The 56,550-nt window shown below is 70.7% G+C and carries 54 protein-coding genes and 1 riboswitch (1 of these 55 cut by a window edge); of the genes, 31 read left to right on the forward strand and 23 right to left on the reverse strand.

Going from position 1 to position 56,550, the window contains the following annotated elements; all coding sequences use genetic code 11:
- Positions 1-89: 89 nt before the first annotated feature.
- Together ACH4EW_RS21195 and ACH4EW_RS21200 are read right to left on the reverse strand one after the other, a co-directional pair.
- Positions 90-371, reverse strand: a complete 282-nt coding sequence (locus tag ACH4EW_RS21195; protein WP_093543818.1) for an Lrp/AsnC family transcriptional regulator — start codon at positions 369-371, stop codon at positions 90-92.
- A complete protein-coding gene (locus ACH4EW_RS21200) occupies positions 368-1,120 on the reverse strand; it encodes a rhomboid family intramembrane serine protease (RefSeq protein ID WP_398259036.1) in 753 nt (250 codons plus the stop codon). Before ACH4EW_RS21200 ends, ACH4EW_RS21195 begins: the two co-directional genes overlap by 4 nt.
- Before the next feature lie 162 nt (positions 1,121-1,282).
- Here ACH4EW_RS21200 and ACH4EW_RS21205 point away from each other — a divergent pair, with 162 nt between their 5' ends.
- The 5 genes from ACH4EW_RS21205 (at position 1,283) to ACH4EW_RS21225 (ending at position 6,831) form a co-directional block, all read left to right on the forward strand.
- A complete protein-coding gene (locus tag ACH4EW_RS21205) occupies positions 1,283-1,525 on the forward strand; it encodes a hypothetical protein (RefSeq protein WP_073782241.1) in 243 nt (80 codons plus the stop codon).
- 37 nt (positions 1,526-1,562) lie between these two features.
- A complete protein-coding gene (locus ACH4EW_RS21210; protein WP_398259039.1) occupies positions 1,563-2,924 on the forward strand; it encodes an NYN domain-containing protein in 1,362 nt (453 codons plus the stop codon).
- A gap of 284 nt (positions 2,925-3,208) precedes the next feature.
- Positions 3,209-4,282, forward strand: coding sequence for an NlpC/P60 family protein (locus ACH4EW_RS21215; protein WP_398259041.1), 1,074 nt, complete (start codon positions 3,209-3,211; stop codon positions 4,280-4,282).
- 237 nt (positions 4,283-4,519) lie between these two features.
- On the forward strand, positions 4,520-5,551 hold the full coding sequence (locus ACH4EW_RS21220; RefSeq protein ID WP_398259043.1) for an NlpC/P60 family protein: 1,032 nt from the start codon (positions 4,520-4,522) through the stop codon (positions 5,549-5,551).
- A gap of 26 nt (positions 5,552-5,577) precedes the next feature.
- Entirely contained in the window at positions 5,578-6,831 is a 1,254-nt protein-coding gene (locus tag ACH4EW_RS21225; RefSeq protein ID WP_398259251.1) for a hypothetical protein, read from the forward strand.
- Positions 6,832-6,907: 76 nt separating this feature from the next.
- Here ACH4EW_RS21225 and ACH4EW_RS21230 read toward each other — a convergent pair whose 3' ends face one another.
- On the reverse strand, positions 6,908-8,155 hold the full coding sequence (locus ACH4EW_RS21230) for a glycosyltransferase 87 family protein (protein WP_398259045.1): 1,248 nt from the start codon (positions 8,153-8,155) through the stop codon (positions 6,908-6,910).
- Between the two features lie 109 nt (positions 8,156-8,264).
- Between ACH4EW_RS21230 and ACH4EW_RS21235 the strand changes: the two genes are divergently transcribed.
- Entirely contained in the window at positions 8,265-9,407 is a 1,143-nt protein-coding gene (locus tag ACH4EW_RS21235) for a glycosyltransferase family 4 protein (protein WP_398259047.1), read from the forward strand.
- Between the two features lie 94 nt (positions 9,408-9,501).
- Here the strand turns inward: ACH4EW_RS21235 and ACH4EW_RS21240 are convergent, their stop codons facing one another.
- On the reverse strand, positions 9,502-11,298 hold the full coding sequence (locus ACH4EW_RS21240) for an AMP-dependent synthetase/ligase (protein WP_398259049.1): 1,797 nt from the start codon (positions 11,296-11,298) through the stop codon (positions 9,502-9,504).
- Positions 11,299-11,578: 280 nt separating this feature from the next.
- On the opposite strand from ACH4EW_RS21240, the gene ACH4EW_RS21245 reads away from it, so the two are divergent.
- The 6 genes from ACH4EW_RS21245 to ACH4EW_RS21270 all read left to right on the forward strand — a co-directional run bounded on the left by ACH4EW_RS21245 (position 11,579) and on the right by ACH4EW_RS21270 (position 16,654).
- Positions 11,579-12,385, forward strand: coding sequence for a metallophosphoesterase (locus ACH4EW_RS21245; protein WP_398259051.1), 807 nt, complete (start codon positions 11,579-11,581; stop codon positions 12,383-12,385).
- Positions 12,386-12,492: 107 nt separating this feature from the next.
- On the forward strand, positions 12,493-12,942 hold the full coding sequence (locus ACH4EW_RS21250; RefSeq protein WP_398259053.1) for an SRPBCC family protein: 450 nt from the start codon (positions 12,493-12,495) through the stop codon (positions 12,940-12,942).
- 4 nt (positions 12,943-12,946) lie between these two features.
- The gene (locus tag ACH4EW_RS21255) at positions 12,947-14,263 is read left to right on the forward strand and encodes an ArsA family ATPase (protein WP_398259055.1); all 1,317 of its coding nucleotides are present in this window, start codon (positions 12,947-12,949) and stop codon (positions 14,261-14,263) included.
- A gap of 82 nt (positions 14,264-14,345) precedes the next feature.
- Positions 14,346-14,804 (forward strand): DUF5304 domain-containing protein, encoded by a 459-nt coding sequence (locus tag ACH4EW_RS21260; protein WP_398259057.1) that lies wholly within the window; start codon positions 14,346-14,348, stop codon positions 14,802-14,804.
- 73 nt (positions 14,805-14,877) lie between these two features.
- Positions 14,878-15,819 carry an ROK family glucokinase gene (locus ACH4EW_RS21265; RefSeq protein ID WP_398259059.1) on the forward strand — a complete coding sequence of 314 codons (942 nt, stop codon included), beginning with the start codon at positions 14,878-14,880 and terminating at the stop codon, positions 15,817-15,819.
- A 76-nt stretch (positions 15,820-15,895) separates the two neighbouring features.
- Positions 15,896-16,654, forward strand: coding sequence for an endonuclease/exonuclease/phosphatase family protein (locus ACH4EW_RS21270; RefSeq protein ID WP_398259061.1), 759 nt, complete (start codon positions 15,896-15,898; stop codon positions 16,652-16,654).
- Between the two features lie 43 nt (positions 16,655-16,697).
- Here the strand turns inward: ACH4EW_RS21270 and ACH4EW_RS21275 are convergent, their stop codons facing one another.
- Both ACH4EW_RS21275 and ACH4EW_RS21280 read right to left on the reverse strand, forming a co-directional pair.
- Positions 16,698-17,399 (reverse strand): hypothetical protein, encoded by a 702-nt coding sequence (locus tag ACH4EW_RS21275; RefSeq protein WP_398259063.1) that lies wholly within the window; start codon positions 17,397-17,399, stop codon positions 16,698-16,700.
- Complete coding sequence (locus tag ACH4EW_RS21280) at positions 17,392-18,171, reverse strand: alpha/beta hydrolase (RefSeq protein WP_398259065.1); 780 nt, start codon at positions 18,169-18,171, stop codon at positions 17,392-17,394. Before ACH4EW_RS21280 ends, ACH4EW_RS21275 begins: the two co-directional genes overlap by 8 nt.
- Before the next feature lie 358 nt (positions 18,172-18,529).
- On the opposite strand from ACH4EW_RS21280, the gene ACH4EW_RS21285 reads away from it, so the two are divergent.
- The 4 genes from ACH4EW_RS21285 (at position 18,530) to ACH4EW_RS21300 (ending at position 22,392) form a co-directional block, all read left to right on the forward strand.
- Complete coding sequence (locus ACH4EW_RS21285) at positions 18,530-19,273, forward strand: lysophospholipid acyltransferase family protein (RefSeq protein ID WP_398259067.1); 744 nt, start codon at positions 18,530-18,532, stop codon at positions 19,271-19,273.
- Positions 19,274-19,322: 49 nt separating this feature from the next.
- Positions 19,323-20,546 (forward strand): MacS family sensor histidine kinase, encoded by a 1,224-nt coding sequence (gene macS, locus ACH4EW_RS21290; protein ID WP_398259069.1) that lies wholly within the window; start codon positions 19,323-19,325, stop codon positions 20,544-20,546.
- A gap of 59 nt (positions 20,547-20,605) precedes the next feature.
- Positions 20,606-21,250: a response regulator gene (locus ACH4EW_RS21295; protein WP_398259253.1), complete on the forward strand. Its 645-nt coding sequence runs from the start codon at positions 20,606-20,608 to the stop codon at positions 21,248-21,250.
- A 113-nt stretch (positions 21,251-21,363) separates the two neighbouring features.
- Positions 21,364-22,392: a 6-phosphofructokinase gene (locus ACH4EW_RS21300; protein ID WP_398259071.1), complete on the forward strand. Its 1,029-nt coding sequence runs from the start codon at positions 21,364-21,366 to the stop codon at positions 22,390-22,392.
- 139 nt (positions 22,393-22,531) lie between these two features.
- Here the strand turns inward: ACH4EW_RS21300 and ACH4EW_RS21305 are convergent, their stop codons facing one another.
- Together ACH4EW_RS21305 and ACH4EW_RS21310 are read right to left on the reverse strand one after the other, a co-directional pair.
- Positions 22,532-24,475: an anthranilate synthase family protein gene (locus ACH4EW_RS21305; protein WP_398259073.1), complete on the reverse strand. Its 1,944-nt coding sequence runs from the start codon at positions 24,473-24,475 to the stop codon at positions 22,532-22,534.
- A gap of 92 nt (positions 24,476-24,567) precedes the next feature.
- A complete protein-coding gene (locus ACH4EW_RS21310; protein ID WP_398259075.1) occupies positions 24,568-24,663 on the reverse strand; it encodes a trp operon leader peptide in 96 nt (31 codons plus the stop codon).
- A gap of 50 nt (positions 24,664-24,713) precedes the next feature.
- Between ACH4EW_RS21310 and ACH4EW_RS21315 the strand changes: the two genes are divergently transcribed.
- A complete protein-coding gene (locus ACH4EW_RS21315) occupies positions 24,714-26,069 on the forward strand; it encodes a class II 3-deoxy-7-phosphoheptulonate synthase (RefSeq protein ID WP_398259077.1) in 1,356 nt (451 codons plus the stop codon).
- A 169-nt stretch (positions 26,070-26,238) separates the two neighbouring features.
- Positions 26,239-26,535, forward strand: a complete 297-nt coding sequence (locus tag ACH4EW_RS21320; protein ID WP_398259079.1) for a bacterioferritin-associated ferredoxin — start codon at positions 26,239-26,241, stop codon at positions 26,533-26,535.
- A gap of 12 nt (positions 26,536-26,547) precedes the next feature.
- On the opposite strand, the gene bfr is transcribed toward ACH4EW_RS21320, so the two are convergent.
- Positions 26,548-27,027 (reverse strand): bacterioferritin, encoded by a 480-nt coding sequence (gene bfr / locus ACH4EW_RS21325; RefSeq protein ID WP_398259081.1) that lies wholly within the window; start codon positions 27,025-27,027, stop codon positions 26,548-26,550.
- Between the two features lie 154 nt (positions 27,028-27,181).
- Between bfr and ACH4EW_RS21330 the strand changes: the two genes are divergently transcribed.
- Positions 27,182-27,814: a sulfite oxidase-like oxidoreductase gene (locus tag ACH4EW_RS21330; RefSeq protein WP_398259083.1), complete on the forward strand. Its 633-nt coding sequence runs from the start codon at positions 27,182-27,184 to the stop codon at positions 27,812-27,814.
- 82 nt (positions 27,815-27,896) lie between these two features.
- On the opposite strand, the gene ACH4EW_RS21335 is transcribed toward ACH4EW_RS21330, so the two are convergent.
- The 5 genes from ACH4EW_RS21335 to thiO form a co-directional block, all read right to left on the reverse strand.
- Positions 27,897-28,754 carry a deoxyribonuclease IV gene (locus ACH4EW_RS21335; protein WP_398259085.1) on the reverse strand — a complete coding sequence of 286 codons (858 nt, stop codon included), beginning with the start codon at positions 28,752-28,754 and terminating at the stop codon, positions 27,897-27,899.
- Between the two features lie 6 nt (positions 28,755-28,760).
- Entirely contained in the window at positions 28,761-30,674 is a 1,914-nt protein-coding gene (pknB, locus tag ACH4EW_RS21340) for a Stk1 family PASTA domain-containing Ser/Thr kinase (protein WP_398259087.1), read from the reverse strand.
- Positions 30,675-30,795: 121 nt separating this feature from the next.
- Entirely contained in the window at positions 30,796-31,590 is a 795-nt protein-coding gene (locus ACH4EW_RS21345) for a thiazole synthase (RefSeq protein WP_398259089.1), read from the reverse strand.
- Between the two features lie 2 nt (positions 31,591-31,592).
- Positions 31,593-31,811 (reverse strand): sulfur carrier protein ThiS, encoded by a 219-nt coding sequence (thiS, locus tag ACH4EW_RS21350; protein WP_398259091.1) that lies wholly within the window; start codon positions 31,809-31,811, stop codon positions 31,593-31,595.
- Positions 31,808-32,998, reverse strand: a complete 1,191-nt coding sequence (gene thiO / locus ACH4EW_RS21355; protein WP_398259093.1) for a glycine oxidase ThiO — start codon at positions 32,996-32,998, stop codon at positions 31,808-31,810. The genes thiS and thiO overlap by 4 nt, the downstream gene beginning before the upstream one ends.
- Positions 32,996-33,108: riboswitch (TPP riboswitch) on the reverse strand. (Overlaps the previous gene by 3 nt.)
- A 383-nt stretch (positions 33,109-33,491) precedes the next feature.
- Between thiO and ACH4EW_RS21360 the strand changes: the two genes are divergently transcribed.
- The 5 genes from ACH4EW_RS21360 (at position 33,492) to ACH4EW_RS21380 (ending at position 37,959) form a co-directional block, all read left to right on the forward strand.
- The gene (locus ACH4EW_RS21360; RefSeq protein WP_398259095.1) at positions 33,492-34,745 is read left to right on the forward strand and encodes an NAD(P)/FAD-dependent oxidoreductase; all 1,254 of its coding nucleotides are present in this window, start codon (positions 33,492-33,494) and stop codon (positions 34,743-34,745) included.
- 70 nt (positions 34,746-34,815) lie between these two features.
- A complete protein-coding gene (locus ACH4EW_RS21365; protein WP_398259097.1) occupies positions 34,816-35,181 on the forward strand; it encodes an Rv2175c family DNA-binding protein in 366 nt (121 codons plus the stop codon).
- Positions 35,182-35,283: 102 nt separating this feature from the next.
- Positions 35,284-35,937 carry a thiamine phosphate synthase gene (gene thiE, locus ACH4EW_RS21370; protein ID WP_398259099.1) on the forward strand — a complete coding sequence of 218 codons (654 nt, stop codon included), beginning with the start codon at positions 35,284-35,286 and terminating at the stop codon, positions 35,935-35,937.
- Between the two features lie 99 nt (positions 35,938-36,036).
- On the forward strand, positions 36,037-36,954 hold the full coding sequence (gene metF / locus ACH4EW_RS21375) for a methylenetetrahydrofolate reductase [NAD(P)H] (RefSeq protein WP_398259101.1): 918 nt from the start codon (positions 36,037-36,039) through the stop codon (positions 36,952-36,954).
- A 51-nt stretch (positions 36,955-37,005) separates the two neighbouring features.
- A complete protein-coding gene (locus tag ACH4EW_RS21380) occupies positions 37,006-37,959 on the forward strand; it encodes a hypothetical protein (protein ID WP_398259103.1) in 954 nt (317 codons plus the stop codon).
- A gap of 103 nt (positions 37,960-38,062) precedes the next feature.
- On the opposite strand, the gene ACH4EW_RS21385 is transcribed toward ACH4EW_RS21380, so the two are convergent.
- The 5 genes from ACH4EW_RS21385 to ACH4EW_RS21405 form a co-directional block, all read right to left on the reverse strand.
- Positions 38,063-39,580, reverse strand: a complete 1,518-nt coding sequence (locus ACH4EW_RS21385; RefSeq protein WP_398259105.1) for a phytoene desaturase family protein — start codon at positions 39,578-39,580, stop codon at positions 38,063-38,065.
- A gap of 30 nt (positions 39,581-39,610) precedes the next feature.
- Positions 39,611-40,228 carry a DUF4126 domain-containing protein gene (locus ACH4EW_RS21390; RefSeq protein WP_398259107.1) on the reverse strand — a complete coding sequence of 206 codons (618 nt, stop codon included), beginning with the start codon at positions 40,226-40,228 and terminating at the stop codon, positions 39,611-39,613.
- Between the two features lie 381 nt (positions 40,229-40,609).
- Positions 40,610-41,221, reverse strand: coding sequence for a TetR/AcrR family transcriptional regulator (locus ACH4EW_RS21395; protein WP_398259109.1), 612 nt, complete (start codon positions 41,219-41,221; stop codon positions 40,610-40,612).
- A gap of 29 nt (positions 41,222-41,250) precedes the next feature.
- The gene (locus ACH4EW_RS21400; RefSeq protein WP_398259111.1) at positions 41,251-43,338 is read right to left on the reverse strand and encodes a YhgE/Pip family protein; all 2,088 of its coding nucleotides are present in this window, start codon (positions 43,336-43,338) and stop codon (positions 41,251-41,253) included.
- On the reverse strand, positions 43,310-44,101 hold the full coding sequence (locus tag ACH4EW_RS21405; RefSeq protein WP_398259113.1) for an ATP-binding cassette domain-containing protein: 792 nt from the start codon (positions 44,099-44,101) through the stop codon (positions 43,310-43,312). The genes ACH4EW_RS21400 and ACH4EW_RS21405 overlap by 29 nt, the downstream gene beginning before the upstream one ends.
- 167 nt (positions 44,102-44,268) lie before the next feature.
- On the opposite strand from ACH4EW_RS21405, the gene ACH4EW_RS21410 reads away from it, so the two are divergent.
- From ACH4EW_RS21410 to ACH4EW_RS21420, 3 genes are all read left to right on the forward strand, one after another.
- Positions 44,269-44,796 (forward strand): SAV_6107 family HEPN domain-containing protein, encoded by a 528-nt coding sequence (locus ACH4EW_RS21410; RefSeq protein ID WP_398259115.1) that lies wholly within the window; start codon positions 44,269-44,271, stop codon positions 44,794-44,796.
- A 99-nt stretch (positions 44,797-44,895) separates the two neighbouring features.
- Entirely contained in the window at positions 44,896-45,654 is a 759-nt protein-coding gene (locus tag ACH4EW_RS21415) for a class I SAM-dependent methyltransferase (protein WP_398259117.1), read from the forward strand.
- A gap of 293 nt (positions 45,655-45,947) precedes the next feature.
- Entirely contained in the window at positions 45,948-46,340 is a 393-nt protein-coding gene (locus ACH4EW_RS21420; protein WP_398259119.1) for a DUF3040 domain-containing protein, read from the forward strand.
- Positions 46,341-46,613: 273 nt separating this feature from the next.
- Here ACH4EW_RS21420 and ACH4EW_RS21425 read toward each other — a convergent pair whose 3' ends face one another.
- The 4 genes from ACH4EW_RS21425 to ACH4EW_RS21440 all read right to left on the reverse strand — a co-directional run bounded on the left by ACH4EW_RS21425 (position 46,614) and on the right by ACH4EW_RS21440 (position 52,281).
- Positions 46,614-49,037 (reverse strand): DUF3488 and DUF4129 domain-containing transglutaminase family protein, encoded by a 2,424-nt coding sequence (locus tag ACH4EW_RS21425; protein WP_398259121.1) that lies wholly within the window; start codon positions 49,035-49,037, stop codon positions 46,614-46,616.
- Positions 49,034-50,425, reverse strand: coding sequence for a DUF58 domain-containing protein (locus ACH4EW_RS21430; protein WP_398259123.1), 1,392 nt, complete (start codon positions 50,423-50,425; stop codon positions 49,034-49,036). The genes ACH4EW_RS21425 and ACH4EW_RS21430 overlap by 4 nt, the downstream gene beginning before the upstream one ends.
- Positions 50,425-51,471, reverse strand: coding sequence for an AAA family ATPase (locus ACH4EW_RS21435; protein ID WP_398259125.1), 1,047 nt, complete (start codon positions 51,469-51,471; stop codon positions 50,425-50,427). The genes ACH4EW_RS21430 and ACH4EW_RS21435 overlap by 1 nt, the downstream gene beginning before the upstream one ends.
- Positions 51,472-51,714: 243 nt before the next feature.
- Complete coding sequence (locus ACH4EW_RS21440) at positions 51,715-52,281, reverse strand: beta-class carbonic anhydrase (RefSeq protein WP_398259127.1); 567 nt, start codon at positions 52,279-52,281, stop codon at positions 51,715-51,717.
- A gap of 379 nt (positions 52,282-52,660) precedes the next feature.
- Here ACH4EW_RS21440 and rsmH point away from each other — a divergent pair, with 379 nt between their 5' ends.
- The 4 genes in view from rsmH to ACH4EW_RS21460 are tightly spaced (at most 49 nt apart) and all read left to right on the forward strand, a layout consistent with a single transcriptional unit that may run on beyond the window.
- Positions 52,661-53,626: a 16S rRNA (cytosine(1402)-N(4))-methyltransferase RsmH gene (rsmH, locus tag ACH4EW_RS21445; RefSeq protein WP_351258542.1), complete on the forward strand. Its 966-nt coding sequence runs from the start codon at positions 52,661-52,663 to the stop codon at positions 53,624-53,626.
- A gap of 49 nt (positions 53,627-53,675) precedes the next feature.
- A complete protein-coding gene (locus tag ACH4EW_RS21450; RefSeq protein WP_398259129.1) occupies positions 53,676-54,245 on the forward strand; it encodes a septum formation initiator family protein in 570 nt (189 codons plus the stop codon).
- Between the two features lie 4 nt (positions 54,246-54,249).
- Entirely contained in the window at positions 54,250-56,217 is a 1,968-nt protein-coding gene (locus ACH4EW_RS21455; RefSeq protein ID WP_398259131.1) for a peptidoglycan D,D-transpeptidase FtsI family protein, read from the forward strand.
- Positions 56,218-56,235: 18 nt separating this feature from the next.
- Positions 56,236-56,550 carry the start of a UDP-N-acetylmuramoyl-L-alanyl-D-glutamate--2,6-diaminopimelate ligase gene (locus tag ACH4EW_RS21460; RefSeq protein WP_398259133.1) on the forward strand. 1,413 nt of this gene lie beyond the right edge of the window, so only the first 315 of its 1,728 coding nucleotides appear in the window; it begins with the start codon at positions 56,236-56,238; the stop codon falls past the right edge of the window.

The raw sequence follows: 56,550 nt of genomic DNA on the forward strand, positions 1-56,550 counted from the left end.
CCCCGCCCCCCCGCCCGCCCCCCCCCCCCGGCGCGCGGCCCGCCGCCCGAGCCCGCCCCCCCACATGCCGGTGGGCCTGCGGAGCGTACCTACGCGTCGAGGCCGATGGCGAAGGCGGCCTCCAGGTCATGCTGCGAGTACGTACGGAAGGCCACATGCGTGTCGGTGGCCTCGACGCCGGGGATCTTGCTGATCCGGCCGGGGATGACGTCCGCCAGATCGTCGTGCTTGGCCACCCGGACCATGGCGATCAGGTCGTACGTGCCGGTGACCGAGAAGACCTCGCTGACGCTGTCCAGCGCGGCGATGGCCTCGGCGATCTCGGGAATCCGGTCCACGCTGGTTTTGATGAGCACGATCGCGGTGATCACGGCTGGCTTTCTCCCTCGGTGGCCGTGGCTGGAGTCTTCACTCTATCCGTACGCCGGTAACGCCCCCAGGCGTAGAGGAAGCCGAGGGCGAAGCCGACCACATGGGCCAGATAGGCCACGCCGGGGCCCCCGCTGTCCGCGCCCTGGACCGCCAGCCACTGCAGGACGAACCAGAAGATCAGCACGATCCAGGCGGGGAAGCGCAGCGGCAGGAAGAAGAGGAAGGGGAACAGGCTGGTGACCCGGGCCCTGGGGAAGAGGTACAGGAACGCCCCCAGCACCGCCGAGATCGCCCCCGACGCGCCGACGAGCGTCTGATCGGACGTGGCGTGCGCAGCCGCATAGGCGACCAGCGCGAGGTAGCCGCAGCCGAGATAGAAGAAGGTGAACTCGGCATGGCCCATGCGCTCCTCGGCCATCGCCCCGAACACGTACAGGAAGAGCATGTTGCCGAGCAGGTGCAGCCAGCTGCCGTGCACGAAGAGGGCGGTGAGCGGGGTGAGCAGGGGGCGTGCGGAGCCGCCCCACAGCTCGCTCGGGATCACGCCCCATCGTTCGAAATATCCGGCCTGGGCGGCGAGCAGGGCGTCGGCGGTGCTGCGGGACGGTTCGAAGCCGGAGAGCGGGCTGAGCAGGAAGACCAGACAGCACGCTGCGATCAGGGCATAGGTCACCGACGGTCTGCCCGAGGTGACCGTTCGTAGGAGTCCGCTGGTCAATCTGCCGCCCGCAGCCCGCCGATCGATCATGAACAGAGCATGACGCAAGCGGAGGGAACGGGACAGACCGCCTCGCCGTGTCGGGGGGGACGTGACAAGGCCGTAGGGTTACGGCAGGACATCCGCAGTTCGACGGCGCACCGCGAGATCCTTGAAGCAGGCAGCACGAGGCTCGACGAAAGAGGACGCACGATGACGACGGTTCCCCAGCCGACCGACGGGACCCGCTGGCGCTGCACGCTGTGCGGAAATCTGACGCGGTTCGACGTGACGCGATCATCCAAGGTCGTCGAGTACGTCCACCTCGACCTGGCCGGAGAGGCCACCGTTGAGGAACGCGAGGTGGTCAGTGAGACCATCGAGTCGGTGCGCTGTCGTTGGTGCAACGCGGTGGATCAGATCGAACTGGTGGCCAGGCCGGGTGCCGACTCCTGACGGGGCCGCGCGGACAGACAATTTGGGGTGACGGATGGTGGAGCAGCCCGCTAACGGCGCCGATTCGGCCGAGGCGGCCGAAGACGCCGTCGAGGCGCTCGACCGCCCGCTGCCCGAAGGTGTGCGGCGCCGGGTCGTCGCGTTGGTCTCGGACGCCTTCGGCGGTCTGACGGTCACCGAACTCCCGGCCCAGCTGAGGCAGTACGTCCGTTTCACCCCGACCCGGCGCGCCAAGTTCGCCGGAAACGCGATGGCGGCCGCGCTGGAGGGCGACGCACTGTTCCGGCAGCGCATCGGCGAATGGCTCAGGGAGGGGCAGCCGGAGCTGACGGCCGCACTGGAGGCCGGTTCGCCGCCCGCCGCCGCCGACCCCGTCGATGTGGCCGCCGCGGCCTATGTGCTGCGCCCGGACGGCTGGGTGAAGCTGGTCGCCTCCGCCGGTGAGGAGGCCCAGCGTGCCGATGCCGAGCGCGCCGATGAGGAGAGCCGCCGCGAGCTGGTACGCCTGCGCGAGGAACTCGCCCTGGCCCGTTCCCTGACGAGGAGCGAGACCGAACGGCTCCGTGGCGAGCTGGAGGCGGCACGCAAGGAAGCCGAATCCCTTCAGCGGAAACTGCGCAGTGCCGTCAACGACGTCAAGCGCGGCGAGGCCGCGCTGCGCCGCAGCCGGGCCGAGACCGACGCCGTGAGGTCCGAGGCGGCCGCCCGGATCTCCGCGGCCGAGAGCGAGTCCCGTCGCCTCAAGGCGCGGCTCGGTGAGGCCGAGGCGTCCGTCGAGGCGGGCCGCAGGGCCGCCAGGGAGGGCCGCTCGGTCGAGGACATGCGGCTGCGGCTGCTGCTGGACACGGTGCTCGACGCGGCCCGCGGGCTCCGTCGCGAACTGGCCCTGCCGCCCTCCTCGATCCGCCCGGCGGACAGTGCCGACGCGGTCGAGCCCGGCAGGATGTCGCCCAAGGACATTGCCGCCAGGGCCCTTTCGGAGACCGATCCGGCTTTGCTCGACCAGTTGCTCGCGCTGCCGCAGGCGCATCTGATCGTGGACGGCTACAACGTCACCAAGACCGGCTATCCACAACTGCCGCTGGAGAAGCAGCGGCTGAGGCTGCTGGGCGGTCTCGCGGTCCTCGCGGCGCAGACCGGCGCCGAGATGACCTGTGTCTTCGACGGGGCCGAACTGGCCGCCCCGGTACTGCTCGCCCCGCCGCGCGGGGTCCGGGTGCTGTTCAGCAAGCCCGGTGTGACCGCCGACGAACTCATTCGTCAGCTGGCGCGCGCCGAACCGCCGGGCCGGCCTGTCGTGGTGGTCTCCACCGACCGCGAAGTCGCCGACGGAGTGGCGAAGTCGGGCGCCAGGCCCGTTGCGTCCGTCATGCTCCTGAAGCGTCTTTCGCGCGTCTAGAGATGCTTGTCGGGACTCGGTGGAAATCAGGGAACGGACCGTCAATTCGCCGCTACGCCCCGTGTGATGTGGGTAAAGAACTATCTCCTGTGACGAGATTTTTCTTGTGAGGATTTGAACTGATCACAAGTTGGTCACTAGGGTCGAGCTTCGAACCTTCGCACGGTTGATCACCCATCCGGGGTGACGGCGAAGGCACCGCCGAGTCCGTGACGTGCACGGAGCCGGGGATGCCAGTCCCCCACAGCCCGGTAGGCGGCTCGAGGAAGAAGGAGCTCGCCTTCGTGGCGTCCCACCGTCGTCCCAAGCAGCCGAGCCGCGCCCGTGTGACCGTGCTCACCGCGACCGCCGCCGCAGCCGTGGCCCTGACCTCCCAGGCGGCCCAAGCCGCCCCGAAGCCCTCCAAGGGCGAGGTCAAGGCGGAGATCGAGAAGCTCGGCCATGAGGCCGGCGCGGCCAACGAGCAGTACTACGGCGCCAAGGAGAAGCAGCAGAAGCTGGAGAAGGAAGTCAGCGCGCTGCAGGACAAGGTGGCCCGCGGCCAGCAGGAGATCAACAACCTGCGCAGCGGCCTCGGTTCGCTCGCCGCCGCCCAGTACCGCTCCGGCGGCATCGACCCGTCGGTGCAGCTCTTCCTCTCGTCCAGCCCGGACAGCTTCCTCGACGAGGCCTCGACCCTCGACCAGTTGACGGCCAAGCAGGCCGAGACGCTGGGGAAGATCCAGGAGAAGCAGCGGGTCCTCGCGCAGGAGCGCAAGGAGGCCCAGGACAAGCTCGGTGACCTCGAGGACGTACGCAAGACGCTCGGCGCGAAGAAGAAGAAGCTCCAGGACAAGCTGGCCGAGACGCAGCGCCTGCTCAACACGCTGACCGAAGCCGAGCGCGCGAAGATGCGCGAGGACGACCGGCGTGCCAGCCGCGCCGCGGGCGAGCGGGCCAGCCTGGGCAACGCCGGCTCGGGCAACGCCAACCCGGGCAACGCCAGCCCGGGCAACGAGGCCCCCGCCTCCGCCCGGGGTGCCGCCGCCCTGAGCGCCGCCGCCACCCAGGTGGGCAAGCCGTACCAGCGTGGCGGTACCGGCCCCGGATCCTTCGACTGCTCCGGGCTGACCCAGTGGGCCTACGCCCAGGCCAACGTCAGCATCTCCCGGGTCACGTACACCCAGGTCAACGACGGCGTCCGCATCGGGCGCAGCGCGCTGAAGCCCGGCGACCTGGTGTTCTTCAACAACACCCAGCACGTGGGCCTCTACGCGGGCAACAACACCGTCCTGCACGCCCCGTACCCGGGCACGGTCGTCCGCTACGAGTCGATGAACACCATGGGCAGCTTCCAGTTCGGCGTGCGCGTCGGCTGACGACGCCCGAACGGGCGAATTCCCGCGCCCGCGCAGACCGTCCGCCCCGCCGGAGACCACAGGTCACCGGCGGGGCGTTCATGTTTCCGACGCCCATCCGCCCGGCGCGGCCTTTGGCCGCTGCGTAACCGCCCGACTACTGTCTGCCTGCTGCGCGGCTCCCGGTCGTCGGTCCGCCCGCCCCGGGCGGCAGGGGCCGCGCACGTCTGCGTACAGCGGAAGGGAGTACGGCGTCCTGTGGTGTCCCATCGCCGTTCCACACAGCCCGGCCTCGACCGGGGCGCCCGGATCACTGTTCTGTCGGCCGCGGCGGCGACCGCTGCCGCCACGCTCGGGGCGGGCACCGCGAACGCCGGCCCGCAGGACACGCCCCGGAGCGCCAAGGCCCGGGTCGACCGGCTGTACAGCGAGGCCGAGCGGGCCACCGAGCAGTACAACGAGGCCGGTGAGAACGCCGACCGGCTGCGCGACGAGGTGAAGCGGATCCAGGAGCGGGCGGCCCGCGGCCAGGAACGCCTCAACCGGATGCGTACGGCGCTCGGTTCGGTGGCGAGCGCGCAGTACCGCTCGGGCGGCCTCGACCCCTCGCTCGCCCTGCTGCTCTCCTCCGCCCCGGACACCTACCTCGACCGGGCGGCCGCTCTGGACCGCCTGACCGAGCGTCAGGCCACCGGGCTGCGGCAACTCCGGCAGGCCCAGCGCTCTCTCGCACAGATCCGTGCGGAGGCCGCCCGGGCGCTGGCCGATCTGGAGCGCAACAAGGCGGCGGCCGCCCGTCACAAACGGACCGTCGAGCGCAAGCTCAGCCGGGCCAAGCAGTTGCTGGACGCGCTGCCCAGGGCCGACCGGGCGGACTTCGCGCGGGCCTCGCGCTCCGGCCGCGACGAGGTGTTCCCGGCCACGGCGGATCTGCCGGCCGGCTCCGCCCGCGCGGCCGCCGCCGTCATGGCGGTCCGGCAGGCACTGGGCCGCCCGTACATCTGGGGGGCCAACGGACCCGCCGGATTCGACTGTTCCGGGCTGATGCAGTGGGCGTACGCCCAGGCCGGGGTCAGCCTGCCGCGCACCTCGCAGGCCCAGCGGTACGCGGGGCACATGGTGCCGCTCTCCGAGGCCCGCCCCGGCGACCTGGTCGCCTACCGCGCGGACGCCGGCCACATCGGCATGTACGTCGGCGACGGCCAGGTGATCCACGCCCCGTACCCGGGCGCCCCGGTGCGCTACGACCCCGTCGGCATGATGCCCGTCTCCTCGGTCACCCGCGTCTGACCCGTACCCTCGACCGGGTGACCTGGATCGACGGACGGCACACCGCACGGGCGGGACGCGACCGAGGACGGCGCACGGCGGGAGTGCTGCTCGCCGGGCTGCTGTTCGCCTCCGCCTGTGTGGCCCCCGACGACGGCGCCGCCCCGGACTCCACCGCCCGCTCTGTCCGCGTAGTCCTGGACCGCCGCGCGGCCGCCGTGCTGGACCACGATACGGACGCCTATCTGGCCGCCATAGACCCGCAGGCCACCGCGCTGCGCACGGCCCAGCGCCGGGAACTGGACAATCTCGCGGACGTACCGCTGAGCTCATGGACGTACCGGCTGACGGACCTGACCGGACAGGGCGCCGACCGGGCCACCGCGGACGTCCAGCTGCGCTACCAGGTCAAGGGCTACGACGCCGCCCCGGTCGTCGTGGACCGGGTGCTCGATCTGAGACAGGCCGGCGCGGACGGCCGCTGGTACATCGTCGGCGACCGGGCGGGCAAGGACGGCGGCCGACAGCTCTGGCAGCAGGGCGATGTCCAGGTTGTACGCGGAACGCACAGCCTCGTCCTCGGGGTCGGCCGCACCGGGCAGGAGCTGCGCCGGATCGCCCGGGCCGCGGACCGCGCGGTGCCCGCCGTCTCGGACGCCTGGCCGGAACGCTGGGCAGGCCGCGTGATGGTGCTGGTACCGCACACCGTGGAGGACATGGCGGAGCTGCTGGGGTCACCGGCGGCGAGCTACCGGGGCATCGCCGCCGTCACCACCGGGCAGACCGGCGGTCCGGACCGGGCGCCCGCGGACCGGGTGATCGTCAACCCGCAGGCGTACGGCATGCTCGGCACCTTCGGGCAGCGGATCGTCCTCACCCACGAGACCACCCACGTCGCCACCCGCGCCCGCACCTCCGCCGCCACCCCGACCTGGCTCTCCGAGGGCTTCGCCGACTGGGCGGCCTACCGCACCGAGGACCGTACCGCCGTACAGGCCGCGCCCGAACTGGCCGACGCGGTCCTGAGCGGCGATCTGCCCGACGGACTCCCCGCGGACGAGGACTTCGCCTTCGAGGGCGACTCCGCGCGCCTGGCGAGGGCGTACGAGGGCGCCTGGCTGGCCTGCGAGCTGATCGCCGACCACTGGGGCGAGGCGAAGCTGTTCGCCTTCTACCGGGCTGTCGGAGGGCACCCGGGGCGGGACGGGGCGGTGGAGCAGGCCATGCAGGAGGTGCTCTCCACGACCCCGCAGGAGTTCACGGCACGCTGGCGGGAGTATCTGCGCTCCCGGCTCGGCTGAGAGCCTGCCGGGCGACCTCTGGCCGGGCAGCCACGGCCGGTCGAAGGTCACCCGACAGGCGCTGAGCGAGGCACGCTCAGGAGCCGGCCGGCTCCGCCTCCCGGCCGACGCCGGACCGGGCAGCCGGTGGCCGGCCGCCCTTGCGCGGCACCCCGGACACCGCCTGCCGCCACAGCTGCCGGCAGGCGGTCAGCGTCGCCGCGACCAACAGACCGTTGCGCAGGAACATCAGCGTCACGCCGGTCGCGTCGCTGGTCACCACATGGACGAACCCGAACGGGAACTCCAGCTGAGTGATGCCCGTGGCGAGCAGCACCAGGAGAGCCGGCAGCCCCATCCGGCTGTCACGGAAGACCAGGCAGACCGCCGCCAGGGCGACCAGCCACAGCATGTACTGGGGGCTGATCACCCGGCTCGTCGTCGTGAACAGCAGCACCGCCGTGAACGCCGCGTCGGCCGGGGTGTTCACCCGGAAGTCATGGGCCCGCAGCCGCCACACCAGCAGCCAGCCGAAGGCCACGACGGACAGACCGAGGGCGAGCGTGCTCACCACCGGTACATGCGGACCCAGGAACTCCATCGAGCCGTAGTGCAGCTCCACCCGGCCCTGCCAGCCGAACTGCCGCCACACATGGAAGACCAGCGCCCCCAGCGACTCGACCTCGGTGCCCCGGTCGCGCTGGAAGCCGAGAAAGGCCAGCGCACCGGGCATCGCCACGGTGCACACCACCAGCAGCCCGGCCGCCGCCACCGCAGCGGCCGTCCATGCCCGGCGCGTCCGCGACCCACGAGCGGTCCCGGCCAGGATCAGCGCCGGCCACACCTTCAGCAGCGCACCGACGGCGGCCAGCACCCCCAGCACCCGCGGATGCCGCACCCCGGCCAGCAGCGCCGCCGCCGCCACCGCCGCCACCATCACGTCGTAGCGGGCGTACGCGGTCGTACCGAGCAGCGGCACCCCCGCCACCCACACCCAGGCGCCCGCCCACCGGCCGGTCCGGCGGCCCGCGTACAGCAGCAGCCCCAGCACCAGTGCGTCGCACAGGAACGCGAGGACGAAGAAGGCCGAGGCGTAGTCCAGGAACGGCAACAGGGCGGGGGAGAGGATGGCGAGCGCGGCGAGCGGCGGGTACTGCCAGGTGACGTCGGACTGCGGGTACGTACCGGTCTTCAGGACCTCGGACCAGCTGCGGTAGATCACCGAGACGTCACTGGTCACGTCCGGTCCGGGCAGCGTGATCACCTTCGTGACGCAGAGCAGCAGCGCGACCCTGGTGAGCGCCCACACCGCGAGAGCGAGCCGCACGCCGGTCGATCCCGTCATGGACGCCTCATCCGCTTCGTCTGTGGGCACTCGGGCGGTACGACCAGTCATGATGCCCGCCCGGCCTGCGCGAGACCATCAGCCCGGCCGCCCGGTACTGTCGGCAGGGATGGACAAGACCCTGATCGTGACCAACGACTTCCCGCCCCGCCCCGGTGGCATCCAGGCATTCCTGCACAACATGGCACTGCGCCTGGACCCCGGACAGATCGTCGTATACGCCTCCACCTGGAAGCGCAGCCCCGAAGGCATCGCGGCCACCGCCGCCTTCGACGCGGAGCAGCCGTTCATCGTCGTCCGCGACCGGACGACGATGCTGCTGCCGACCCCACGGGTCACCCGGCGCGCGGTGCAGCTGCTGCGCATGCACGGCTGCACATCCGTCTGGTTCGGCGCCGCGGCCCCGCTCGGGCTGATGGCTCCGGCGCTGCGCAGGGCCGGGGCCCGCCGCCTGGTCGCCACCACGCACGGGCACGAGGCGGGCTGGGCCCAGCTGCCCGCGGCCCGGCAGCTGCTGGGAAGGATCGGCGAAGGCACGGACACGATCACCTACCTGGGGGAGTACACCCGCTCCCGGATCGCCACCGCACTCAGTCCCGAGGCGGCGGACCGCATGGTCCAACTGCCGCCCGGCGTCGACGAGAAGACCTTCCACCCGGGCTCCGGCGGGGACCTGGTCAGGGCCCGGCTCGGGCTCTCGGACCGGCCCGTCGTCGTCTGTGTGTCACGGCTCGTGCCGCGCAAGGGACAGGACACGCTGATCCTCGCGATGCCCGCGATCCTGGCGCAGGTGCCGGACGCGGTGCTGTTGATCGTCGGCGGCGGACCGTACGCCAAGGAGCTGAAGCGGCTGGCCGAGAAGACGGGGGTCGGCGACTCGGTGCGCTTCACCGGGCCGGTGCCGTGGGACGAGCTGCCCGCCCACTACGGCGCGGGAGACGTCTTCGCCATGCCGTGCCGGACCCGTCGCGGCGGCCTCGACGTGGAGGGCCTCGGCATCGTCTTCCTGGAGGCGTCCGCGACCGGACTGCCGGTGGTGGCGGGCGACTCGGGCGGTGCGCCGGACGCCGTGCTCGACGGCGAGACCGGGTGGGTGGTGCGCGGCGGCTCAGCGGAGGAGTCGGCCGACCGGATCGTCACCCTGCTGCGCGACCCGGAGCTGCGGCAGCGGATGGGGGAGCGGGGGCGGGTCTGGGTCGAGGAGAAGTGGCGCTGGGACCTGCTGGCCGAGAGACTCCGGGCACTGCTCTGACCCCACATGAAGCGATACGTCTGACCCCACGTGACGCGATACGTGGGAAGGGGGCCCGCACTCGCCGTGCGGGCCCCCTCTCACGTACTCCCGGTCAGCCCCGGTAGATCGACTCGACCTCGTCCGCGAAGTCCTTCGCCACCACATTCCGCTTCAGCTTCAGAGAGGGTGTGATGTGGCCCGCCTCCTCCGTGAACTGGGAGGCCAGGATGCGGAACTTGCGTACCGACTCCGCCTTGGACACCGCGGCGTTCCCGTCGTCCACCGCCCGCTGCACCTCGGCCAGCAGCTCCGGGTCCTCGCGCAGCGACACGGCCGTCGAGCCGGCCGGCTTGCCGTGCTCCTCGGCCCAGCGGCGCAGGAACTCCTCGTCCAGGGTGATCAGCGCGCCCACGAACGGCCGTCCGTCGCCGACCACCATGCACTCGGCGACCAGGGCGTGCGCGCGGATGCGGTCCTCGATCACCGCGGGAGCGACGTTCTTGCCGCCCGCCGTGACGATGATCTCCTTCTTGCGGCCGGTGATCGTGAGATAGCCGTCCTCGTCGAGCGTGCCGATGTCGCCCGTGTGGAACCAGCCGTCGGCCAGCGCCTCGGCCGACGCCGCCTCGTTGTTCCAGTAGCGGGTGAACAGGTGCTCGCCGTGCAGGAGCACCTCGCCGTCGTCGGCGATCCGGACGACCGAGCCGGGCAGCGGCTGGCCGACCGTACCGATCTTCTGCCGGTCCCACGGATTGAAGGTGGTGGCCGCACAGGTCTCGGTGAGGCCGTAACCCTCCAGGACGGTGAAGCCGATACCGCGGTAGAAGTGGCCGAGCCGCTCGCCCAGCGGTGCGCCGCCGGAGATCGCGTACTCGCCGCGTCCGCCGAGGACGGTCCGCAGCTTGCTGTAGACCAGCCGGTCGAAGATCTTGTGTGTGAACCTCAGGCCCATGGACGGGCCCCGAGGGGTACCCAGTGCGCGGCTGTACGCGATCGCCGTGTTCGCGGCTTTGTCGAAGATCCTGCCCTTGCCGTCGGCCTGCGCCTTGGCGCGCGCCGAGTTGTAGACCTTCTCGAAGACCCGCGGCACACCGAGGATCAATGTCGGCCGGAAGGAGGCCAGTTCATCCGTGAGGTTCTTGATGTCCGGTACGCAGCCGAGCTTGATCGGGGCCATCACCGAGGCCACCTCGACCAGCCGTCCGAAGACATGCGCGGCGGGCAGGAAGAGCAGCACCGAACACTCGCCGGTACGGAAAAGGGGCTTCAGCCGCTCCACCACATTGCCGCACTCCGCGAAGAAGCTGCGGTGCGTGAGCACACAGCCCTTGGGACGGCCGGTGGTGCCCGAGGTGTAGACGATGGTGGCCGGGTCGTCCGCCTTGGCGCTCGCCATCCGCAGGTCCAGGATCTCGTCCGAGACGTCCGAGCCGGTCTCCGACAGCCGGCGGATCGCATCGTCCTCGATCTGCCAGATGCCCTTCAGAGTCGGCAGATCCGCCTCGACCGAGACCACGGCGGCCTTGTGGGCCTCGGACTCCACGATGCACAAGGCGGCGCCGGAGTCACCGAGGATCCACTGGATCTGCTCGGGCGAACTGGTTTCGTACACCGGGACGGTGACCGCGCCCGCGCTCCAGATCGCGAAGTCGAGCAGTACCCACTCGTAGCGGGTGCGGGAGAGCAGAGCCACCCGGTCGCCCGCGTCGACACCCGCGGCGATCAGTCCCTTGGCGACGGCTCTGACCTCGGCCAGGAACTGTGCGGCGCTGACATCGGTCCACACGCCCGCCACCGTGCGGCCCATTACCGCGACATCGGGATGCTGAGCGGCATTGCGGCGGATGAGATCCGTCAGGTTGCCGTCCGAGGGGACCTCGTACAGGGCCGGAAGGCTGAACTCGCGCAAGACTGCTGCTCCTCATCGGGCTCCGGTGCCACGGCTCTGTGTGACGCACCGGCTGCGGTCCCAGATTGGCAGGTGCTCAGTGAGGTGAGCACGACTGGACTGCCCGGACGTTACCGACCAGTACTTGGTTCCCGATAGGGGGTCCGGTCAGATGTCTTATGCATCACACACAAACGGTGATCATTGGTCGCACAGTAGTCCACCGCGAATACCGCCCGGAGGTCGCCGCAGGTCCGGCGGCCTCTACCCAGGCGGAGAGCGGAGTTCTAGGGTGATCGTCATGCCAGCCGGAGCGAACAGCCGAGGAACCCCGACCGCACGGCGCACGCGTGTTCATGTGGTCAGTGACGTACACGGCAACACCGAGGCCCTGGCCCGTGCCGGGGACGGCGCCGACGCGCTGATCTGCCTCGGTGACCTGGTGCTCTACCTCGACTACGCCGACCACTCGCGCGGCATCTTCCCCGATCTGTTCGGCGTGGAGAACGCCGACCGGATCGTCGAACTGCGCACCGCTCGCCGCTTCGAGGAGGCCCGCGAGTTCGGCCGGCGCCTATGGGCGGGCATGGACCGCAACGCCGCGATCGTCTCGGCGGTGCGCAGGCAGTACGCCGAACTCTTCGCCGCTTTCCCCACCCCTACGTACGCCACCTACGGCAACGTCGACATCCCCGGACTGTGGCCCGAGTACGCGCGCCCGGGCACCACCGTCCTCGACGGCGACCGCGTCGAGATCGGCGGCCGCGTACTCGGCTTCGTCGGCGGCGGCCTGAAGACCCCGATGAACACCCCGTACGAGATCAGTGACGAGGAGTACGCGGCCAAGATCGAGGCCATCGGACCGGTCGACGTGCTCTGCACCCACATCCCGCCCGACGTGCCGGAGCTGACGTACGACACGGTGGCGCGTCGCTTCGAACGCGGCAGCCGGGCCCTGCTCGACGCCATCCGCAGGACCCGCCCCCGGTACGCACTGTTCGGCCATGTCCACCAGCCGCTGGTCCGCCGGATGCGGATCGGAGCCACCGAATGTGTGAACGTCGGCCACTTCGCGTCCACCGGCAGGCCCTGGGCCCTGGAGTGGTGACCGCACCGGCACCGGACCCTGGAACGAGGCGCCGCGCACACGCGATAGCCTTCTGACGGCAGGCTTCTGCCGACGCACCGGTACACCGCACTGGAGGAGCCACGGCGATGGCTGAACACACCAGCTCGAGCATCACGATCGAGGCGGCGCCGGCCGACGTCATGGGAGTGATCGCCGACTTCGCCCGTTACCCGGAGTGGACCGGCGAGGTCAAGGAGGCCGAGGTCCTCTCCCTCGACGACCAGGGCCACGCCGAGAAGGTCCGTCTCGTCCTCGACGCCGGAGCGATCAAGGACGACCACACCCTCGCGTACACCTGGACCGGCGACCACGAGGTCAGCTGGACCCTCGTCAAGTCCCAGATGCTGCGCGCCATCGACGGCTCCTACGCACTGGCCCCGATCGGCGACGGCGACCGCACCGAGGTCACCTACCGGCTGACCGTCGACGTCAAGATCCCGATGCTCGGCATGATCAAACGCAAGGCTGAGAAGGTCATCATCGACCGGGCCCTGGCCGGCCTGAAGAAGCGTGTCGAGTCCGTTCCCAAGGCCTGATCCGGTGCGTACGGTCCTCGTCACCGGCCCCGGCGGCGCCGGCCGTACCACTGTCGCGGCAGCGACCGCGCTGGCTGCGGCCCGCCGCGGGCGCCGCACCCTGCTGCTCTCCGCCGAAGCCGTACCCGGCTTCCCCGAAGGCACGGAACCCACCGAGGTCACGGACGGCCTGTGGTCCGCCCGCATCGACTCCGGCGGGCACTTCCGCAGCGAACTCCTCGCCCTCCAGGACCAGGCGTCCGGTGTGCTCGACCTGCTCGGCGGGAACCGGCTGGACGGCGAGGAACTCACCGAACTCCCCGGCAGCGCCCAGCTCGCTTTCCTGCACGCCCTGCGCCGCGCCGCCCAGGGCGACTGGTCGCCGGGCGGCTACGAACTCCTCGTCGTCGACCTGCCGCCGCTGCGCGAAGCACTCGCCCTGCTCGCCCTGCCCGAACAGCTGCGCCGCTATCTGCGCCGCCTGCTGCCCCCGGAGCGCCAGGCCGCCCGTGCCCTGCGCCCGATGCTCGCCCAGCTCGCCGGCGTACCCATGCCCGCCCAGTGGCTGTACGAGGCCGCCGCCCGCAGGGACGCCGAGCTGGCCGCCGTCCAGGCGCTGATCGAGGACCGGGGAACCACGCTGCGGCTGGTCGCCGAACCCGGCCCCGCCGCCGAGGACGCCCTGCGCACCGCCCGCACCGGAATCGCCCTGCACGGACTGCGCGTCGACACCCTCGCGGTGAACCGGGTACTGCCCAGGCACTCCGGCGACCCCTGGTTCGCGGCCCTGGCCGCTCAGCAGGAGAAGACCATCGACCACTGGTACGAGGAATGGGTGCCCGCCGCGGCCCTGTGCGAAGTGCCCCACCTCGGCCGTGATCCGCGAGGTCTGGACGACCTCACCCTCCTCGGCACCGGAGCCGGCCGCACCGTCTTCGAGGAGGCGGGCACCGGCGGTGGCCTCTTCGAGGGCGACGGACTCGCCGCGGAGCTGGACGGCCGGAGCTCCGGCCGGGCCGACGACCCCTGGTGGATCGAGGACCCGAACGCCCCGGACGGCCTCGACGAGCTGCTGCCCGGCAGCCGTATCGTGCCCGCCCCGCCGTCCGGCGACGGCGACTGTGTTCTGGTCTGGTGCCTGCCGCTGCCCGGCGCCGTCAAGTCGGACCTCCAACTGGTGCGCCGCGGCAACGAACTGCTCCTCACCGTGGGCCCGTTCCACCGGATCGTCCCCCTGGAGTCCGGTCTGCGCCGCTGCACCGTCTCCGGCGCCGCTCTCACCGACGGGGTGCTCCGGGTCCGGTTCACGCCGGATCCCGGTCTGTGGCCACGGACGTGCTGAACGGCGCGTCACGGTTCGGGTAACGTCGTGAGCAGGTGCCCCGTATGCCGGGCCGCCGCAAACCACGTCGCAGGAGTCCGCCATGAGCGAAGCCACCGATCGTCCCGCCGACGACGACGCGTGGGCGAACGCCTGCGCCGAGGACTTCGAAGCGGAGAAGGCCCGCCGCCGCGCCCAGTACGGCCCGCCGCCCGGCTCCGCAGCCGAGGAGCTGCGCAAGCTGGTCGACGCCGTGGCCGACAAGGTCTCGTCCCTCCGGTCGCCGCTGTTCGGCGCGGCGGCCCAGGGCACCGTGCAGCAGATCATCAAGCAGGCCAAGTCCGCCGTCGAGCCCGTCATCGAACGCAATCCGGACGTCTTCGACCACATCACCGCGGCCGGCAACGAACTCCTCGCCGCCTACCGCTCCGCCGTGGAAGGCCAGGAACGCCGCTGGACCCAGGGCGCAGGGGACCCCGCAGGCACCGAGAAGAAGGCCGACGACCCCACCGACCCGCGCGACGAGGGCCCCGCCGCGGGCGAACACATCGACCTGGACTGACCGGCACCGATGGGCCGGGCCCCGGCTCGGGTACGGTTGGCCGCAGCGGGGCTCGACCGAAACTGAGGGATTCATGGGACTCACCATCGGCGTCGATATCGGCGGCACGAAGATCGCAGCTGGAGTGGTCGACGAAGAGGGCCGGATCCTCTCGATGTTCAAGGTGCCGACCCCGCCGACGGCTGAAGGCATTGTGGACGCGATCGCGGCAGCGGTGTCCGGAGCGAGCGAGGGCCACCGGATCGACGCCGTCGGCATCGGCGCCGCCGGATATGTGGACGACAAGCGCGCCACCGTGCTGTTCGCGCCCAACATCGACTGGCGGCACGAGCCGCTGAAGGACAAGGTCGAACAGCGCGTCGGCCTTCCGGTCGTCGTCGAGAACGACGCCAACGCCGCCGCCTGGGGCGAGTACCGCTTCGGCGCCGGACAGGGCCACGACGACGTCATCTGCATCACGCTCGGAACCGGCCTCGGCGGCGGCATCATCATCGGCAACAAGCTGCGCCGCGGACGCTTCGGTGTGGCCGCCGAGTTCGGCCACATCCGGGTCGTCCCCGACGGCCTGCTGTGCGGCTGTGGCAGCCAGGGCTGCTGGGAGCAGTACGCATCCGGCCGCGCACTCGTCCGCTACGCCAAGCAGCGTGCCAACGCCACCCCGGAGAGCGCCACGCTCCTGCTGTCGCTCGGCGACGGCACGGTGGACGGCATCGAGGGCAAGCACATCAGCGCGGCCGCCCGGCAGGGCGACCCGGTGGCGATCGACTCGTTCCGCGAGCTGGCCCGCTGGGCCGGCGCCGGACTCGCCGACCTCGCCTCGCTCTTCGACCCCTCCGCGTTCATCGTCGGCGGCGGCGTGTCGGACGAGGGCGAACTCGTCCTCGACCCGATCCGCAAGTCGTTCCGGCGCTGGCTGATCGGCGGCGAGTGGCGCCCGCACGCCCAGGTGCTCGCGGCCCAACTGGGCGGAAAGGCAGGTCTGGTGGGCGCTGCGGACCTGGCCCGCCAGGGCTGAATCCCGGAACCGGACAGAGCCGGACGCCCGTCGCGCCCTCTGGGGAGCGGCGGGCGTCCGTCGTATCGTGAGGCGCATGGTCCTGACGCCACTACCCGACTCCCGTACCGAGCCGGATGGTTCGGCCGTCATCAGAGTGCTCAGCTACAACGTCCGGTCGATGCGCGACGACTGCGAGGCACTGGCCCGGGTGATCAGCGCCTGCGCCCCCGACCTCGTCCTCGTCCAGGAAGCCCCGCGCTTCTTTCGCTGGCGCAAGCGCGCCGCCTGGCTCGCGGCCCGCACCGATCTGGTCGTCCTGAGCGGCGGCGCCACGGCGGCCGGGCCCCTGCTGCTCTGCTCGCTGCGGGCCACAGTTGAGCGGACACAGGACGTGCTGCTGCCGCTCACTCCCGGACTGCACCGCAGGGGCTTCGCCACGTCGGTGGTACGGATCGCGGGCACCCGGATCGGTCTGCTGAGCTTCCATCTGAGCCTGCAGCGCGACGAACGCCTGGCCCAGGCCGAGATGTTGCTGGAACGGCTGGACGCGATGGGGGTCGAGCACGCCATCGCGGGCGGCGACCTCAACGACGAACCGACCGGGTCCGCGTTCCGGCGGCTGGCCGGGCGGCTCCAGGACTGCTGGGCCGTCCGGCCATGGGGCGACGAGAACACCATCTCGCCGGACCGTCCGCGGCGGCGCATCGACGCCGTTTTCGCGACGGGCGGGATCGAGGTGCTCGGCTGCGGCGTCCCGGCGGCGCTGCCCGGTGTCACCGACGCGGACCTGCGGGCGGCCACGGACCACCTGCCGGTGCTGGCGGCGCTACGGGTGCCCGCGACCAGGCCCTGAGCTGTGCGTCAGCGGCTAACGGGCCACCCCGACCTGCCCGGTCTCAGACCACCGCTCCGCGCCCCGGGTCGTCGTCGTCCTCGTCGTCGTCCCCCATCCGCGCCACCAGCGTGACGAAGCCGCCCAGGAAGCCGCCGACGCAGACCGTCGTGAGCCACCAGGTCATGTCCCACCGCAGCACCACCGCGACCAGCATCAGCACCGGACCGCCGACGACCGCGAGCCAGGCGAACTTCGCCGTGACATCGGCCTCCGGCAGCGGCGGCGGCTCCGGGGGGACGAAATGCCCCTCGTCGCTGTCGTCGAGGTCGTCGTCCTTCGGCTCCGCGACCTCGTAGTCGCGCGGACCGGCGACGCCGGGGGCGAACACGATCGAGCTGCCGAGCGGCTTCTCCGGCGGCTTCGGGGTCTTCTTCCCGACCCCCTTGTCCGGATCCAGGACGCCCGACTGATCGTCCTCCAGCAGTGCGAGATCCTCGATCGACCTGAACGGCCTGGCGCCGGGCGGGTCGGCCGGCTCCTCGCCGTACCCCGCCACGATCGCCTTCCACACGGCGTCCTCGTCGATCGACCGTCCGGACCGCTCCCCGTCGGCGCCCGGCGGCACTTTCCGGGCAGCAGCATCCAGCGGATCCGTGCCGTCTTCGGGTACGGCCGCTCCCTCGGCGGGAAGCGCAGCTCCTTCCGCGGGCAGGGGCTCGCGTCCCTCCTCGCTGCCCGCGCGCTCCGCGTCGTGCTCAGCCACCTGACGTGCTCCCCTTCTTTCCGACACTCGGAGCGAGGCGGCCGATGAACCGGTAGCTCTCGTCGAAGATCCGCTCCGCATCGTGGTCCAACGTCGCGACGTGGTAGCTCTGTTCCAGCAGGATCTCCTCGACATCCGTCGACGACACCCGGCTGAGGATCCGGGCCGAGTCGGCGGGCGGCACCACATGGTCCTGCGGGCTGTGCAGCAGGACGACCGGCTGGGTGACCTGGGGCAGTTCGGCGTCCACCAGGCGGAAGAAATTCCGCAGCGAATGCGCCGCGTGCAACGGCACCCGGTCGTACCCCACCTCGGCGGAGCCCTCCAGGGCGATATCGCTCGCCAGCCCCTTCGTCGTCCGCACCAGATGGCGGGCGACCGGCAGTGCGTACGCCGACAGGCCGTGCACCTTGTTCGCCGGATTGACGAGCACCAGACCGCTGATCGCGTCCCCGTGCTTCGCCCCCAGCCGCAGTGTGAGCGTGCCGCCCATGGAAAGCCCGAAGACGAAGACCTGGCTGCACCGCTCCAGCAGGGCGCGCAGCTCCCGGTCCACCTCCGCGTACCAGTCCTGCCAGCCTGTGATCTGCATGTCCTCCCAGCGGGTGCCGTGCCCGGGCAGCAGCGGCAGCGAGACGGTGAGCCCGCGCTCCGCCAGATAGTCGGCCCAGGGGCGCAGTGATTGCGGGGAACCGGTAAATCCGTGACAGAGAAGGACGCCGACATCTCCGCCCTCGTGGCGGAACGGCTCGGCTCCAGGCAGGACCGGCACCGGGGTCTCCTGTTCGTGAGGCTCGAAGGGGAGCGAAAGAGGGGAGTGCAGAAGGATTACGACCTCGCCCACGATTGTCAGCGGCGTCGCGGTGTCTGGGGCCTCCGACTCCGGCGTTGTCGTCAGTCGCGATGGCTCCGCCATCACTCCCTCCTCCGCCTTGGATTCGAAGGCCCCAGACACCGCTCCTTCTCCCACTGCCAATCGTGGGCGAGGTCGTTACTTCACCGTACGCGACCGGACCGACACCGACCAGGGCCGTCACGGCCCCGGCAGCCGCTTCGGCTCCGTGCCGGGCGGGAACGCGGACGGCCGCAGGGGATAAGGTCTGTCGGACAGAACACAGGAGGCACACGAGTTGATCTACGGCGCAATGAAGTTCTCCATCGGCGGGTCATTGAAGCTCGCCTTCAGGCCATGGGTGGAGGGCCTGGAGAACATCCCCGCGCAGGGACCGGCGATCCTCGCGAGCAACCATCTGTCGTTCTCCGACTCCTTCTTCCTGCCGGCCGTCCTGGACCGCAAGGTCACCTTCATCGCCAAGTCCGAGTACTTCACCGGGGCCGGTGTGAAGGGCAAACTGACCGCTGCCTTCTTCAAAGGTGTCGGCCAGCTCCCGGTGGACCGCTCGGGTGCCCGAGGCGCCGGAGAGGCGGCCATCAAGGCGGGCATCGAGGTCATCGAGAGCGGCGGGCTCTTCGGTATCTACCCGGAGGGCACCCGCTCGCCCGACGGTCGTCTCTACCGTGGCAAGCCCGGCGGACTGGCCCGGGTGGCGCTGGCCACCGGAGCGCCCGTCATCCCCGTCGCGATGATCGACACGGAGAAGATCCAGCCGCCGGGCCAGGTGATCCCCAAGCTGATGCGCCCGGGGATCAGGATCGGCAAGCCGCTCGACTTCAGCCGGTACCACGGCATGGAGGGGGACCGCTTCATCCTGCGCTCGGTCACCGACGAGGTGATGTACGAGATCATGAAGCTCTCGGGCCAGGAGTACGTCGACATCTACGCGACCGCCGCCAAGCGGCAGATCGCGGACGAGGCGAAGCGCCGTGCCGAGGAGGAGAAGCAGGCGCGCAGAGAGTCCGGAACGCAAGGGTGACGGAACGGTTCGGCGCTTAACCGCGTCGTTTCCGTCCGGGGGTGGGGAAGTGGCCAGGCGCGAGCGGGTCGTACGCATGTCGGTCGAGCAGCCGCTGTGGCGCGCGCTGACCGCGTACCGCATTCTGACGATGCTCTACGCCGTCCTGCTCGCCGTCTTCGGCCGCGACAGGTACGACCGGCCGTGGGTGGCCGTCGTCTTCCTGGTGGTGATGGCGGCCTGGACGCTCGGCACCCTCCCGAAGGTCGCGGGCGCCGTCGCCTGCACCAAGCGTTTCCTCGGCGCCGACCTGGCCCTCGCCCTTGCCGGCATCCTCCTCACCCCGCTCGCCGATTTCGACGCTCAGCACGTCGATGCCCCGACGCTGCCGTCCATCTGGACCGCGGGCTCCGTGCTGGCCTTCGCCATCAAGGGCGGCTGGCGCTGGGCGGCCTTCGCATCCACCTTCGTCGCCGTCGCCAACATCATCGAGCGCGGCGATCCCAGCCGGGACACCTTCCACAACGTCCTGCTGGTCTGGGTCGCCTCCATCGCCATCGGTTACGTCGTCGAGGTGGCCAGGGCCAGTGAGCGCACCCTCGCCCGCGCCCTGGAGATCGAGGCCGCCACCCGCGAGCGGGAACGGCTGGCCCGCGACATCCACGACAGCGTGCTCCAGGTCCTCGCGATGGTGCAGCGCCGCGGCACGGCGCTGGGCGGCGAGGCCGCCGAACTGGGCCGGATGGCCGGGGAGCAGGAAGTCGCCCTGCGCACCCTGGTCTCCAGCGGTCTGGTGCTCACCACCCGGGTCTCCGAGGACGCCGCCGAGGGCGCCGTGGTCCGCAGCGTCGAGGTCGATGACGACCCCGCCGGGCAGGCCGAGTGCGATCTGCGCTCCCTGCTCGCCCCGCACGCCGGCTCCCGGATCAGCTTCGCGGAGCCCGGCGCTCCGGTGCTGCTCGCTCCCGGGGCCGCGAAGGAGCTGGCGGCGGCTGTCAGTGCCGCCCTGGACAATGTCAGGGTCCATGCGGGGGAGAATGCCCAGGCCTGGATCCTCGTCGAGGACTGGCCGGACGAAGTGATCGTGACGGTCCGGGACGACGGCCCCGGCATCCCGGACGGGCGGCTCGCCCAGGCCGAGGGGGAGGGGCGGATGGGGGTCGCCCTGTCGATCCGGGGAAGGCTGCGTGACCTGGGCGGCACGGCCGAGTTGATTTCCGTGCCCGGTCAGGGCACCGAGGTCGAGTTGAAGGTTCCGAAGGTTTCACGGGGGAAGGCAGGATCAGCAGGATGAGCACGGAGAACATCCGGGGTGCCGGGGAACGGACCACCGGGGGACGGACCATCAGGGTGATGGTCGTCGACGACCACCCGATGTGGCGCGACGCCGTCGCCCGCGATCTTTCCGAGTCCGGTTTCGAAGTGGTGGCGACCGCCGGTGACGGACCGCAGGCCGTCCGCAGGGCGAAGGCCGCCACCCCCGACGTCCTCGTACTCGACCTCAACCTGCCCGGCATGCCCGGCGTTCAGGTCTGCAAGGAGCTCGTCGGCTCCCACCCCGGACTGCGCGTCCTGGTGCTCTCCGCGAGCGGTGAGCACGCCGACGTACTGGAGGCGGTCAAATCCGGCGCCACCGGCTATCTGCTCAAGTCGGCCAGTACGCGGGAGCTGACCGAGGCCGTGCGGTCCACTGCCGTCGGCGACCCCGTCTTCACTCCGGGGCTGGCCGGGCTGGTCCTCGGCGAGTACCGCAGGCTCGCCTCCGACCCCACACCCGTCGCCGCCGACGAACCCAAGGCCCCGCAGCTCACCGAGCGCGAGACCGAGGTGCTGCGGCTGGTCGCCAAGGGACTCTCGTACAAGCAGATCGCCGAGCGTCTGGTCATCTCTCACCGCACCGTCCAGAACCATGTGCAGAACACCCTGGGCAAGCTCCAGTTGCACAACCGGGTGGAGCTCGTGCGGTATGCGATCGAGCGCGGCCTCGACGATGCCTGACCCATCCGCGCCCCCGTAATGCACCGGAATCGCCCCTCCGGCCCATCCCTGAGTGACCTGGATCACCCATAGCGTGGTCATCGGCGGGCTCACTTCGGCGAAGGGATGTTTCCATGCGGGTCGGAGTACTGACCGGGGGTGGCGACTGCCCAGGGCTCAATGCGGTCATCCGCGCCATCGTCCGCAAGGGCGTGCAGGAGTACGGCTACGACTTCATCGGATTCCGGGACGGCTGGCGCGGCCCACTGGAGGGCGAGACGGTGCCGCTCTCCATTCCGGCCGTGCGCGGCATCCTGCCGCGCGGCGGCACCATCCTTGGTTCCTCGCGCACCAATCCGCTCGGCGTGGAGCACGGCGTCCGCCGGATCAGGGAAAACCTCGCCAAGTACGAGGTCGATTCGCTCATCACGATCGGCGGCGAGGACACCCTCGGCGTGGCGGGGGCCCTGTTCGACGAACACGGCATCAAATGCGTCGGCGTTCCCAAGACCATCGACAACGACCTCTCCGCCACCGACTACACCTTCGGATTCGACACGGCCGTCTCCATCGCGACCGAGGCCATCGACCGGCTGCGCACCACCGCCGAATCCCATATGCGAGTCCTCGTCGTCGAGGTGATGGGCCGTCATGCGGGCTGGATCGCGCTCCACTCCGGACTGGCCGGCGGCGCGAATGTCATCCTCATCCCGGAGCAGCGCTTCGACATCGACCAGGTGTGCGCCTGGGTGACCTCCCGATTCGGCACGAGCTACGCACCGATCGTGGTGGTCGCCGAAGGCGCCATGCCCGCGCAGGGCGAGATGATCCTCAAGGACGGATCGCACGACTCCTTCGGTCATGTCCGGCTCTCCGGCGTCGGCGAGTGGCTGGCCAAACAGATCGAGAGCCGCACCGGCAAGGAGGCCAGAACGACCGTCCTCGGCCATGTCCAGCGCGGCGGCACCCCCAGCGCCTCCGACCGCTGGCTGGCCACCCGCTTCGGCCTGCACGCGATCGATGCCGTGCGGGACGGCGACTTCGGCGCGATGGTCGCCCTGAAGGGCACCGACATCGTCCGGGTGCCGATCGCGGTGGCGACCGCCCGGCTGAAGACCGTCGATCCGGCCCTCTACGCGGAGGTGGGTGTCTTCTTCGGCTGAGCGGCCTGGGTGCCGGACTCGACGTGTACTGGCCGGCCGCCGCAGCGACAACGTTCTCGTCCCGGTGCTGTCCCGCTGAACCTGTGCCTTCCGGTGAACCGGGCCCCCGGATCTCCTCCCGGGGCCCCGTCCACCCTCTTCAACAGGCCACCGGCAGCCCCGCCAGCAGCCCGGCCACGACCGCCGCGCCGCGCAGGGTCAGCACGGACTCCGGGTGGAACTGCACCGAGGCGAAGCCCGGACCGCGCAGCGCGTGGAGCTCCCCGGTCCTCGCGTCCAGGCTCGCCTCGACACCATGTGCCGCCAGTTCGGCCACGGCGCCCTCGTCGCAGCGCGCGGTGAAGCTGTTGTAGAAGCCGACCGTCTCCGGCCGCCCGAACAGATCGATCCGGGTCTGTGCGCCCTGGTACGGAACGGACTTGCGGACGATCTCCAGACCCAGCTCCGCCGCGATCAGCTCATGGCCGAGGCAGACGCCCAGCAGCCCGTGTCGGTGATCACGGAGCAGTTCCACGGCGAACTCGCGCAGCAGCCGCATCTTCGGGTCGGTGATGTCACCCGGATCCCCGGGCCCGGGGCCCAGCACGACCGGACCCTCGTGCGCCCGTACGCGCTCGCGCAGCCCCGGCTCGTCGTAGCGGTGCACCGACACCTCCAGGCCCGAGGAGCGCAGCAGGTGCGCCAGCATCGCGGTGAAGGTGTCCTCCCCGTCGATCACCAGCGCATGGCCGGACAGCTCGTGCGTACGCTCCTGCATCCGCAGCCAGAACGGCGCGAGACCGTCCCGCCTGGCGTCCAGCGCCGTCCGCACCCGCGGGTCGCCCGCCAGCTGCGGACGCGCCGCCTCGGCCCTCGGCCGGCCCGGCCGCACCCCCAGTGCGGCCAGCACGCCGGCCGCCTTCGCATGGGTCTCGGCGACCTCGCTGTCCGGATCGGAGTGGCGTACGAGTGTCGCCCCGACCGGTACCCGCACGTGCCCGTCGGCCGAGATGTCGGCGGTACGGATCAGGATCGGTGAGTCCAGGGTCTGCACCCCGCCCGGCTCCTGCCGCAGCAGCGCCAGCGCGCCCGCGTAGTAGCCGCGCCCGCCCGGCTCGTACCGCTCGATGACCCGGCAGGCGTTCTGCACGGGGGAGCCGGTGACCGTCGCCGCGAACATGGTCTCCTTCAGCACCTGGCGCACATCCAGCGAGGAACGCCCGCGCAGCTCGTACTCGGTATGCGCCAGATGGGCCATCTCCTTGAGCCGCGGCCCGACCACCACCCCGCCCATGTCGCCGACGGTGCACATCATCTTGAGTTCCTCGTCGACCACCATGGAGAGCTCGTCCCTCTCCTTGCGGTCGGAGAGGAAGGCCAGCAGATTCTCGACGGTCGGGCCCTCGGCGGGGTAGCGGTACGTCCCGCTGATCGGGTTCATCACGACCGTCCCGCCGGACATCCGCACATGTGCCTCGGGGCTGGCGCCGACGAGCGTCCTCCCGCCCGTCACCCGCCGCCGCCCCGAAGCGGAGGGCTCTTCGGTTCCGCTGTCGCCCGTGTGCACGACGAACGTCCAGTACGCGCCCCGCTCACCGGCCAGCAGCCGCCGGAAGAGGGCCAGCGCGTCGGCCCGGCCGAATCCGGGGATCTCGCCCCGGAAGGTCCGCCGGATGACGAAGTTCGCGCCCTCGCCCTGCCCGATCTCGTCCTCGACGACCCGCCGGACGATCTCCGCGTACTCCTCGTCGGGGACGTCGAAGGCGCCGCTCTCGACCCGCACGTCATGGACCGGCAGGTGGTCCAGCACCTCGGCCAGTGGCAGCTCGTACGTCTCCTCCGCGACCAGCACGGACAGCGGCGTGCCGTCGTCGCGCACATCGAAACCGCGCTCGGCGATCTGCCGGAACGGCACCAGGGCCAGCGAGGGCAGTGCACCGACCGGGAGATCGGCGAGCCGGTCCGCTTCCCGCACCCGGCCGATCAGCACCTCGACGGTGTCCTGGTCGTGGCCGGGGGTGCGCCGACGCAGCAGCGCGAACGGCGGGCAGTCGTCCCGGAGAAGCCTCTCGATGACGAGGCCGGTGCGGTGGGGCTGAGACATTGGGGTGTTCCTTCCTGGATGGAGGAACGGCTCCCGGAACGCAGAGAAGGCCGCCCCTCGGGCGGCCTTCGCGTGGTCTGTCGCGCGATTGATCAGTGGGCCGCCGGATGAGCGGTCCACCACCAGTTCTGGTTCGTCTGCGCGAACATGCCGTGGATCCTAGCGCGGATCCGATGGGCCCGTCTCATCAGGCGAGCAAGTACCGATTTGAATTCGACAACCCCGTAGGCTTGCTCTTGTGATCGTGAATGCTGAATCCCGAAGTGTCGCCGACAAGGCGACCTGGCGAGACCTTCCCGCGGCGCAGCAGCCCGAGTACCCCGATGCCGAGGCTCTGCGCGATGTACTCGCGGACCTCGCGTCGTATCCGCCGCTCGTCTTCGCGGGCGAGTGCGACCAGCTGCGTGCCCGCATGGGAGCCGTCGCCAAGGGCGAGGCGTTCCTGCTGCAGGGCGGTGACTGCGCCGAGGCCTTCGACGCGGTGTCGGCCGAGCACATCCGGGCCAAGCTGAAGACGCTGCTCCAGATGAGCGCCGTCCTGACCTACGCGGCCTCCGTACCCGTCGTCAAGGTGGGCCGGATCGCCGGGCAGTACTCCAAGCCGCGCTCCAAGTCGACCGAGACCCGCGACGGCGTCACTCTGCCGACCTACCGCGGAGACTCCGTCAACGGCTTCGCCTTCACCGAGGAAGCCCGCGTCCCGGACCCGGACCGGCTGAAGCAGATGTACCACGCATCCGCTTCCACGCTGAACCTGGTCCGCGCGTTCACCACCGGCGGTTACGCCGACCTGCGCCAGGTGCACGCCTGGAACCAGGACTTCGTGAAGTCGTCGCCGTCCGGCCAGCGCTACGAGGCGCTCGCCCGCGAGATCGACAACGCGCTGAACTTCATGAAGGCGTGCGGCACGGACCCGGCCGAGTTCAAGGCGGTCGAGTTCTACGCCTCGCACGAGGGTCTGCTGCTGGACTACGAGTCGGCGCTGACCCGCACCGACTCGCGCACCGGCCAGCTGTACGACACCTCCGGCCACATGGTCTGGATCGGTGAGCGCACCCGCCAGATGGACGGTGCGCACATCGAGTTCGCCTCGAAGATCCGCAACCCCATCGGCGTCAAGCTCGGCCCGACGACCACCGTCGAAGAGGCGCTCGGCTACATCGACCGCCTCGACCCGGACCGCGAGCCCGGCCGGCTGACCTTCATCGTCCGCATGGGCGCCGACAAGGTCCGCGACAAGCTTCCCGACCTGGTCGAGAAGGTCACCGCCTCCGGCGCCACCGTGGCGTGGGTGACCGACCCGATGCACGGCAACACCTTCGAGGCGGCTTCCGGCCACAAGACCCGTCGCTTCGACGACGTCCTGGACGAGGTCAAGGGCTTCTTCGAGGTGCACAAGGGCCTCGGCACGCATCCGGGTGGCATCCACGTCGAGCTCACTGGTGACGATGTCACCGAGTGCGTCGGCGGCGGACACGAGATCTTCGTGGACGATCTGCACCAGCGCTACGAGACGGCCTGCGACCCGCGGCTCAACCGCAGCCAGTCCCTCGACCTGGCGTTCCTGGTCGCCGAGATGTACCGGGACCAGTAACGGTCACCGCAGGTGGCGCACGTGCGACTGTGGGGCACGGATCGATGTGATCCGTGCCCCACAGGGCGTTCGGAGGCTTTCAAGCACTTTGAGCGCCAGGTAAGGTTAGGTAAGCCTCACCGATCAACGGGGTGGCAGTAACGACCAATCCCGCCGGGAGGTGAACCGCATGTACGTCTGCTCGTGTTTCGGCATCACGGAGAAGCAGGTCAAGGAACATGCGGAAGCCGGGGCGTGCACGCCCCGGCAGATAGCCTCCGCCTGCAAGGCGGGCACGGACTGCGGCGGCTGCGTCCGCGCCATCCAGGCCGTGCTCGGCCGCGGTGCCTGTCCGCGCCGCGAGCTGCTCGACCGGAAGCGGGCGCCCGGCACTGCCGCGGACGCCGCCACGGACGCCGCCCCCGAGATCGATCCGGGTATCGCTGCCGGCGTCACCCCGGGCGTCCGTCTCTCCGAAGCGGCCTGACCCCGCCCGGGCTCAGCTGTCCGGCTGCTCGATCTGCTGGGCGATGTAGAGCGGCTCGCCGAGCTTCTCGACCAGTTCCAGCTGGGTGTCGAGGTAGTCGATGTGGTGCTCCTCGTCCTCCAGGATCGACTCAAAGATGTTTGCGGACGTGATGTCGCCCTTGTCGCGCATCAGCTCGATCCCGCGCTTGAGGCGGTCGATCGCCTCCACTTCGACCTGGCGGTCGGCCTGGAACATCTCAGTGACGGTCTGACCCACCCGCACGTGGAACAGGCGCTGGTAGTTGGGCAGTCCATCGAGGAAGAGAATGCGGTCCGTGAGGACCTCGGCGTGCTTCATCTCGTCGAACGACTCGGAGCGGGTGTACTTCGCGAGCTTCGTCCAGCCGAAGTTGTCCTGCATCTTTGCATGCAGGAAGTACTGATTGATGGCGGTCAACTCGGCGGTCAGCTGCTCGTTCAAGAACTCAAGGACCTCGGGGTCGCCCTGCATCGCACAGGCTCCTTCCAACCGGTGAACTGGGCAAGTTGGCCGCATCCTCGCACCGCGCCCGGTGATCGTCCAGTAAGTGCATGCTTAGTATGGGTTGCCCGAATTGCTCCTGCCTTGGTCGGGGCCATCCCTGCCTGTCTGTCACCATGGAGTCATGGGTCAGCCGGAAAGCCGGGAAAACAGCGCGTCGGAGCAGTCCGAGCTTCCGCCGGGACAGCGACTCCAGCGCGGTTGGCCGGTTACCCACTACGGGCCCGTGCCCAAGTTCAAGCCCGACCGCTGGGAGTTCCGGGTCTTCGGTGCCACGGCGGACGGCGAGAAGCACTGCTGGAACCATCAGGAGTTCTCGGTGCTGCCGTTCACCTCGATCGTTGCCGACCTGCACTGCGTCACCAAATTCAGCATGCTCGGGGCCGAGTGGGGCGGGGTGCTCGCCCGTACGGTCCTGGAGCTCGCGCCACCCGCGCCGAACGTCACCCATGTGATGGTCTGGGCCGAGTACGGATTCAGCTCGAATCTCCGGCTCTCCGACTTCGCCTCGGACCGAACACTTTTCGCCACCCACAAGGGCGGTGAGCTGCTCACTGCCGAGCACGGCTTCCCGCTCCGGCTCGTCGTGCCGCATCTCTATGCCTGGAAGGGGCCCAAGTGGGTCCGGGGCGTCGAGTACATGACGGCCGACCGCCGCGGCTTCTGGGAGGAGCGCGGCTATCACAACATCGGCGACCCGTGGCGCGAGCAGCGCTACTCCTACCAGGAAGAGCCGGGGGACGGCCCCGAGCTCTGACCCGACGGCTCCCGGAAAGCCCCTGACGATATAACCCCATGGGGTATTCCCCGATGGGGCAATCAGTGCGGGGCCGAGGTCCTCAGCCCCGGTCGCGCAGCCCCTTCAGCCGCGCCACATCCGCCGCATGACCTTCCTTGCCGCCCGGCGTCTCGATGATCAGCGGTACACCGGCGGTCGCCGGGTGAGCGAACAGCTCCCGGAACGGCTCCTCGCCGATATGTCCGGCGCCGATGTTCTCGTGCCGGTCCTTGTGGGCTCCCACCACGTCCTTGGAGTCATTGGCGTGGATCAGTTTCAGCCGCCCCTCGCCGACCGTGTCCACGAGCAGGTCCAGGGTCTGCCGCATGCCCGCCGGGCCCGTCAGATCGTGGCCCGCCGCGTAGATGTGGCAGGTGTCGAGGCAGATGCCGAGCTTGGGGTGGGCGTCGAGTGCGTCGAAGTACGGGCCGAAGTCCCAGGTCCGCGAGCAGAGCGAGAACCCTTGCCCGGCGGTCGACTCAAGCAGCAGATAGGGGTCGTCGTCGTGCGTCAGTTCGTCCAGGAGCGGACGCATGTGCGTGCGTACCTGTGCGAGGGCCTGCTCGCGCGGCCGGCCGCCGGTCGCCGATCCGGTGTGCACCACGACGCCCAGGGCGCCGATCTCACGGGCCCGGCGCAGTGAGTGCCGCAACGATTCCACGGACTTCTCGAGCGTGGCCCCGGTGTGCGAACCGAAGTTGATCAGATACGGGGCGTGCACGTACGCCGGTATGGAATCGGCGGCGCATTCGGCGCGGAACTGCTCGTCCTGGGCCGGGTTGCCGACCGGCGTCGCCCAGCCGCGCGGGTTGGCGACGAAGACCTGGACGGCCTCCGCCCCCATCGCGCGGGCATAGGAGAGGCCGGCCTTGGCGAGGCCGCCGGCCACGGGAACATGGCCGCCGACTGGGTTGCGCATGTGGATCTAGAGCCCCTTGGTCTTGATGGTGATGGTGCTGCCCTCAGGGGCCTGTTCGCCGCCGTCGACGGACTGGCTCACGATCGTGTCGCTGAAGGAGATGAACGGGCGGTCGACCTTGACCTCGAAGCCCGCGTCCTCCAGCTTGCTCCTGGCGTCGTCGACGTTCTTCCCTGTGACGTCCGGGACGTCGATCATCCGCGGCCCCTTGGAGACCGTGAGCGTGATGGTGTCGCCCTCGACGGCCTGGCTGCCCTCGGCCGGCGACTGATGGGCGACGTCGCCGGCGACCTCGGGGGAGTTGATCCGGTCGGGCAGCACCTCGGCCTTCAGCCCCTCCTCGTCCAGCGCGGCGGTGGCGTCCTCGACGGAAAGCCCGGTGACATCGGGGACATCGACCGGAGCGCCCTTGCTGACGACCAGGGCGACCGCGGAGTCGGAGTGGCGCTCGGCGCCCGCCCCGGGGTCCGTACGGATCACCTCGCCCCGTCCCGTCTCCTCGCTGAACTCCTTGGTGACCATGCCGGGGACCAGGCCGGCCTTCTTCAGCGCGCGCCTGGCGTCGGTGAGTGCGAGGCCCTGAACATCGGGCACCTTCACGATCTCCGGGCCGCGCGAGACGACCAGCGTCACCGCGCCGTTCCCCCGGATGCGGGCGCCGGACTCGGGGTCACTGCTGATGACCTCGCCGCGCTCGACGGTGTCGCTGTAGGCCCGCTTCACGCTCTCGACTTCCAGGCCGGCGTCCGAGAGCCGCTCCTGGGCGGTCTTCTCGGTCTGGCCGAGCACGGAGGGCACCCGGGTGAACTGCCCGGAGTTGATGTACCAGACGCCGGTGCCGATCCCCAGCGTCAGCAGCACGGCGACGACCACGGCGATGACGGAGCGCCGCGGACCGCGGAGCCAGTTGTGCGGCGCGGGCTGCGATGGCGTCGGCGGGGGCATTTCCAGCCGGCTGGTGCGATGGGCGACGCCCTGGTCGGCCGGGAGCAGCCGCGGGATCACGCTCGTACGGTCCTCGGCGGCGTCGTGCACCTCGGCGAGGGCCTGCGGCGGTACGGCGTCCAGCTGGGCGTCGGTGAGGCCGGAGCGGGCCTCGCGGGTCTCGGCGAGCAGCGCCACCGCGTCGAACGGGCGGACCTCGGGGTTGCGGGCGGTGGCGCTCGCCACCAGGTCGTCGAGCTCGACCGGGAGCCCCGGGACGGCCGCCGACGGGGCCGGGACGTCCTCGTTGAGGTGCTGGTAGATGACCTGGGCGGGGGTGTCGCCGACGTGCGGCTTGGATCCGGTCAGCATCTCGTACAGGACGACACCGCAGGCGTACACATCGGTGCGGGTGTCCGCCGTGCCGTGCTCGATCTGCTCGGGGGCGAGATACGAGACGGTGCCCAGGACGGACCCGGTGGTGTTGGTGACGGCGCCCACCGCCCGTACGAGGCCGAAGTCGGCGACCTTGACCCGGCCGTCGTCCCCTATCAGGACGTTCTCCGGCTTCATGTCGCGGTGCACGAAGCCCGCCCGGTGCGCGGCGCCGAGGGCGGCCAGGACCGGCTCCAGGATGTCCAGTGCGGCCCTCGGCTGCAGGGCGCCGCGTTCGCGCAGGATGTCGCGCAGGGTGCAGCCCGCGACGTACTCCATGGCGAGGTAGACGTACTGTCCCTGGGCGCCCTGGTCGAAGACCGCAACCACATTGGGGTGCGCAAGCCGGGCCACGGACTTGGCCTCGCGGATGAAGCGCTCGACGAACGAGGCGTCGGTGGCGAGCGCCGGGTGCATCACCTTGAGGGCGAGCACCCGGTCGAGCCGGGTGTCCACGGCCCGGTAGACCGTGGCCATGCCGCCCACGGCGATGCGGGCATCGACGCGGTAGCGGCCGTCGAGCAGCTGCCCGACGAGAGGGTCCTGGAGGGTCGTATCCACGCATGTGAGTCTACGAGCCGCCACGGACACGGCCCACGAGCCGGGGCAGACCCGGGGCCGTACCGCAGCCGAGCCTTGACAGGGACATGTGCGCCGCGGTGCTCCGGTGGGTCCCGGTGGGTCAGAACGCCGGGCGTTCCGGGTCCAGCACCGCGCGCCCCTCCACCGGCGACGAGGCCTCGGCGAAGTGGCGGCGCGGGATCCGGCCCGCGCGGTACGCCAGCCGCCCGCCCGCCACCGCATGCCGCATCGCCGCGGCCATCAGTTCGGGCTCCTGGGCCCTGGTCACCGCGGACGCCAGCATCACCGCCGCGCACCCCAGTTCCATCGCCAGTGCCGCGTCCGAGGCCGTCCCGGCGCCCGCGTCGAGAATCACCGGCACCCGGGCCTGCTCGACGATCAGCTGGAAGTTGTGCGGATTGCGGATGCCGAGGCCGGAGCCGATGGGGGAGCCGAGAGGCATGACCGCCGCGCACCCCACGTCCTGGAGCCTGCGGGCCAGCACCGGGTCGTCATTGGTGTACGGCAGCACGGTGAAGCCGTCGTCCACCAGCGTCTCCGCGGCGTCCAGCAGTTCGATCGGGTCGGGCAGCAGGGTGCGCTCGTCGGCCACCACCTCCAGCTTGACCCAGTCGGTGCCGAGCGCCTCGCGGGCCAGCCGGGCGGTCAGTACGGCCTCGCCCGCGGTGAAGCAGCCCGCCGTGTTCGGCAGGACACGGATGGAGAGCCGCTGGAGCACGGAGAGCACCGAGCCCTGCACGGTCGGATCGAGGCGGCGCATCGCGACGGTGGTCAGTTCGGTGCCGGAGGCGGTCAGGGAGCGTTCCAGCACGTCGAGGCTGGGTGCCCCGCCTGTTCCCATGATCAGCCGGGAGCCGAAGGTGGCGTCGCCGAGGGTGAAGAGGTCGTCGGACACGGTCAGCCTCCCTGGACGGCGGTCAGGACCTCGACGCGGTCACCGTCACTGAGTGCGGCGGCGGGCCACTGGCCGCGCGGGACGACGCTCTCGTTGACGGCGGCCGCGACGCCGGAGCGTGCGGCGGTCAGGGTGGCGACAAGGGTGTCCAGGGTGGTGCCCGCGGCGAGGAGACGGACCTCGCCGTTCACGGACACGCAGAGCGGTGCGGGCTCGGTCATGCGGGCTGCTCCTGACGTACGGAGGCGGCGGACGAGAAACGGTGTGGGGTGAAGGGGCGGGCCATCTCGGGCAGCTCGCCGCCGGCCAGGAGCTCTGCCATGACGTCACCGGTGACGGGGGTGAGCAGAACCCCGTTGCGGTGGTGGCCAGTGGCGAGGTGGAGGCCGGGCAGGGCGGTGGGGCCGAGCAGCGGGGCGTTGTCGGGGGAGGCGGGGCGCAGGCCGGCCCGGGTCTCGGTGAGCGGCAGTTCGGTGATGCCGGGCACCAGTTCGTGGGCGTCCCGCAGCAGCTCGTAGACGCCGCCCGCGGTGACGGTGATGTCCCAGCCCATCTCCTCGGTGGTGGCGCCGACGACCAGTTCGCCGTTCTCGCGCGGTACGAGATAGACCTGGCTTCCCCGGACGACGGCCCGGACCGTCCGGGTGAGGAACGGCGAGGTCCGTCTCCTCGCCGCGGGCACGGTCAGCCGGAGCACCTGTCCCTTCACCGGCCGGACCGGCGGCACGACCTCGTCCGGCAGCCCCGGGAGCCGGCCGCTGAGGCTGCCCGCGGCGAGCACGACCTGGTCGGCGGCGAGCTCCGTACTCCCGGCGAGCACGGCTCCGGCGGCCCGGTCGCGTATCACCGTCAGGCGCTCCACCCAGTCTCGGTGGAAGGCCACCCCGGCCCGCTCGCAGGCAGTCAGCAGTGCGGCGGCCAGCCGGCGGGGATCGATCTGGTGGTCGCCGTCGACCCGCAGACCGCCGCGGACGCCCGGCGTGAGCATCGGCTCCAGGCGGCGGCATTCGCGGCCGGTGAGCCACTGCGACTCCAGGCCCGAACGCTGCTGCAGGGCGTGCAGTTCCCGCAGATGGGCACGGTCGTCGGAGTCCAGCGCGACAGCCAGGGTGCCGCAGGCGCGGAAGCCGGTCTCCTGTCCGCTCGCCGCCTCCAGCTCGGCCACGAAGGCCGGATAGCGCGCGGCCGAGGCGACATTGAGCCCCAGCAGCAGCTGTTCGCCGTAGTGGAGTTCGGTGACGGCGGCCAGCATGCCGGCTGCCACTCGGGCGGCCCCGCCGCCCGGTTCGGGATCGACGACCGCGGTGCGCAGTCCGCGTTGCGCGGCCCGCCAGGCGGTCACCAGACCGATGATCCCGCCCCCGATGACAAGGACGTCGGATCCGTTTCCGTCCCGAGAAGAACGCATGGGCGTCCAGCCCCTCCCTTCGCCGGCATGACCCGGATCAGGTTCGTACGGTCGGAGGCCGCCCAGCCTCCCTCTCAGCCCGGTGCGTCCGGGCTCCCGCGAGTGTTTTACGTCGGCCACCCTAACGACCTCGCCCACGATTGTCAGAGGCGTCGCGGTGTCCGGGACCTCCGCCTCCGGCGTTGTCGTCAGTCTTCCCCAAGGTCTCGGCTTCGCTCGACCTGGGGGAGACCCCATCCGCTCCTTCCCCAAGCTCTCAGCTGCGTTCGAGCAGGGGAGACCCCATCCGACTCCCTCCTCCGCCTTGGATTCGAAGGCCCCAGACGCCGCTCCTTCTCCCACTGCCAATCGTGGGCGAGGTCGTAAATCCCCTCCTCCGACCCGGAAAGGGAGCAGCCCCGTGGCCCGTTCGCTCGGCGGACTCGTTCTCTCGCCGGTCGCCGACCAGGACTCCCCCTTTCCTGACGGTCCGTCAGATGCTTAAGGTGTACGGGTGAGCGAGCAGCAGCAGTCAGAGCAGCCGGACCGGCGGGCAGGGCGCCGTGTCGTCATCGTCGGCGCGGGCATGGCCGGCGTGCAGACGGCCGTGGCCCTGCGGGAACAGGGCTTCGCCGGCCCCGTAGTCCTGATCGGCGCCGAACCGCACCAGCCCTACGACCGGCCCCCGCTGTCCAAGGCGGTCCTGCTCGGCAAGGCCGAGGACTCCGCCTTCGACGTCGACTTCGAGGCGCTGGACATCGATCTGCAACTGGGCCGCGAGGTCACCGGTGTGCGGCCGGACGCGCATGAGCTGGACACCCCGTCAGGACCCGTTCCCTACGACGTCCTGGTGATCGCGACCGGCGCCGAACCTGTCGTCCTGCCCGGCGCCGAGGGCGTTCCCGGGGTCCATCTGCTGCGCACCCTCGACGACGCGGCACGGCTGCGGCCCGTCCTTGACGGGCAGCACGGCGTCGTGGTCGTCGGTGCGGGCTGGATCGGTGCCGAATTCGCCACCGCGGCCCGCGCCGCGGGCTGCGAGGTCACCGTCGTCGAGGCCGCCGACCGGCCCCTCGCGGGCGTGCTGCCCGCCGAGGTCGCCGCCCCGATGACCGCCTGGTACGCCGAGAGCGGCGCCGAACTCCTCACCGGAGCCAGGGTCGCCCGCATCGAACCCGGCCGGGTGATCCTCGCCGACGGCCGCACGATCCCGGCCGGAGCGGTCGTCGTCGGAATCGGCGCACGGCCCGCCACCGGCTGGCTGGCCGGCTCCGGCATCGCGCTCGGCGCCGACGGATCGGTGACCGCCGACGGGGCGCTGCGTAGCTCGCTGCCCGATGTGTACGCGGTCGGTGACTGCGCCTCGTTCCCCTCCGCCCGGTACGGAGAGCGCCTTCTCATCCACCACTGGGACAACGCTCTCCAGGGCCCGCGGACCGCCGCTGCCAACATCATCGGGGCGGGGGCCGAGGACGGTCCGGCGCCGCAGACGTACGACCCCGTACCGTACTTCTGGTCCGAGCAGTTCGACCGGTTCGTGCAGTACGCGGGCCATCACGGGGGCGGCGACACCCTGTTGTGGCGCGGCGATCCGGCCGGTCCCTCCTGGTCGGTGTGCTGGCTGCGGGACGGCGTCCTGGTCGCGGTCCTCGCCGTCGGCCGGCCACGCGATCTGGCGCAGGGGCGCAAGCTCATCGAGGCGGGGGCGCGGCTCGATCCGGCACGGGCCGCCGACCCCTCCGTACCGCTGAAGTCGGCAACCCTCTGACGGCGTATCCCGACCCCCGTACGGTCGGCCCGGCTACCGACTGTCGGTCCGGGATGGCACGCTTGTCCCTGTGACCGAGATTGACGCAAAGATCGATGCTCTCGTCCCCGACTGGCTCCACCTTCCCGACATCGCAGAGATGCTCGGTGTCGAGGTGACCCGCGTGCGGCAGCTGGTCAAGGAGGGCCAGCTCATCGCCGTACGACGTGGTGAGAACCGGGCGCTCCAGGTGCCCGGCGCCTTCATCGACGGCACCAAGGTGGTCAAGGGCCTCTCCGGAACCCTGACGCTCCTGAGGGACGACGGCTTCACAGACGAAGAGATGCTGGAATGGCTCTTCACCCCCGACCCGACCCTGCCGGGCACCCCTGCCCAGGCGCTGAGCGAGAATCGCGGCACGGAGGTGAAGCGCCGCGCCCAGGCGCTCGCCGTCTGACCGCAGGCCGCATGTGAGGGGCGGGCCGCGCAGCAGTGCGCTGCCCGCACCCCGCGCCGTGCCGACGACCGCTCCGCGACGCTCTCCAGGGGGAACCGCACCATGTCCACGCCTCGCGCGCTGCTGTCCGATGCCCGGCTCTATCTGTGCACGGACGCCCGCAGGCGCCAAGGCGACCTCTCCGCGTTCCTCGACGCCGTTCTCTCCAGCGGGGTGGACATCGTCCAGCTGCGCGACAAGGGCATGGAAGCGGCCGAGGAACTCGAACACCTGGCGGTCTTCGCCGAAGCGTGCAGGCGCCACGGCAAGCTCCTCGCGGTGAACGACCGGGCCGATGTCGCCCACGCCATCGGCTCCGATGTGCTGCACCTCGGTCAGGGCGACCTGCCGGTTGCCGCCGCCCGAGCCATCATCGGCGAGGGCGTGGTGATCGGCCGCTCCACCCACGCCGAGTCCGAGGTCGACGCGGCCGTCGCCGAGCCCGGGGTGGACTACTTCTGCACCGGCCCCTGCTGGCCCACCCCGACCAAGCCGGGCCGGTACGCCCCGGGCCTGGACCTCGTGCGGTACGCAGCCTCGCTCGACCAGCGGCGCCCGTGGTTCGCCATCGGCGGGATCGACACGGGCAACCTCGACGAGGTGCTGGACGCCGGAGCGCGCCGGGTGGTCGTCGTACGGGCGATCACCGAGGCCGCCGACCCGGCCGCCGCCACTGCCGAGCTGGCCAAGAGAATCCGGGCGCGCGCCGGAGCGTGATCCGGCCAGATGTCCGAAGGGTGGACGAACAGTCGGTCAATTCAGACAAATAGTGCTGGTCCGGCCCTGTGCTCGTCGCGCTCTGGTTAACCTGCCAATATGGCCCTTGGCACACCTTCTATCAGGACAGATCGCGCGCCCACGGTGCGTGAGCTCCTTGCGACCGGCAAGACTTCGTATTCGTTCGAGTTCTGGGCGCCCAAGACCGAGAAGGGCGAGCGGAATCTCTGGAATGCGCTGCGCCGCGTCGAGGCGGTGGGGCCGAGCTTCGTCTCCGTGACCTACGGGGCCGGTGGCTCCACCCGTGCCGGGACGGTCAAGGCCACCCAGCAGATCGCCGCCGATTCCACCCTCACCCCGGTCGCCCACCTGACGGCGGTCAACCACTCCGTCGCCGAGCTGCGCAACATGATCGGGCAGTACGCCGACGCCGGGATTCGGAACATCCTCGCCGTGCGCGGAGACCCGCCCGGCGACCCGATGGGCGAGTGGGTCAAGCACCCGCAGGGCGTGCGGTACGCGGCCGATCTCGTCCGGCTCATCAAGGAATCCGGCGATTTCTGTGTCGGCGTTGCGGCATTTCCCGAGATGCACCCGCGTTCGACCGACTGGGACACCGACATCCGGCATTTCGTGGACAAGTGCCGCGCCGGTGCCGACTATGCGATCACCCAGATGTTCTTCAATCCGGAGGACTATTTGCGGATGCGTGACCGCGTGGTCGCTGCGGGTTGCGAAACGCCGATCATCCCCGAGGTCATGCCGCTGACCAGCGTCAAGCAACTGGACCGATTTGCGCAGCTCAGCAACGCGTCCTTCCCTTCCGCGCTGAAAGAACACATCCTCGCCGCCAAGGACGATCCCGCCGCTGTACGCTCCATTGGTATCGACTTCGCAACGGAGTTCTGCGCGAGGCTGCGATCCGAGGGTGTGCCCGGACTGCACTTCATCACGCTCAACAACTCGACCGCGACGCTTGAAATCTACGAGAATCTCGGACTGCACAAGCAGTCGTGACCGGCCGTACCCGCCACGACCCCGGGGCGGTGGCCGTAGGAGGGGGCGGGCATGGGCTGGACAGTCCTCTACATCGCGTTCGGAATTGTCGCGCTGTGGCTGCTCGGCGAGGTGCTCCTGCAGTACAAGGCGCGCCTTCGCTGGCGTCTGCTCGCCTTCGCAGGCTTCGGCTGTGTGGTGGTCGGCGTACTGATGCCGTCCGTGTTCGTCATCGCCGTCGGCGCGATCGCGTTCGCGACCGGTCAGACGTACGTCACGCTGTCCTTCCGGCGCGGCTTCTCCACCGGTTGGGCGATAGGGGGCAGCCCCGGCGAGAGCCGTCGCCGCCGGGGCCGGAGCGACCGGGGCAGCCGCGAGCCCACGCTGGAGGTGTCGGACCTGGAGGTGCGGTACGACGAGCAGGCGGACGCCGCAGCACCTGCTGCTGCGGTCTACGAACCGGAGCCGCTGCCGGACGACACCGGGCAGTACGGCGTCTACAGCGATCACCAGCGGTCGCAGCAGGGACAGAGCCAGGGCCGGCAGCCCGAGCAGCAGCCGCAGTACGCCGCGTACGACCCCCACGCCGACCACTCCGCGTACGCGACGACGCCCGGACAGGACCCCTACGCGGGCCAGGACCCTTTCGGCGGTCAGGGCGCCTTCACCGGGCAGGACTCCTTCGCCGGGCAGGACTCCTTCGCGGGGCAGTACGACTACGGCGCCGACCGGCAGCAGTACGCCGCGTACTCCGACCCGTACATCGGGACCGGGACCACCGGCGGCTCCACGCAGTATGCCGCGTACGACAGCTACGGCAACGGCTACGACAACCCCGGCGACCGGCAGCAGCACACCGCCGACCCGTACGCCCAGCAGTACGCCCCCGAGACCCCTCCCGGCGGTGTCTGGGTGCCGCAGCAGCGTGAGGGCGAGCAGTACCCCACACCTCCGGAGCGGCCCGCCCCGTACCCGAACGGCTACGCCAACGGCAACGGCTACGACGAGCAGGAGTACCGCTACTGACGACGGTCCGGCAGGGGCGGCGGGCGGCGGGGGATACCCGGGGCAGGGCGTCGACCGGACCTGCCCCGCACGCCGGTGGCGCCGTCGGCCGCCCGCTTCTCCCTCATTGGGAGCCCCGGAAACCGTCCCCCTCCACGATCAGCCCGGCGACCAGTGCCCCCGACATCCCCGCGTGGGCGAGCCCGCCGCCGGGATGCGACCAGCCGCCCGCGGCGTAGAGCCCCGGCACCCGGGTGCGATTGCCCGGATGCAGGTACGCGCCCTCCGCCCCGGCCAGCGCGGGTGCGGGTACCGAGCCGCCCTCGGCGCCGGTGTCGGCCGCCGTCTCGGCCGGGGTCCGCACCTCGGCGTGGAGCAGCCGCTCCCGTATGCCGGGCACGGCCGCACCGGCCGCATCGATCAGCGCGTCGGCACACCGCTCGCGCAGCGCCGTGTCCATCCAGTCCACCGCCCCGTGCGGGGCGACCGTTGCCATCAGCGTCACTGCCTCGTGTGCGTCGTCGGGGCGGGTCGACGGGTCGTCCGGGCGCAGCACCGTCACCGTGGGACGATCGGCGAGCCTTCCGCCGAACACCGCCTCGCGCTCCGCGCCGCCGTCCGCCGGGTGCACCAGGGTCCGGTGCACGGCATCGGCGGGCCGGGCGCCGCGCAGCGACAGCAGGACCAGGAATCGGCCCGGCACCACCCCTTGCCCCTGCCGAGGCTGCACCGCGACATCGCCGTCCCGCCGGATCTCCTGACCGGGCACCAGGCCCTGATGCGGACGGGCCCCCAGCACCACATGGTCGGCCTCGGCAACCGTCCCGTCCAGGAGTTCGACGCCCGCCGCCCGGCTGTCCTTCTCGACGACCCGGGCCACCTCGCCGCCGAAGACGAACTCCACCTTCCGGGCCAGGCACCGCTCGTACACCGCCTGCGCCAGGGCCCGGATCCCGCCGGAGACGTACCAGCTGCCGAAGGTCTCCTCCATGTACGGCAGCAGGGCGGCCGCCGCCGGGGCGCGCAGCGGGTCGAGCCCGTACGACAGGGCGTACCCGTCGAGCAGGGCGGCCAGCCGGGGGTCCGGGAGCTCCCACGCTCCGACCTCCGTCAGCGTGCCCGCCTGACGGGCCGGGCGCAGCAGCCGGCGCTGCCGGAGTGCCGGATACGGATCACGGCCGAGCACCTGCCAGTCGGAGCGCAACGGCTCCTCCAGCAGCGGACGCCGGGACCGGTCCCAGGCATCGCGCGCCCGGTCGAGGAACTCGCCCCAGGCCGCGCCCGCGCCGCGCCCGAGCGCGGTGTCCAAGGCGGCGACCACCCCGGCCCGTGAGGCATTCGGCAGCGAGACCGCCGTACCGTCCGCGAAGATGTGGCGGCTCGCCGGATCGACCTGGGTCATGGTGACGCACCGCTCCAGCGGCTCCTTGCCCGTCTTCACGAACAAGTCGCGGTAGACCGCGGGCAGATGCAGCAGCGTGGGGCCCGTGTCGAAGGCGAAACCCTCATGGGTATGCCGGCCGACCGAGCCGCCGAAGGTCTCCGACCGCTCGTACACCGTCACCCGGTGGCCTGCCACGGCGAGCCGGGCGGCCGCCGCCATCGCGCCCATCCCGGCGCCGATCACCGCAATTCGTGCCATGTCAGTGACCTTAACGGCCGCCTGTGACACTCAGTCCAGTGGCCAGTGCGAACCGGCTCCGGCCAGGTGTTTCTCCTCGCGGCGCCGGGCCCTGCGGCGCAGGAACCGCCGGATTCGTGAGGCCAGGAACATCAGTATCACCATGCCGAGCAGCAGCAATGCCGCGGCGATGCTCGCGGCCGCCAGCGGATGGAACATCGCGAACGTGACGATTCCCGCGACGCCCAGGTCCTCGGCCGTGCTGACCGCGATATTGGTGAACGGCTCGGGGGAGGTGTTGACCGCCATTCTCGTGCCGGCTTTCACCAGATGGCTCATCAGCGCGGTGGAACCGCCGACGGCCCCGGCCGCGAGCTCCGGCAGCGAACCGCTCTCGCCGGCCAGCAGCGCCGCCACGACGGCACCGGCGACCGGCCTGATGACGGTGTGCACCGAGTCCCAGACCGAGTCCACGTACGGGATCTTGTCCGCCGCCACCTCGCACAGGAAGAGCACACCGGCGACGACGAGGACATCGGTGCGCTGCAACGCTGCGGGCACCTCGTCGGTGATCCCGGTCGCGCCGAAGACACCGAGCAGCAGGACCACCGCATAGGCGTTGACCCCGCTCGCCCAGCCGCTTGTGAACACCAGAGGGAGTACGGACACGGACGCGATCGTAACCAGACGGCGATCGGCCCGGAGTGGGGTTCGGTGCGCAGCCCTGAGTATCCGTACCTAGGCAACGAGATGAGTAGGTGCGCGGATGGGCTCCCACCAGCGCGGACGGGAGAGTGGAGCCCACGGAAAGGGGCGCGGCACCGGCACCGCCGACACGGGGCGGCGGAACGGGCGCGGCACCCCTTCCGGAACGGGGAAGCACGACGGAGAGCCCGAGGACCACGGGGGAAACGGGGGTCACGGGGGAAGGTTCTCCGGCTGCACAGCAGACGCCGGTCCGGCGCAGGCTCGGGGGGATCGAGCCTCGCCGGACCGGCGTCTTTGTGCGTCTGTGCGCGCGGGCCGCTTCGGTCCGCCCGGCCGCGGGTGTCAGCGTCCGCTGACCCGCCCGTGCAGTAGCAGCGACAGCGCCGAGTGCACATCGTCGATCGACCGCTCCGGCTGGAACGCCTGCCAGTCCAGGGCCGCCACCAGCACCATGCCGACCAGGGCGGCGGCCGTCAGCGGGATGTCGATCTCCTCACTGAGCTCACCGCTCTTCACGCCCTCGCGCAGCACATCCTCGACCACGGCGACAGCCTTCTGACGCACCACCAGGAGGGTTGCCTGCCAGGCCCGGTTGGTGCGCCACAGCTCGGCGACATACAGCTGGGTGAAGGCCGGATAGCGGTCGATGAAGGCCAGACCGGCCCTGATCATCGCGTCCAGGGCCTCGACCCGGGTGCCGCCGCGCCCCGCGGTCTCCTCTGCCGCCGAGCGCAGCGATGCCGTGAGCAGGCCGACGCCGTGGCACAGCAACTCCTCGAAGAGCTCGGTCTTGCTCTTGAAGTTGTAGTAGACCGTGCCTTTGGCGACCCCGGCGCGCTCGGCGATCTCGTCCACCGTGGTCGCAGAGAAGCCCTTCTCGGCGATGAGAGTCACGGCCGCCTCGTAGAGCTTCTGCCGGGTGGCCTGGCGGCGCGTGGTGCTACTGCTTTCCATGCCCCTGATTCTCACAGGTCCGGGCGCGCTCACAGGCTCAGTTCCGGGTGAAGCCGGTCCAGGGTCCACACCTGCTTGCGGCGGGCGGAGACCGCGGTCAGTGCGAGCGCCGCCACGGTGAAGGCCAGCAGCACCGCGCAGCCTTGCCAGACGGGTCCGAGCCCGCCACCCGTGATCAGCCGACGCAGCCCCTCAACGACGTAACTCATCGGCAGGTAGGGGTGGATCGCGTTGAAGAATCCGGGGCTGGTCTCGACGGGATACGTACCCCCGGCCGAGGTCAGCTGGAGCATCAGCACCGCCAGCACGAGAATCCGTCCCGCAGCCCCGAACCGGGCGTTGAGCCACTGGATGATCGCTGCGAAGCAGCAAGTCGCCAGCGCCAGGAAGCCGATCGTTCCGGCGGCATGGGCCATCTGCAGACCGAGCCCCCAGTGCAGTACGGACATCAGGGCGGCCACCTGCACCAGGCCGATCGCGGCCACCGGCAGCCAGCCCGCGAAGGCGATCCGCCAGGCGGAGGCCCCGGCAGCGAGTGCGCGCCGGTTGAGCGGCTGGATCAGCATGTACGCCACCATCGCGCCGACCCAGAGGGAGAGCGGGATGAAGTAAGGGGCGAAGCCGGTGCCGTAGTTGGCGGCCTCATGCAGCGACTTGGAGGCCAGCTGCACCGGGTCGGCCATGACTTCCGTACGCGCGTCGCGGTCCTTCTTGTCGTAGTCGGGGATCTCGCCGGCGCCCTCGTTGAGTCCCTGGGCGAGGGCGGCCGAACCGTCGCTGAGCCGGATCAGCGCGCCGTCCAGATCGGTCGCGCCCTTCTTGAGATCGCTCACACCGGTGTCCAGGTCGGTGGAGCCGGACTTGGCCGCGGCCAGGCCGGTGTGCAGATCGTCCGCTCCCTTGGCGACCGCCTGGGCGCCGGTGTTGAGCGAGTTGACCTTCTTCACCGCGGACTTCAGGTCCTCGTCCAGGTGCGGCGCGCTCTCGGCCAGGTCATTGGCCTGCTGCTGCAGCGTGGTCAACTGGGCGCTCAGCTTCTTCAGATCGCCGTTCTGGTTCGTGACCAGCGCATTCACATCGTCTGCGACCTTTGCGACATCGGCTGCCGCGGCCTTCGCGTGCTCCAGCGGCGGGCAGACGGTGGGGTCGGCGGGCGGCTGCTCAGTGCATTGGGTGCGGTAGACCTCGGCCAGGTCGTCGGAGGCCGTGTGGGCGGCGGTGGCCGCGGTGGGCGCCGACTTCACCAGCAGGTCGAGGTTGTCCCGTATGGTCTGCGTGGAATCGGCGACCAGCCGGGCGGTGTCGCCGATCGACTTGCCGTTGTCCTTCAAGAACGGGCGGACGTCGGCCGCCACCCCGCTGACCTTGTCAGCGAGCTGCTGGGTGCCGTCGGCGACCTGCCGGGAGCCGGTTTCGAGGTCGCTCGCGCCCTCGTTCAGCTTGGTGATTCCACTGGCCAGACTGCTGCTGCCGGCCTGGGCATCCTTCAGCCCGTCCGCCAGATCCTGCGATCCCTTCTCCGCCGCGCCGATGCCGCCCTTGATGTCGTCGGCACCCTTGGCAGCCTCCGCCGTCGCGTCATGGATGTCGGAGAAGCCGATGAAGATCTGGTCGAGGTAGCTGCGCGAGGTGCTGGTCGACGCGGCGGTGCGCACCTCGGAGAACACCGTCCGGGAGATCTGCCCGACGATGTAGTTGTTGGCGTCGTTGGTCTGCACCTGGAGCGCGCCGGTTTCGGGGGAGTCACCCGAACTGGACGCGATCTGCTTGCTGAAGTCCGACGGCATGGTGAGCGAGAGGTAGTACGTACCGTCCTCGACGCCCTTGAGCGCCTCGGCGGAACTCACCTCGTGCCACTCGAAGGTCTTGGAGTCCAGGAGCTCGCTGGTGATCTCGTCGCCGACCGCGATGTGTTTCCCGGCGGCGGTGGCGCCCTTGTCGTCGTTGACCAGCGCGACCGGGATCTTGTCGAGGCGGCTGTACGGGTCCCAGAAGGAGCACAGGTACAGGGCACCGTAGAGCAGCGGCAGCAGCAGGAGCGCGATGAGTGCGGCGGTCGGCAGCTTTCCCCTGCCGAAACGCTTCAGCTCAAGCGCGGCCAGTCTTGGCGAACGCATCGGCCGGTCCCTCCTCGGTCGTGGTGGTTTCCTCGGCTGCGGTGTCCTGAGCGTCCGTAGGTGCGGCCGTGGTGCCAGTACGTACGGTGATGGCGCCCTCGGGCGCCTGGCTGCATACGGCGAGCACGGTCGTCCCGCTGTCGGCGATCGACCGCAGCAGCTCCCAGGCCTGGGCCCGTTCGGAGTCGGAGAGTTTGAGATCGGTGTCGTCCACCGCGAGCAGCCGGGGACGGCCGATCAGCGCGAGGGCGATGGACAGCCGCAGCGCCTCCAGCCGTTCCAGATCCCGTACGGAGGTCCGCTCGGCCTTGGGCAGGGCGGCGGGGTCGAGCCCGGCGGTGTCCAGCGCCGCGTCGATGCGTCCCCGCGCGGCCGCGCTGCGCTCGCGCCGCGGACGCAGCAGAGCGCGCAGCGAGCCGTCGAAGCGGCGCTGCAGCAGAGCCCGCTCGCGCAGGTGCTCGGTGACGGTGAAGGCCTGGTCGAGCTCGCTGACCCCGGGCACCGGGCCCAGCGCACTGATGCGGCGTACGGCGGCCATCTTGCGGGGCAGGCGCAGTCCGCCGATCTCCGCCTGGCCCTCGGAGGGGCGCATCCGGCCGGTGAGGGCGAGCAGCAGGCAGGTGCGGCCGGAGCCGGACGGGCCCTCGATCGCCACGAGTGAGCCGGGGTTGGCGTTGATGCCTACGCCGCGGAAGGCCCAGCCGCGTGGCCCCTTGAGCCCGAAATCCTCGGCGGTGACAGCTGCCCCGTGCGGGCTGTCCACAGACACTCCTCGTTTTTGAACTGACTGGTCAGTCCAGAAAAATAGCCCGAACTCGCGCTCGAAGCAAAAGGGCAGGTCAGGGGATAGGTGGGCCTGATTGTCAGTGGTGCCCCTCACGATGGATACACACGGCCACGGAGCCGTTGCACGAGACAGGAGGTTTCGTCATGGCCCACTCGTCCGCAGCAGCCGCACCCCGGCGCCGCGCAGACGGCCCTGCCCCCTCGCTGACCGGTCCGGCAAACGATGTCCATCCCGTTCTGCGCCGCACCACGGCGCCGCCCGCCGCCCTCGATCTGCTCGCCCAGGCCCGCACAGGCCTCGACGAGGCCGCCGTTCTCGACGTTCCGAACGAGCGGTATGCCACCGCCCACCTCGCCGCGCTGCGCACCGCCGCCGCCGTGCTTGCTGTGCGGGGACGCCCCGAGACATCCAGGCGGCGCCGGGAGCGGATCCGCAGCGCCTGGGAGGTCCTCCCGGAAATAGCCCCCGAGCTGACCGAATGGAGTGCGCTGTTCGCCTCCGGTGCCCGTCGCAGGGCCCGTGCGGAAGCCGGTATACCGGGCGCGGCCAGCCGGCGGGACGCCGACGACCTGCTGCGTGACGCAGCGATGTTCCTGCGCCTGGTCGAGCGGATGCCGGCGCTTCGGCCGGTGCTCCCACAGGCCCGGAAGGACCGGCCCGACGCTGGATGAGGGTGACGGGGGCGCGAGGCAATAGGGTGGAGAGCACCACCACCCGCACTGTTCACGCTCCGCCGTCAGCGGCGGCACCGTGCCGAGGAGTCATCTGCCGTGTCGGACCAGCTGCGCCCACGCGCCTCCCTCCGTACCGCCGTGGTCTGGGAGGTCCTGAAGGACGCCCTCGACCACCAGGTCAAGGCGACCGGCAGGGACGCCCTGGATGTCCTGGACACCGGCGGCGGTACCGGCAACTTCGCGGTGCCGGTAGCACGTCTCGGCCACAGGGTCACTGTCGTCGACCCCAGCCCCAACGCGCTCTTCGCCCTGGAGCGCCGAGCCGCCGAGGCCGGGGTCGCCGACCGGGTCCGCGGGGTCCAGGGCGACATCCACGGCCTGTTCGAGGTGGTCGAGCGCGGTGGTTACGACGCGGTGCTGTGCCACGGAGTCCTGGAGTATGTGGACGACCCCGCCGAGGGTGTGCGCAACGCGGTCGAGGCTCTCCGTCCGTCCGGTGCGCTCAGCCTGCTCGCCGCCGGGCTCGGCGGCGCGGTTCTGGCCCGGGCGCTCGGCGGTCACTTCACCGAGGCCCGGCAGGCGCTCAGCGACCCGGCGGGCCACTGGGGCGACGGGGACCCGGTGCCCCGGCGCTACACCGCGGAGCAGCTCACCGAACTGGTCTCCGCCGCGGACGTCGAGGTCGGCGCGGTGCACGGCGTACGGGTCTTCGCCGACCTTGTACCAGGCGTCCTGGTGGACACCGAGCCCGGTGCCATGGAGGCCCTGCTCAGGCTGGAGGCGGCCGCGGCCGAACTGCCCGCATTCCACTCGGTCGCGACGCAGCTGCATGTTCTGGGCACGAAGCGCGCCTGAGCGCGGCCGCCGACCGGTGGTAGCTCAGCTGTAGCGCGGCTGATCAGGGACGCAGCCGCAGATGGAGTACGCCCCAGGACCCCCGATCGGGGGCTTCGCCCCGTATGATCGGGGGACACCATCCGGCATGACGGATCGGAGGTTGGGGAATCAACGCCTCAGCAGCTGAGCCGTCGTGGCGGCCCGGACTGGCTGATTGGCAAAGAGGGCGGGTTTCACGGGGGCGAATCCCTGCCTATCCTGAAAGGGCCGCATACCGGCCGCCCCCGCGGCCGATTGACGAGGAGGACTCCGTGCCGCTCTCGGAGCACGAGCAGCGAATGCTCGAGCAGATGGAGCGAGCGCTGTACGCCGAAGATCCCAAGTTCGCGACAGCGCTCGAGGGAAGCGGGCTGCGTACGTACACCCGGCGACGGGTCTACCAGGCGGTCGCTGGCTTCCTGGTGGGTATCGCGCTCCTCATGGCCGGAATGGTCGCCCAGCAGATCTGGATCAGCGTGGTGGGGTTCCTCGTCATGCTCGGCTGTGCGGTCCTTGCGGTCACTGGTTGGCGCAAAGCGCCCAAGCCGGGTGAGCGACAGGCAGCCGGAGGCGGTGGCGAACGCCGCCAGCCCAGGCAACACCGGACCGTTATGAACCGGATCGAGCAGCGTTGGCAGCGCCGCCGTGACGAGCAGGGCCACTAGGGCCCGGACAATCTTGGGTGAGGGGCGGCCGCATTTCTGCGGCCGCCCCTCACGTATGTCCGGGGCCGCCTTCGGCCCGCCGTTGCTCTCAATCGCCGGGCAGGCTCGAACAAGCGCCAAACCTGTCCGGCTGTCTCAGGGCGAGGGACTGCCGGGCGGGCCAGAAAGCTCCAAGCCCGTCGCTGCCGGGGCGAGAGGCCGCCGGGCGGGGTCGGCGCCTACCGGCCCCGCCCGGCGATGGAGGACAGAGGCGGGCCGTCGGCCACGCCCCCGTCACCCCTGGTGGCGGGACGGCCGCCGCAGCCAACCCGTCGACCGGTCCCGGCTCCACCGCGCCGCCCACCTGCCGGTGAACGCCGCCCAGCGGTCCGAGGCCGCCCAGATCACCCGAACGGCCGAACGCGGCGCCGCGACTGCGTGGAACCGGGCGAACCGGCCGACCGACGCCCGAAGTCCGACCCGTACCGTCTCCACGTCTTCGGCGAGCCCGGTACCCGACCGGGGCTCCGGGGCGTAGAGCACCTGCTCCACCGCCCCCGCCACCCGGTGTACCGCGGCGGCCTCGTCGGGGGCGAGCTGCCCCAGCCGCACCACCCGGGCAGCCGCCTTGCGCGGGGTCTGGGAGCCGTCCGGCTCGATGCCGTGGTCCCACGCGGTGTCGATGATCTCCCGCCAGGCCGCCAGCGTTCTGGCCGTCGCATCGGCCGGCGTACGTCCGGCGGAGAAACTCAGCCTGCGCCTGCGCGCCCGAAGCCGCCAGAGCATTGGCAGCAACGGCAGCGTCAGGATCACCAGGGCGACCAGGACCAGACCGAGGACTGTGCCTGTCGGCGTCCCGGAATCCGTCGGAGCGACCACCCCCGGCGCCACCGAGTTGCCGCACTCGCCCTGCTTGCGCATCTGGGCCGGGCAGCTGTCCGAGACGGACGGCGCGGCCGTCGGCGCGGCCGAGACGCCCCTCTCGGGCCGGGCCGGGTCGGATGTGCCGCCGGCCGGGGCGTCCGGCTGGGTGTAGGAGGGGACGGTGCCCCGCGCCGGGGTCGGTTCGAAGCGGGTCCACCCGACGCCCTCGAAATACAGCTCGGGCCAGGCATGCGCATCGCGCAGCCCCACCGACACCGAACCGTTCTGCTGCGCAGTGCCAGGAGTGAAGCCCACTGCGACCCGGGCCGGAATACCCAGCGTCCGCGCCATCGCGGCCATCGTGAACGAGAAGTGGACGCAGAAGCCCTGCTTGTCCTTCAGGAACCGGCCGATCGCCGCGCTCCCGGTGCCAGAGTTCACCGAGGTGTTGTAGGTGAAGCCGCCGTCAGAGGCGAAGAAGTTCTGCAGCTTCACCGCACGCTCGTAGTTGTTGGCGGCGCCCTTCGTCACCCTGTCCGCAGTCTGCCTGACCACCTTCGGCAGGGAGCCGGGAACATGGGTGTACTCGCGCTGCAGAGCGGCCGGCGGGGTGCCTGCCGCGGCGAGCTGATCCGCGGTCGGCTGGACCATCAGACTGGAGACCTGGTACTGCGCTCCGCGGGTCGTCTCCCCGCGGTCACCGACGAGCGTCCGCCCCATCGGCTCGTACCGCCAGCGCCCGCCGATCCTGACCTCGGTCGCGGGATAAGGGAGCGGCAGATAGCTCTGCTGGTACGAACGGGACGCGGAGATGTTCGACCTGATCTCCGTGACCATGACGTCCGGGCCGAGACCATTTGGGGTCGGGAGCCGCTTCGGCACATCCTCCAGACGGCGTGTGGAGGGCCGCCACTCGTTTCCGTTGAACTGGTCCAAGGCCAGGATCCGCAGGTAGAAGCCCTGCGGGTCACCCGAGTTGGTGCGGTAGGACATCACCTCCCGGTTCTCCGGCTGGTTCAGATTGTTCTGCAACGAGACCAGGGGGTTGACCGCGGAGATGGTGCCGCCGCCGCTCCCCTTGCCGTTCGAGCCGCCCGTACCGGCCAGCAGACCGCTGTCGAGCGCCGGCAGCGCCGCCGGTACGACCAGTGAGATCCCCAGCGCCAGCGCACCGACGCGGCGTCCGGTGCGGACCGGGGCCGCCGGGCGGCTGCCGGAGATCGCCGCACCGACCGCCGAACCGCTCGGGGATCTGGCCGCGCCGCTGAAGACCCGCCCCCACTGGGAGAGCCGGTCCTGGCCCTCCGCCAGGAGAAGCAGCAGATAGCCACCGGCGGCGAGCAGGAACCAGAGCCAGTCCGCTCCACCCTCGGAAAGTCCCGCGGCGACCGAGTACAGCGCGAGGAGCGGCAGACCGGCCGGGGCCGCGCTGCGGAACGTCACCGCGAGGGCGTCCACGACCAGGCCGACCAGCAGCACACCGCCGATCAGCATCAGCCGGATGCCGTCCGTCGTGGGCGCCGGAGCAGCGAATCTCCCGACATCCTCGGCGCCCGACACCAGCAGATCCGCGAGCCGCTGGACGGCCTCCGGACCTGGCAGGACACCGGCCAGCGCCTGAGTCCTGGCGAACACCACCGTCAGCAGAACCAGCGTGACCAGCGTCTGCGCCGCGACGATCAGCATCCGGGGCATGGGAATCCGGCGGGCGAGCGTACCCATCCCGCTCTGGACCGCCAGCAGAAACGCGGCCTGCAGAATCCACCCGGCCGGTTCGACCAGCGGCAGCATCGAGCCCGCCGCCATCAGCGTCGCCGCGAAGGCACACAGCGTCAGCCGACCACGACCGCTCATGACCATCCCCCGGAGATACCTGTCGTGCCACCTGTGATGCCGTCGACGGCAGCGGACTGTGTCGCCAGTCCCTGGTGCCCCGCCTGCTGCCAATACCGGGCGAGACCGGTCCCCGGCGCCACCGCCACCGCCGTCCAGCCCGATTCGCGCAGCAGCCGCAGCCGCCGCTCGAACGCCGTGTCCGCCCTCGTGGGCGGGGCGGTGCCCTGCACCCAGGCCGTGCTGTCCAGTACGAACGCGACCGCGCCGCCACTGCGCTGCCGCATCCGGGCCGCCACTGCCGCCTGCTTCTCGTCCAGATCACCGAAGAACGCGATCAGCAGCCCTTCGTTGCCGCCGCGCATCACGTCGTACGCACGTGACAGACCGCCCCCGTCGGAGTGGTCGACCACCGCCAGGGTGTCCATCATCAGACCCGCGGAGTCCGCGGACTCCTGCGTCGATCCGGCGAAGCCACCTTCGCCCTCGCCCGGAACCGCGTTCCCGTCGTCGGTCAGCAGCCGGACCGCGAAGCCGCGCTCCAGCATGTGCACCAGCGCGGACGCCGCACCGGACACCGCCCACTCGAAGGCGGAGTCGGGCCCCGCCCCCTGATAGGCGATCCGCCGAGTGTCCAGCAGCACCGTGCATCTGGCCCGCTGCGGCTGCTCCTCGCGGCGCACCATCAGTTCGCCGTAGCGTGCGGTGGAGCGCCAGTGGACCCGACGCAGATCGTCGCCGTGCCGGTAGCCGCGCGGGATCACGTCGTCGTCGCCGGCCAGCGCCGGCGAACGCTGCCGTCCCTCGCCGTACCCCGAGGCCTCGCCCGCCAGTCGTACCGGCGGCAGAGGCTCGGTCCGTGGAATGACGACAAGGGTGTCGTACGCGCTGAACGAACGGGTCAGCTCGCACATCCCGAACGGATCGCTCAGCCGCAGCTGCAGCGGCCCCAGCGGATAGCGCCCGCGCAGATCCGACCGCACCCTGTACGAGACCTCGCTACGGCCACCCGCCTCCACCCGGTCCAGCACGAACCGGGGCCGCGGCCCGAGCACATAGGGAACCCGGTCCTGCAGCATCAACAGCCCGGTCGGCAGCCGCGACACGTTCTCCATCCGCAGATGGACCCGAGCCTCCGCGCCCGCGGGCACCCGGGACGGCGAGAGCCGCCGGGTGCCCGCGACCCGGTAACGGGTGCGGAAGAGCACCACGACACAGACGAGCGGCAGCGCGGCGAGCAGTAGCCCGACCCGCAGCAGATCCGCCTGTCCCAGCACATATGCGCAGATCACCGCGGCAATACCGGCTGCGAGGAAGGACCGCCCGCGTGTGGTCAGCCCGCTCAGAGCGGCCCGCAGACCGCCCTTGTCGTCGCCGTCGTCCATCGTGGCCGGCCCCCCGGAAGTCATCACACCCGCCGTACGCCGGGCTGCTGCCGGCCGTACGCCGGACGGCCCGGGTGGTGCTGGGGCTGCACCCGGGCGCCGCCATCGGCGGTGGGTACCGGTGTCTGCTGCAGGATCTCCAGCACAACGTGCTCGGCGGTACGACGGTTCAGCTGGGCCTGGGCCGTCGGCAGCAGCCGGTGCGCGAGCACCGCGACCGCCAGCGCCTGCACATCGTCCGGCAGGCAGTAGTCCCGGCCGCTCAGTGCCGCGGAGGCCTTCGCTGCGCGCAGTAGATGCAGGGTGGCTCGCGGCGAGGCGCCGAGCCGGAGATCGGGATGGCTGCGGGTGGCGCCGACGAGCTGCACCGCGTACCGCCGCACGGCATCGGCCACATGCACCGTCCGCACAGCGTCGATCAGCTTCACTATGTCGTGCGCGTGCGCCACCGGCTGCAGATCGTCGAGCGGCGAGATCCCGCCGTGCACATCGAGCATCTGCAGCTCGGCGTCCGCACTCGGATAGCCGATCGACACCCGGGCCATGAACCGGTCGCGCTGGGCTTCGGGCAGCGGATAGGTGCCCTCCATCTCCACCGGGTTCTGGGTGGCCACCACCATGAACGGGTCGGGCAACTCGTACGTGTGCCCGTCGATGGTGACCTGGCGCTCCTCCATCGACTCCAGCAGCGCCGACTGGGTCTTCGGCGAGGCCCGGTTGATCTCGTCGCCGATCACGATCTGAGCGAAGATCGCGCCCGGTTTGAATTCGAAGTCGCGCCGGTGCTGGTCGAAGACGGACACACCGGTGATGTCCGAAGGCAGCAGGTCCGGTGTGAACTGAATGCGCCGCACCGAACAGTCGATGGACCGCGCCAGCGCCTTGGCCAGCATCGTCTTGCCGACCCCGGGGACATCCTCGATGAGGAGATGTCCCTCCGCCAGCAGCACGGTCAGCGAAAGCCGTACGACCTCGGGCTTGCCCTCGATCACACTCTCCACCGACCTGCGCACCCGCTCCGCAGTCGTGGTCAGATCTGTGAGGCTCGCTCGATCGTCATAGGTCGTCACCCGGCCCTCCTCGGCCCTGCCCCACGCTCGCCAGGAGCAGGGGATACCTCATTCAGGGACCGACGCGCACGTAGCGGCCCGGCCCACCCCGAAACACGGACACCCCTCCGGACACGTCCGGCGAGATGTCACATGCGCATTCTTGTTGCCGTTACCGCTTCGTGTCACTCGCCTGTGGATAAGTGGGGGCGATATGTCGGAGTCGGTGGGGTTATCGGTTCCCGACGAACACCGTCCCGGTGGTCAGGAAGAGGGAAGGATCTCGCGCAGCAAGCCGCTGGTCACATCGAAGACGAAGCCTCGGACGTCGTCGGTGTGCAGCAGGAACGGCGAGGTGCGCACGCGCTGCATCGACTGACGTACGTCCTGGTCGGCGTCCTTGTACGCCTCGACCGCCCAGACCGGACGCTGGCCGACCTCCGCCTCGAGCTCTTGGCGGAATTCCTCGGTGATCGATTCCAGGCCGCAATTCGTGTGATGAATGAGAATGACGCTGCGGGTGCCGAGAGCCCGCTGGCTGATGGTCAGCGAACGGATCACGTCATCGGTGACCACGCCGCCCGCGTTGCGGATGGTGTGGCAGTCGCCGAGCGAGAGACCCAGGGCGTCGTGCAGGTCGAGCCGGGCGTCCATGCAGGCGACCACGGCGACGCGCAGCACCGGCTTGGCGTCCATGCCCGGGTCGTTGAATTCGGCGGCGTACCGGACGTTCGCCTCGACCAGGCGGTCGGTGACCGTGCCCCCGGGGGTGCGGGCCTGGTCGGCAGCGGGTGCGTAAGACCCGCTGGGGGAGTGCGCGGAAGTCGACATGGATATGACGTTAGCTCTCGCCCCTGGTCCCGTCGTGCTGTGAGAAGGGACAAAGAACGTCAACGGGGCTTGTTGTGAGGCACCCCACAAGCGTCACAGCTGTTCAGGCGGCCGGCTGAACAGCGGGCGGGGCGACGCGCTGCCAGGTTGATTGATCGGGAATCGATCGAATGGCAGGGTGGACTAAAGTGACGGGAAGGTACGACACCCTGCACATTCCGTAGATTTCCTCCGTGTGCGCGGCGTACGTACGGTCCGGCCCTCTCCCGCTCGCCGGTCGACCGGTGCCCCTTCCCCGGCATCGGCCGACCTCCCCTTCTGAGCGGGCGGGGACCAGGTCGTACGTACAGCCACACGGGACCTGAGCCTGAGAGGGCGCATGAGCCAGACCCGACACGTCCCGGTGATGCTCCAGCGGTGCCTGGACCTGTTGGCCCCGGCTCTGGAGGCGCCCGGCCCGCCGCAGCCCGTGGTCGTCGACTGCACCCTCGGCCTCGGCGGACACAGCGAGGCGCTGCTCTCCGCCTTCCCCTCCGCGCGGCTGATCGCGCTGGACCGGGACAAGGAGGCGCTGCGGCTCTCCGGCGAGCGGCTCGCCCCGTACGGAGACCGGGCCACCCTGGTGCACGCGGTCTACGACGAACTGCCCGAGGTGCTCGCCAGGCTCGGCATCCCCAAGGTCCAGGGCGTCCTGTTCGACCTCGGTGTCTCCTCCATGCAGCTGGACGAGGCCGACCGCGGATTCGCGTATGCGCAGGACGCCCCGCTCGACATGCGCATGGACCAGACGACCGGCATAGGCGCCGCCGAGGTGCTCAATACCTACCCGCCGGGCGAACTGGTACGGATCCTGCGGGCGTACGGCGAGGAGAAGCAGGCCAAGCGGATCGTCTCCGCGATCGTGCGCGAGCGCGAGAAGGAGCCGTTCAGCAACAGCGCTCGGCTCGTCGAGCTGATCCGTGACTCGCTGCCGCAGGCCGCCAAGCGAACCGGCGGCAACCCTGCCAAGCGCACCTTCCAGGCGCTGCGCATCGAGGTCAACGGCGAGCTCACCGTCCTGGAGCGGGCCATTCCGGCCGCTGTGCAGAGCCTCGCGGTCGGCGGCCGTATCGCCGTCCTCTCGTACCACTCGCTGGAGGACCGGTTGGTCAAGCAGGTCTTCGCGGCGGGCGCCGCCACCACGGCGCCGCCCGGACTGCCGGTCGTGCCCGAGCGCTATCAGCCCCGGCTGAAGCTGCTGACCCGCGGCGCGGAGCTGCCCACGGAGGAGGAGGTCGCCGAGAACCGGCGCGCCGCTCCCGCCAGGCTGCGCGGCGCCCAGCGGATCCGCGAGGAGGAACGATGAGCGTCCGGCGTCCGGGAACCCGGACGCCGGCGACGCCCGGGGCAGCGCGGTGAGCAAACCGGCCGGTCAGTTGAAAGGGCGGGCGGCGCGGCTCGCCCGGCTGATGCCGTCAGGGCCCAGCAAGGCGGCCCGTACCCCCTTCGTCCTCTTGGTCGTGCTGCTCCTCGGCGGCGGTCTGATCACCCTCCTGGTGCTCAACTCGGCCCTCAACGAAGGATCTTTCAGGCTGAGCGAGCTGAAGAAGCGGACCACGGAGCTCACCGACGAGCAGCAGGCCCTCCAGAACGACGTCGACAACTACTCCAAGCCGGATGCCCTGGAGCGGCGCGCCCGCGAACTGGGCATGGTGCCAGGTGGCAGCCCCGCCTTCCTCGACGCGAACGGTAAGGTCCGCGGCGTACCCGCTGAGGCCAGCGCCGAGCCGACTTCCGCAGCGCTGCCACGGAAGCCCAGTACCCCCGAGAAGCCCCCCGCGACCGCACCGTCCGTCGGCGCACCCACGCCGGCCACCGGCTCGCCCTCGGCACCGGCCGCCCCTTCGGGTGCCGCCGTGAGGCCCAGCACCTCCGCGGCCCCGCGTACCCCGGCAGACCAGCCCTCGACGAGCCCCGGCAGGTGACGCAGTGTCTCCCAAGGAACCACCGCGCCGCCGGGTCCCCGGCCCCGCGCGCCCCCGCAGCGCCGCAGGAGGCCAGGGACGCCCCCGGCCCGCCGCCCGCCGCCCCTCCTCCTCGCCACCGCGCAACCGGCCCGCGCGCCCCCTCCGTCTCGGCAGCCCGCGCCCCAGGCTCCGCCTGGTCAGCCTCGCCCTGACGCTCGTCATGCTGGTGTTCGTCGTCCGGCTCCTCCAGGTCCAGGCCGTCGACGCCGATGCGTACGCGGCCAAGGCCAAGGAGAACCGCTACCTCAGCTACACGATCCCCGCCGAGCGCGGCCAGATCACCGACCGCAGCGGTATCGCGCTGGCCACCAGCGTCGACGCGTACGACATCACCGCCGACCCGTCGATGTTCACGCCCGAATTCAGCAAGGCCCCCGACGCGCCCCGACAGGCGGCGGCACTCCTCGCCCCGATCCTCGGCGCCGACGCCGCCGAGCTGACCGCGAAACTGTCCAAAAAGGGCCGGTACACCGTCCTGGCCCGCCGCCAGACCCCGCAGGTCTGGAATCAGATCAAGGACCTCAAGTCCGTCTTCGCCGAAAAGGCCGCGAAGGACAAGGCGGCCGGCGGTCCCGGGACCAATGTGCTGGCCGGGGTCTTCCAGGAGTCCACCACCAAACGCGTGTACCCCAACGGAGGGCTCGCTGCCGGGGTACTCGGTTATGTCAACGCCGAGGGCAAGGGTGCGGGCGGCCTCGAACTGCAGCTGGACAAGGAGCTGGCGGGCGAGGACGGCGAGATCAAGTACGCCCAGTCCGGCGGCCGGCGGGTGCCCACCGCGGGCACCAAGGAGGTCCCGGCCGTCGCCGGGGCCGACATCGAGCTGACCATCGACCGCGACATCCAGTGGGCGGCCCAGAAGGCCATCACCGACCAGGTGAAGAAGTCCAAGGCGGACCGCGGTTACGTGGTCGTGCAGAACACCAGGACCGGCGAGGTCCTCGCCATGGCCAACGCACCCGGCTTCAACCCCAATGACCTCTCGCGGGCCGACGCTGCGTCGCTGGGCAATGCGGCGCTCCAGGACGTGTACGAGCCCGGCTCCACCAGCAAGGTCATGTCCATGGCCGCCGTGCTGGAAGAGGGGGTGGCCACCCCGGGCACCCACGTCACCGTCCCCAACCGGCTGCACCGCGGCGACCGGCTCTTCAAGGACGACATCGACCACCCCACCTGGTACCTGACGCTCAACGGCGTACTCGCCAAGTCGAGCAACATCGGCACGATTCTGGCCACCGGAGAGCTCGGCAGGACCCAGGCCGAGGCCAACAAGGTCCTCTACTCCTACCTGCGCAAATTCGGGATCGGCTCGCCGACCGGTCTCGACTACCCCGGTGAGACCCCCGGCATCCTCGCCAAGCCCGAGGACTGGTCGACCTCGCAGCAGTACACGATTCCGTTCGGCCAGGGCCTCTCGCTCAACGCCATGCAGGCCACCTCCATCTACTCGACGATCGCCAACGGCGGGGTACGTGTCGCGCCCACGCTGGTACGCGGCACCAAGGGCCCCGACGGCCACTTCAAGGCCGCCGACGCTCCCGAACGGACCCGGGTGGTCAGTGAGAAGACCGCCAAGTCGCTCGCCGCCATGCTGGAGTCGGTGGTCGGTGACGAGGAGGGCACCGGGACGAAGGCCAAGATCCCGGGCTACCGGGTGGCCGGCAAGACCGGTACGGCCAACCGAGTCGATCCGGTACGCGGCGGCTACCGCGGCTACACCGCGTCCTTCGCGGGCTTCGCACCCGCCGACAACCCGCAGATCACTGTCTACTGCGCGATTCAGAACCCGACCAAGGGCAGCTACTTCGGCGGCCAGATCTGCGGACCGATCTACAAGCAGGTCATGGAGTTCGCACTCAAGACGCTCCAGACGCCACCGTCCGGCAGTAAGCCGGCCCAGCTGCCGGTGTCCTTCCAGCCCGGCGAGTGAACATGGGGATAGCAGCCAGTGACAACCATCACCCCCGATCCCGGGAACCGGAACGGGAACCGGCAGGGCCCCGACCCCTCACTTCGCGAGAGGCCGGGTGGGCCCGGTACGCTCACCGCCGTGCCCCACGCTGATCAGTTCCAAACCACCCAGAAGGACGCCCCTGTGAACTACCCGGGAGCGCCCCGCCCGGATCGGCTCAGGCCGACGCCCCTCGGCGAGCTGGCGGCCCGGCTGGGAGTCGAACCGCCGGGAACCGGCGAGGTCACCGGCATCACCCACGACTCGCGGGCGGTCCGCCCCGGTGATGTGTACGCGGCCCTGCCGGGTGCC

Source organism: Streptomyces sp. NPDC018000, assembly GCF_044328025.1.
Classification (GTDB): Bacteria; Actinomycetota; Actinomycetes; order Streptomycetales; family Streptomycetaceae; genus Streptomyces.

Excerpts from the sequence above, each read along its gene's own strand:
- ACH4EW_RS21200 (WP_398259036.1), bottom strand. The coding sequence starts at position 1,120 with ATGATCGATCGGCGGGCTGCGGGCGGCAGATTGACCAGCGGACTCCTA.
- ACH4EW_RS21205 (WP_073782241.1), top strand. The coding sequence starts at position 1,283 with ATGACGACGGTTCCCCAGCCGACCGACGGGACCCGCTGGCGCTGCACG.
- ACH4EW_RS21230 (WP_398259045.1), bottom strand. The coding sequence starts at position 8,155 with ATGACGGGATCGACCGGCGTGCGGCTCGCTCTCGCGGTGTGGGCGCTC.
- ACH4EW_RS21235 (WP_398259047.1), top strand. The coding sequence starts at position 8,265 with ATGGACAAGACCCTGATCGTGACCAACGACTTCCCGCCCCGCCCCGGT.
- ACH4EW_RS21245 (WP_398259051.1), top strand. The coding sequence starts at position 11,579 with ATGCCAGCCGGAGCGAACAGCCGAGGAACCCCGACCGCACGGCGCACG.
- ACH4EW_RS21250 (WP_398259053.1), top strand. The coding sequence starts at position 12,493 with ATGGCTGAACACACCAGCTCGAGCATCACGATCGAGGCGGCGCCGGCC.
- ACH4EW_RS21260 (WP_398259057.1), top strand. The coding sequence starts at position 14,346 with ATGAGCGAAGCCACCGATCGTCCCGCCGACGACGACGCGTGGGCGAAC.
- ACH4EW_RS21265 (WP_398259059.1), top strand. The coding sequence starts at position 14,878 with ATGGGACTCACCATCGGCGTCGATATCGGCGGCACGAAGATCGCAGCT.
- ACH4EW_RS21270 (WP_398259061.1), top strand. The coding sequence starts at position 15,896 with ATGGTCCTGACGCCACTACCCGACTCCCGTACCGAGCCGGATGGTTCG.
- ACH4EW_RS21295 (WP_398259253.1), top strand. The coding sequence starts at position 20,606 with ATGGTCGTCGACGACCACCCGATGTGGCGCGACGCCGTCGCCCGCGAT.
- ACH4EW_RS21300 (WP_398259071.1), top strand. The coding sequence starts at position 21,364 with ATGCGGGTCGGAGTACTGACCGGGGGTGGCGACTGCCCAGGGCTCAAT.
- ACH4EW_RS21305 (WP_398259073.1), bottom strand. The coding sequence starts at position 24,475 with ATGTCTCAGCCCCACCGCACCGGCCTCGTCATCGAGAGGCTTCTCCGG.
- ACH4EW_RS21310 (WP_398259075.1), bottom strand. The coding sequence starts at position 24,663 with ATGAGACGGGCCCATCGGATCCGCGCTAGGATCCACGGCATGTTCGCG.
- ACH4EW_RS21320 (WP_398259079.1), top strand. The coding sequence starts at position 26,239 with ATGTACGTCTGCTCGTGTTTCGGCATCACGGAGAAGCAGGTCAAGGAA.
- bfr (WP_398259081.1), bottom strand. The coding sequence starts at position 27,027 with ATGCAGGGCGACCCCGAGGTCCTTGAGTTCTTGAACGAGCAGCTGACC.
- ACH4EW_RS21330 (WP_398259083.1), top strand. The coding sequence starts at position 27,182 with ATGGGTCAGCCGGAAAGCCGGGAAAACAGCGCGTCGGAGCAGTCCGAG.
- ACH4EW_RS21335 (WP_398259085.1), bottom strand. The coding sequence starts at position 28,754 with ATGCGCAACCCAGTCGGCGGCCATGTTCCCGTGGCCGGCGGCCTCGCC.
- thiS (WP_398259091.1), bottom strand. The coding sequence starts at position 31,811 with ATGACCGAGCCCGCACCGCTCTGCGTGTCCGTGAACGGCGAGGTCCGT.
- thiO (WP_398259093.1), bottom strand. The coding sequence starts at position 32,998 with ATGCGTTCTTCTCGGGACGGAAACGGATCCGACGTCCTTGTCATCGGG.
- thiE (WP_398259099.1), top strand. The coding sequence starts at position 35,284 with ATGTCCACGCCTCGCGCGCTGCTGTCCGATGCCCGGCTCTATCTGTGC.
- metF (WP_398259101.1), top strand. The coding sequence starts at position 36,037 with ATGGCCCTTGGCACACCTTCTATCAGGACAGATCGCGCGCCCACGGTG.
- ACH4EW_RS21380 (WP_398259103.1), top strand. The coding sequence starts at position 37,006 with ATGGGCTGGACAGTCCTCTACATCGCGTTCGGAATTGTCGCGCTGTGG.
- ACH4EW_RS21385 (WP_398259105.1), bottom strand. The coding sequence starts at position 39,580 with ATGGCACGAATTGCGGTGATCGGCGCCGGGATGGGCGCGATGGCGGCG.
- ACH4EW_RS21395 (WP_398259109.1), bottom strand. The coding sequence starts at position 41,221 with ATGGAAAGCAGTAGCACCACGCGCCGCCAGGCCACCCGGCAGAAGCTC.
- ACH4EW_RS21400 (WP_398259111.1), bottom strand. The coding sequence starts at position 43,338 with ATGCGTTCGCCAAGACTGGCCGCGCTTGAGCTGAAGCGTTTCGGCAGG.
- ACH4EW_RS21410 (WP_398259115.1), top strand. The coding sequence starts at position 44,269 with ATGGCCCACTCGTCCGCAGCAGCCGCACCCCGGCGCCGCGCAGACGGC.
- ACH4EW_RS21425 (WP_398259121.1), bottom strand. The coding sequence starts at position 49,037 with ATGAGCGGTCGTGGTCGGCTGACGCTGTGTGCCTTCGCGGCGACGCTG.
- ACH4EW_RS21430 (WP_398259123.1), bottom strand. The coding sequence starts at position 50,425 with ATGACTTCCGGGGGGCCGGCCACGATGGACGACGGCGACGACAAGGGC.
- ACH4EW_RS21440 (WP_398259127.1), bottom strand. The coding sequence starts at position 52,281 with ATGTCGACTTCCGCGCACTCCCCCAGCGGGTCTTACGCACCCGCTGCC.
- rsmH (WP_351258542.1), top strand. The coding sequence starts at position 52,661 with ATGAGCCAGACCCGACACGTCCCGGTGATGCTCCAGCGGTGCCTGGAC.